The organism is Aeromonas sp. BIGb0445 (genome assembly GCF_024809075.1).
Lineage (GTDB): Bacteria > Pseudomonadota > Gammaproteobacteria > Enterobacterales > Aeromonadaceae > Aeromonas > Aeromonas rivuli.
On sequence record NZ_JANUES010000011.1, the window covers coordinates 1 to 57,671 of the forward strand.

Below are 57,671 nucleotides of genomic sequence, written 5' to 3' on the forward strand. Positions count from 1 at the left end.
TTTTGATGCTCGATGCTGTGAGTGCCCACACAGATTGCTTGATTCAAATTGTTAAAGAGCGTCACGCTTATCGCGTTGAGGAGGCGCATCTTACGATCCTCACTTCGAAAGTCAAGCGGTTGTTTTCGCTTTTCTTTCGGCGCCGGCTTCGCAAGGAAGCTGGCTCATCAGTCCGGCGTGGTCCGCCGTGCTGGTAGGGGCGCATTATAGGGATGGCAGCCGCGCTGGCAAGGGCTAAATGACAGAAACATGACGTTCTGGGTGCGTTCGCTGTTAAAAGCAGCAAAAGCCTCACTTATTGAACATCTCAGCCTTGATAGAGCCCCTGACGGAGATGAACGGACTCTCTTGCTATCCATCCGCCCTCCCGGCAAGGCCAGCCACCATAACCATGGTGATAGTGCTCACGCCTTCGGGTAATATAGCGCCCCTTTGTGGTGACACACTCTTGGGCTTTGGAGAGTTTAATGCCTTTTGCACTTGGCCAGCGTTGGATTAGTGATACCGAGACGGATCTGGGATTGGGTACTGTAGTGGCTGTCGAAGGCCGTATGGTGACCATGTTGTTTCCGGCTACCGGTGAAAACCGCATGTATGCCAAAGAAGAGGCACCCGTGACCCGGGTCAGCTTCAATGTGGGCGATCAGATTGCCAGCCACGAGGACTGGACCCTGACTGTCGACGAAGTGCAGGAAAAGGATGGCCTTCTTATATATGTAGGCACACGCACCGATACCGGTGAGCCTATGGCCCTCAAGGAAGTGTTTCTCAGTAACTTTATCAAGTTCAACAAGCCGCAGGAGCGCCTGTTCGCCGGTCAAATAGACCGCATGTCCCGCTTCACCCTGCGTTATGAGGCGCTGAACAATCAGCACAAGCGCCGTCGCAATCCGACCCGCGGCCTGGCCGGGGGGCGAGTCAGCCTGATCCCGCATCAGCTCTATATTGCCCACGAAGTGGGCCACCGCTATGCTCCGCGCGTCCTGCTCGCCGATGAAGTCGGTCTGGGCAAGACCATAGAAGCCGGGATGATCATCCATCAGCAACTGCTGTCCGGCCGTGCCCAACGCGTGCTGATCTTGCTACCTGAGACCCTGCAGCATCAATGGCTGGTCGAGATGCTGCGCCGCTTCAATCTGCATTTCTCTCTGTTTGACGAGGAGCGTTGTATTGAGGCCTTCGCCGATGCGGAGAACCCGTTCGAGACAGAACAACTGGTGATCTGCAGCCTCGACTTCCTGCGCAAGAAGCGTCGTCGCTTCGAACAGGTACTGGAAGCCGAATGGGATCTGCTGGTCGTTGATGAGGCGCATCACCTGGAGTGGAGCGAGGAAGCCCCGAGCCGAGCCTATGAGATGGTCGAAGCCCTGGCCGAACAGATACCGGGCGTGCTGCTGCTTACCGCCACTCCGGATCAGCTGGGCCATCAGAGCCACTTCGCCCGGTTGCGGTTGCTCGATCCCGAGCGCTTCTACGACTACGAGGCTTTCCTGGCAGAGGAGCAGGCTTATGGTCAAGTTGCGGCGGCAGCCCAGGCGCTGCTCGCTGGCGAGCCCCTGAGCGATGCCGCTCAGCAGCTCCTCGCCAACCAGCTCGCAGGGCTGGATCTGACCGACAGCAAAACGCGTCAGCAGGCGGTCAGCACGCTGCTCGACCAACACGGTACCGGCCGGGTGCTGTTTCGTAACAGCCGAGCCAATATTCAAGGCTTCCCCGAGCGCCATCTCAATGTCTACCCCATGCCGTTACCGGATCAGTACAAGACTGCCATCAAGGTCATGAGCATGATGGGGGGGAGCGGTGGCGATCTGCAGGCCCGTGCCCTGCGTTATCTCTATCCCGAGAAAATCTATCAGCAGTTCGAGGGTGACAGCGCCAGCTGGACCCAGTTTGATCCCCGCATCACCTGGTTGCTGGAGCTGTTGCTCGGCGCCCGCCAGCAGAAAGTCTTGGTGATCTGTTCCGAAGCGAGCACAGCCCTCGCCCTGGAAGAGGCACTGCGTACCCGCGAGGGAATACGGGCGACCGTCTTCCACGAAGGCATGTCCATCCTGGAACGGGATCAGGCCTCAGCCTATTTCGCCCAGCAAGATGGTGGCGCTCAGGTGCTGATCTGTTCCGAAATAGGCTCCGAGGGTCGCAACTTCCAATTTGCCAGCCACTTGGTGCTATTTGATCTGCCCCTTAACCCGGATTTGCTGGAGCAGCGTATCGGTCGTCTCGACCGCATCGGTCAGCAAAATACGGTCGAAATCCACGTTCCTTATCTGGAAGGTAGCGCCCAGCTGGCCCTGCTGCGCTGGTACCACGATGGCATGGATGCGTTCGAGCAGACCTGCCCCACCGCTCGCCCCGTATTTGAAGCGGTGCGCGATCAGCTGTTCGAACTGCTAGCCGCCAACAGCGGAGAGCAAGCTGCGCTCGACGATCTGCTCACCCGGACCCGGGAACTGCACGAACCGCTCAAGGCTCGCCTGGAGCAAGGTCGCGATCGCCTGCTGGAGATCCACTCCTGCGGGGGGGAAGCTGCCCAGCAACTGGCCGACAGACTGGCGGCAGAAGATGGCGACACCGCCATGATCTCTTTTGCCCTCAAGATGTTCGATGAGATTGGCGTCAATCAGGATGATCGCGGTGAAAATGCCCTGGTACTGACGCCGGGGGATCATATGCTGGTCTCCAGCTTCCCGGGCCTGCCCCATGACGGCATGACGGTTACCTTTGACAGAGACACGGCGCTGTCCAGGGACGATATGTTCTTCCTCTCCTGGGATCACCCCATCATGCGGGGCGGTATCGACCTGATTCTGGGATCGGAGATAGGCGCCACCTCGGTCGCGCTGCTCAAGAATAAAGCGCTCCCTATCGGCTCCATCTTGCTGGAACTCATCTTTGTGGCCGAATCTGCCGCCCATTCCCAGCTCTACCGTTTCATGCCACCGACGCCGATCCGGCTGTTGATGGACAAGAACGGGCAAAATCTGGGAGAGAAGGTGGCATTTGATGCTTTCAATCGCCAGCTGACCCCGGTCAATCGTCATCTGGGCAGCAAGCTGGTCACCGCCTCGCAACCGGTGATCCACGGTCTGATCGGCAAGGGGCAAGCCATTGCCGAACAGCTGAAAATGACCATTGTCGATGAGGCCCGTGGCCAGATGGCGCAGACTCTGCAACAGGATCTGGACAGGCTGGAAGCACTCAAGGCCGTCAACCCCAATGTGCGGGACAGCGAACTCGACTACCTGCGCGACCTGCAGGCCGAGCTGCATCACCTGATCGACCAGACCCAGCTCAAGCTGGATGCCATCCGCTTTATCGTGGTCACCCATAACTGATGGGGGCTTGCCCCCACCTTCTGATGCGAGACATTTATGTTTGAATACTCACCGCCTCTGGAGCCCTGGCTCGATATCCTGTTCAAGGATAAAGACATCATGGTGGTCAACAAGCCGACCGGCCTGCTCAGTGTGCCGGGGCGTGGCCCAGAAAACGAAGACAGTGTCTTGCACAGGGTGAAGCAGCAACACCCCAAGGCAGCCGCGGCCCATCGCCTCGACATGTCTACCACGGGTGTATTGGTGATCCCCCTCAATCCCAATGCCCATCGCGAGTTAAGCAGGCAGTTTCGCGAGCGGGAGACCGAGAAGCACTATCTTGCCTGGGTATGGGGCGAGCCGGAGGCGGACTCGGGCCAAGTTGATCTGCCCCTGTGTGTGGACTGGCCCAGCCGCCCCAAGCAGAAGGTTGATTTCGAAGAGGGACGCCATGCCTTGACCCTGTGGGAGAAGCTGAGAGTGGAAAATGGCAACAGCTTGATCAAGCTGATGCCCATCACCGGCAGATCCCATCAGTTGCGGGTTCACATGCTGGAACTGGGGCATCCCATATTGGGTGACAACCTCTATGCCCACCCCGAGGCGCTGGCAGCGGCTCCCCATCTTTACCTGCATGCGGCCATGCTGACCATCAGCCATCCACGTAGCGGAGAGCGGATGACGTTTGAAGCACCAGCGCCTTTCGCCGGTTAATCTGCATCAGCAAAGCGCCAGAACGAGAAAAACCTCGGTCAACAGACCGAGGCTTTTTTATTACTTGGCATCATACGTGAATATTGATGTTGCCACCCAGGGTGCTGCCTGCCGTGCTCTTGGGGGCTTGTGCCGATTCGGCGGCTCCCTGCAACAGGGCCAGAGCGGTTTCCCCCTCTTGAGCTTGTTGCTTCTTGGCGAGGCTGGCGACCATGAGGGCACTGCCATAAGATGTTGAACCAGATATTTCCATTTGCATTCCTCCTGCCCTCTGGCTATCGGCCATGATGACGAAAGCATGAGTCACAACTGCTTAGCTGTGACAGGCTCTGCTTGGTACCTTGCCATCCAGCCAGCGCTCTTCCATCTCCAGCAGCGTCTGATACACGGCCTCCGCCTGGGCCGGGCGGCTGAACAGATAACCCTGACCATAAAGATGAATGTCGGTCAGCCCGCGTAACACATCGAGCTGGGCCTGAGTTTCAATCCCCTCGCACACCAGCGTCTTGCCAAGCATGGAACCGAGTCGACAAATATTGGCAACCAGCTCCGAAGCCTCGGTGGAGCTGTCTATCCCCTGGATGAAGGATCGGTCGATCTTCACCTTGTTCACTGGCAGCTTCTGCAGGTAACTGAGGGAGGAGTAGCCTGTCCCAAAATCATCCAGCGCCAGCTGCACCCCTTGCTGACTCAGATCCTGCATCAGTTGCAGCGAGTTTTTCACCTCGCGCATTGTGGTGTCTTCCGTCACTTCCAATACCAGATGAGCGGCAGAAATACGATGCTCCATCAGGGCCTTGGCGACCAGCTTGAGCAGGCTGCGTTGATACATTCCGGGGGAGATATTGACGCACATCTGCAGGTCAAGAAGACCCAGTTGCTGCCATTGGTAAAGCTGGGCGCACGCGGTATTGAGCACCCAGCCCCCCAATTTTTCAGACAGCTGGAACTCTTCGGCAACCTGGATCAACTCGTTGGGCGGGATGAAACCAAGTTCAGGGTGACGCCAGCGCAGCAGGGCCTCAACGGCTTCACAGCGCCCGGTCTCCAGATTGATGATGGGCTGATAATAAAGCTCGAGGGCATTGCGTTCGAGCGCCACCACCATGTCGGAGGCAAGGTGTTTACGCCGCGCCGTCTCATTTTGCAGTGATTTGTCGTAGATGACATAGGGCACATGGGTCTTGCGGCTGTGGAACAGCGCCTGCTCGGCCCGGCTCAGCAGATCCTGAGTCTCCTCGCTATCCATGGGGTAGAAGGCGATGCCTATCCCCACCTCCAGCCTAAATGGGTAGTGATCCAGGGGGATATCCTGCTTGACGGCATACAGCACGCGGGCGACCAGCTCTCGCACCTGTTTGAGATCGCTGCTGTCCTTCTGGATGATGGCGAATTGATCCCCCACCAAACGGGCAGCCCATTCACTGTCATTACAGAGCGTATCGAGACGCCGGGCCAACTCTTGCAGCAGAAGATCGCCAATGTTGTAGCCAAACTTGCTGTTGATGTCGCGAAACTCGTTGATATCGATCAGCACCAGGCCAAAGGGCTGTTCCCGGGTAACGCACTCCTCCATCTGTTCCAGCAGGGCGAGGCGATTGGAGAGGCCAGTGAGCGGGTCGAAGCGAGCCTCCCGATAGTGGCGCCGCCCCTCACGGATCAGCAACACGCTGAGCATGATCACCGATACCAGCAAGCCGCTGACCATGAGCAGCAGAGAGTTGCGCAAGGTACCGAAACGCTGGTCGTTACTGGTGTATACCTTGATGTTCTGTTGCATCACGGAGGCGAGGGAATAAGAGAGCGGTTCTTGCAGGGGTGATAACCGCATCATGATCTGCTGATAGTCGCCATTACCTGCCTTGAGGGCCGAAATGCGGGGTTCGAGTTCACGGATCGTACTCTCGATGAGTTGTACCAGGCGCAAGGCTTTCTGCTTGTCATGCAGGCTCTCGCGCAGCTGCCCACTCAACAATACCGGGGTGCGGCTCCACAAGATGTCATAACGCAGCATCAGGGTGTCGTGGTCTATGCCGCCATAGTGGTAGAGCTCGACCGAGTTGAGGAAACGCCCCAACTCCAGCTGCAACTGCATCAGGGCCCAGGAGACGTCGTAGGTATACTTCTCCATGACCCGGGTCGCATTCTGGATCTGCACCAGGCAATAGAGGGTGCTCCCCGTGAATGAGAGGATGGAAATATAGAGAATGAGCAACAGTGGCCAACTCTTTCTTTTCACCCGGACTCCCACCTTGTCAGTTCTGAATATCTAGGGCGCTCAATTGCCAGATCATCATGTCGGTGTAGGCAGACTGCTTGAGTTCCGGATATTGATCCAAGGGTAGGATAAACCAAAGGGGCCCCTTGTCACGTACCCGCATGGTGATGCCATCGTCCTGCCAGGCCAGAATGGGGTCATATTGCTTTACCTTCTCCCAGTCCACCTTGATCTGAAAACTGTTGAGGGCGGTCAGGGTGATGGTCTTGCCTTTGGCATCAAGTGCTGCGAGCAGATCGGCCACCTTGGGGCCCCTGTAGTGATGAGGCTTGTCGACCCAGGGATTGCTGGTGACTATTTCGTGTTGTGGCAGGGACTGAATGAGTGCGAGGTCCAGCTCCACCTTGCCAGCTTGTGCCCCTTCGGCATCCACATTGCCGGAGACGGTCAATATCACGGGGCCTTGTGGCGCCTCCAAGGCCAGGGCCGGGCCCGCGAGGCAGAAGAGAAGGGGGATAAAGCCAATTTTGATCATAGATACACCAATGATTTTATTATCAATACGTCCAGTTTAGCCGCCTTAAAAAAAACGGCCCGCCAATGCGAGCCGTTTAATGACGAGAGCGAGATTACATCATGCCGCCCATGCCACCCATGCCGCCCATATCAGGCATGGCCGGGCCATCTTTCTTCGGCAGGTCAGTGATCATGCACTCAGTGGTGATCATCAGGCCGGCGATGGAAGAGGCAAACTGCAGGGCGGAACGAGTCACCTTGGTCGGATCCAGGATGCCCATGGCCAGCATGTCACCGTACTGCTCGGTGTAGGCGTTGTAGCCGAAGTTGCCTTCACCATTCTTCACGGCGTTGGCAATGACGGAGGCTTCTTCACCGGCGTTGATGACGATCTGACGCAGCGGGGCTTCCATGGCGCGCAGTGCAACCTTGATACCCACGTTCTGATCTTCGTTGTCGCCACGCAGACCAGCCAGTTTGGCCGCAACGCGCACCAGTGCAACACCACCACCGGCAACCACGCCTTCTTCTACCGCAGCGCGAGTGGCGTGCAGGGCATCGTCAACCCGGGCTTTCTTCTCTTTCATCTCAACTTCGGTGGCAGCACCGACTTTGATAACGGCAACGCCGCCAGCCAATTTGGCTACGCGCTCTTGCAGCTTCTCACGGTCGTAATCGGAAGAGGTCTCTTCGATCTGCTGACGGATCTGAGCAACACGGCTCTCGATCAGGTTTGCATCACCCACACCGTCGATGATGGTGGTGTTCTCTTTGGTGATGACGATGCGCTTGGCACGGCCCAGGTCTTCCAGGGTCGCTTTTTCCAGCTCCATGCCCACCTCTTCGGAGATGACGGTACCGCCGGTCAGGATGGCGATATCTTGCAGCATGGCCTTGCGACGGTCACCGAAACCAGGCGCCTTGACGGCAGCCACTTTCACGATACCGCGCATGGTGTTGACCACCAGGGTCGCCAGGGCTTCGCCCTCTACGTCTTCGGCAACGATCAGCAGCGGTTTACCCGCCTTGGCAACGCCTTCCAGCACCGGCAGCATTTCGCGGATGTTGGAGACTTTCTTGTCGACCAGCAGGATGAAGGGATCGTCCAGCTCGACGGCGCCGGTTTCCGGCTTGTTGACGAAGTAAGGGGAGAGGTAGCCGCGGTCGAACTGCATACCTTCAACCACTGCCAGCTCGTCTTCCAGGCCCTGACCGTCTTCAACGGTGATGACGCCATCACGGCCGACTTTGTCCATGGCTTCGGCGATCAGTGCCCCCACTTTCTCGTCGGAGTTGGCGGAGATGGTACCCACCTGAGCGATGGCATTGCTGTCGGCGCAAGGCTGGGACAGGGACTGCAGCTCGGCAACGGCCGCCACAACGGCTTTGTCGATACCACGCTTCAGGTCCATCGGGTTCATGCCCGCGGCGACGGCTTTCAGGCCTTCGTTGACGATGGCTTGAGCCAGTACGGTAGCAGTGGTAGTACCGTCACCGGCGGCGTCGTTGGCCTTGGAAGCGACTTCCTTGACCATCTGGGCGCCCATGTTCTGGAATTTGTCTTCCAGCTCGATTTCGCGCGCAACGGAGACGCCATCCTTGGTGATGGTCGGGGCGCCGAAGGACTTGTCCAGCACCACGTTGCGGCCTTTCGGGCCCAGGGTCACTTTGACGGCGTCGGCCAGGATGTTCACGCCTTCCAGCATTTTGATGCGGGCTTCGTTGCCAAATTTAACGTCTTTAGCTGCCATGATTCTTGAATCCTTTAGTCAATTCGGGGGAAGGAAAAATTACGCTTCGACGATCGCCAGGATGTCGGTCTCGGACAGGATCAACACTTCCTGACCATCCAGCTTCTCGCTCTTGACGCCGTAACCTTCGTTGAAGATCACCTTGTCGCCGACCTTGACAGCGAGCGCCTTCACTTCGCCATTATCCAGAATTCGACCAGTCCCCACGGCCAGAACCTCACCACGGGTGGACTTCTGAGCCGCAGTACCAGTCAGGACGATACCGCCAGCGGATTTAGCTTCAGCTTCGATGCGCTTAATGATGACGCGGTCGTGCAGTGGACGAATTTTCATCGATAACTCTCCCAAAATGAGTCACTTTGTTACTTGAGGAATGGCCATTCCTGGCCAAATTGCATATGACCCAGATGTGGGGCACTTATCTCTCCCCTTCAAGGGCGGATACAAAAAAAAGTTTTTCACGTACCATGAATATCTTCGATGGATCGCCATGCCCGCCATGGTTCCGAGTTTGTCTTTCGGCAAACCAGAGATCAGTTTCCAGCCGTGAAGAGACTTGCCCTTGACCCGACCCAATCCCATGCTGACTGCCCCCATGCCCGCCGTATTGCTGCGCATGACAGGGCCCATGATCCTCGGCATCATCGCCATACTGGCATTCAATCTGGTCGATACCTTCTTCATCGGCATGCTGGGCACCCAGGCGCTGGCCGCTATCAGCTTTACCTTCCCGGTGACCTTCGTGGTCACCTCGCTCGCCATGGGACTCGGGGCCGGGCTCTCGGCCGTGATTGGCCACACCCTGGGTCAGGGCAAGCATGAAGAGGCCGCTCACCTGGTCACCGACAGTCTGTTTCTCGCGGTGCTGCTGGTCACCCTGCTCTCCCTGCTGGGTGCCCTCACCATAGACCCGCTGTTTCGTCTGCTGGGGGCAAGCGAGGCCCTGATCGCCCTCATCCACGACTACATGCTGATCTGGTATCTGACGGTACCCATGCTGGTGCTGCCCATGGTCGGCAATGCCGCCATCCGCGCCACCGGGGACACCAAGACGCCGAGTCTGGTGATGGCGGTCGCCGGGCTGGTCAATGGCGTGCTGGATCCTTTGCTCATCTTCGGCATAGGTCCCTTTCCCGAGTGGGGTATCAGTGGCGCCGCCATCGCCACCTCCGTCTCCTGGTTGATGGCCATGCTGGTCAGCCTCTATATATTGCGCCACAGGGAGGGGCTGCTACGTTGGCGGCTCTCCCCACGCCAGCGCCTGCTGGCCCATTGGCGCGCCCTGTTGCATGTGGCTGTACCCGCCTCCTTCACCAATATGCTCAACCCCCTGGCCAACGCCATGCTGATGGTCATCTTCGCAGGCCTTGGTACCGAGGTGGTCGCCGCCTATGGGGCCGCGTCCCGGGTTGAGGCACTGCTGCTCATCGTCATGATGGCGCTCTCCTCGGTGCTGGCCCCCTTTGTTTCCCAGAACTGCGGGGCAGGCAATCCGGCACGGGCCAGGGCGGCCTTGCAGCTCTGCATGCGTTTTGCCTTGCTGTTTCAGCTCGCCATCTATGGGCTGACCTGGCTGCTGGCCCCGCTGATTGCCAGCCTGTTCAGCGACCATCCCCAGGTGAGCCGCCTGATCGTGCTCTACCTGCACCTGGTACCCATCGGGTATGGTTTTCAGGGGATGGTGATGCTGCTGGCCTCGGCATTGAACGGGGTGCGCGCCTCCAGCATCTCATTTCTGTTCAATGGCCTGCGACTGTTTGGCTTCTTGCTGCCCGGGGCCTGGATCGGCGCCAGGCTGGGCGGGGAAGAGGGCATCTATCTGGGGATACTCATCGCCAATCTGGCGGCGGGCAGCCTGGCCTGGCTCTATGCCCGCCATCGCTTCGAACAACTCTGCCATCAAGGGCGTCCCTGAGCAGCGGCGCCGCCTTCTCCCCATCAACCCGCAGCAGCCCCCCTCAGAGGCCGGGTAGCAGGCAACAAAAGGGCCGCTTGCTGCGGCCCCTTCAGGTTTCTCTCTTCGCCACTGCTGGCGCCGACCGACGTGGCCGCTGAGATTACTCCTTGTCCTTGCGCTCGAACTCACCCTCTATGATGGTGCTGGACTCATCGCGCAGCGGGGACGATGGGGAGTAAGGCCCCTGAGACTGGAAGCCTCCCATGGCCCCTTGCACCCTGACCCCCTTGACCAGTCTGTCGGCCAGACGGCTGCGCAGCGGCGGCAGAAGCAGCAACAGACCCAGCAGGTCGGTGACAAAGCCCGGGACGATCAACAGCAGACCAGCCAGGGCCAGCATCATGCCCCCCATCAGCTCACGGGCCGGCATCTCGCCGACCTGCATCCGCTGTTGGGCTTCCATCAGGGTCTTGAGCCCCTGGCGACGCACCAGCGAACTGCCCAGCATGGCCGTCAGCACGATGAGGATCACGGTTGGCAGAGCACCGATGACGGTACCCACCTGGATCATGACGGTCAGTTCGAGCAGAGACAGGCCGACAAATAACAAAAATAACTTACCCATATTGACCTCAGTACGGCTTGATGTGGTGGCCAGTCTGACTGGCGCTCGCCTCTCCATCCGGCCAGGGCAGGAGGCGGCATTCCTCTCTACTAGATGGGGGAGCTATCGGCTTTTTCAAGGCAAAGCGCGATCCAGCCGTGATTTTAGGGAATATTTTCCCTGAGATGGCTGGGCGTGAGTCCCTTGTTCTGTCACAGTAATTGGGTCATTTGCAACATATGTTTAATCGTCGCAAAAAATTTGGGAATCCCTCAAATTTAGTGATCTACATCTAACATGGGGTACCCCCATTGAGGTAAGATCCCTGACAGTTAACGGGGAATTATTCCCTACCGCCCCACTCGATGTGTGGTGCTTCAGGATGAGCTGTGCGCAAGGAACTCGCGACCACTCGGTGAGGATCATTTCCATTTATTTGATTTCTGAGGCATTACAATGAGCGACATCATAAACGTCCGCATTGAAGAAGATCTGCTGGGCACCAAAGAAGTTTCCAACGAGCTCTATTACGGCGTCCACACCCTGCGGGCGGTCGAGAACTTCAAGCTGAGCACTCAGAAAATTTCTGATGTCCCTGAGTTTGTCCGTGGCATGGTGCTGACCAAGAAGGCAGCGGCCCTGGCCAACGGCGAACTGGGCACCATGCCCCCCGAAATTGCCGACAAGATCGTCGAAGCCTGCGATCTGATGCTCAACACCGGCAAGTGTTTCGATCAGTTCCCTGTCGATGTCTACCAAGGCGGCGCCGGAACCTCGGTCAACATGAATACCAACGAAGTACTGGCCAACATAGCCCTGGAGATCATGGGGCTGGAGAAGGGTCGCTACGACGTCATCAACCCCAACGACCACGTCAACAAGTGCCAATCCACCAACGATGCCTACCCGACCGGTTTCCGCGTCGCCGTGGTCAACAGCACCGACACCACCCTGGATGCCCTGGACGATCTGATCACCGCCTTCGACGCCAAGGCCAAGGAGTTCAGCTCTGTGCTCAAGATGGGACGCACCCAGTTGCAAGATGCGGTGCCCATGACCCTGGGTCAGGAGTTCCATGCCTTTGCCGTGACCCTGCGGGAAGAGATCAAGTCCATCAAGCGTTGCCAGGAGCTGCTGCTGGAAGTGAACCTGGGCGCCACCGCCATCGGTACCGGCCTGAACACCCCGCCCGAGTATTCTGCCCTGGCCATCCAGCGTCTGGCCGAGATCACCGGTCGCGCCTATGTGCCGGCAGAAGATCTGATCGAAGCCACCTCGGATTGCGGCGCTTATGTGATGCTGCACAGCGCCATCAAACGCCTGGCCATGAAGCTCTCCAAGATCTGTAACGATCTGCGCTTGCTCTCTTCCGGCCCACGCACCGCCCTCAAAGAGATCAACCTGCCGGAGATGCAGGCGGGCTCCTCCATCATGCCAGCCAAGGTCAACCCGGTCATCCCGGAAGTGGTCAACCAGGCGTGCTTCAAGGTGTTTGGCAACGACATCACTATCACCTTCGCCTCAGAAGCCGGTCAGCTGCAGCTGAACGTGATGGAACCCGTGATAGGTCAGGCCATGTTCGAATCCTTGAGCCTGATGAAGAATGCTTGTATCTCCCTGCGCGAGAAGTGTGTGGAAGGGATCACCGCCAACCCGGAGATCTGCATGAACCATGTGCTCAACTCCATCGGTATCGTGACCTACCTCAACCCCTTCATCGGTCACCACGAGGGGGACATTGTCGGCAAGATCTGCGCCCAAACCGGCAAGAACGTCCGTGAAGTCGTGCTGGAACGCGGTCTGCTGACCGCCGAGCAGCTCGACGAGATCCTCTCTATCGAAAACCTGATGAACCCGCAATACAAGGCCAAGCGCTTCGCGCGCAGCGCCGCCGTATAAGCGAGCCAGGGCCGGGATCACTCCCGGCCCTTAAAGCCATTTCCCGACCCGCTTGCTTGCCGCCAGCCCATCGGGAAATGGCTTTGTGCCAAAACGATTCTTAAAAACTAAAAATAATGGAGTGTTCACTATGATTGGAATCGAGTTAGCCGTCGTACTCGCCGCTATCTATCTGGGAGCCCGGATAGGCAGCATCGGCATCGGCTTCGCCGGTGGCCTGGGGGTGCTGGTATTGACCTGGGGTCTGGGCATGGAGATCCCAAGCGACCAGCTGGTCAGTTATATTCCCTGGGACGTGATCATGATCATCGCGTCCGTGATCTGTGCCATCGCCTGTATGCAACTGGCTGGCGGCATGGATTATCTGGTCTCCCTGGCCGAGAAGGCGCTGCGCAAGAATCCCAAGCACATCACCTTCGCCGCCCCTGTCGTCACCTACCTGATGACCATGCTCGCCGGGACAGGCCACACTGCCTTCTCCACCTTGCCGGTCATCGCCGAGGTGGCCAAGGAGCAAGGCATTCGCCCCTCCCGTCCGCTCTCCATCGCGGTTATCGCCTCCCAGATCGCCATCACCGCCTCGCCCATTTCGGCAGCCGTGGTCGCCTTCTCCGGGATGTTGGAGCCTTTTGGTGTCGATTACTTGACCCTGCTGGCCATCTGCATTCCGTCCAGCTTCCTCGCCTGCATGGTCGGCGCCTTCGTCGCCAACATGATGGGCAAGCCGCTGGATCAAGATGAAGTCTATCTGGAGCGCAAGGCCAAGGGTCTGATCAAGCTGCGCGGCACCAGCCAGGTCGAGCTCAAACCCTATGCCAAACTCTCGGTCGGCATCTTCGTCGCCGCCATCGTCGCCGTCATGGCCTATGCCACGGCCATTTCGAGCAATGTTGGCTTGATTGCCCATCCGCCCATCCCCCGTGATGGCGCCATCATGGGCATCATGCTCGCCGCCGCCACCATCATGACCCTGGTCTGCAAGCTGGACGCGACTCAGGTCACCAACATGCCGACCTTCAAATCCGGTATGTCAGCCTGCATCTGCGTACTGGGTGTCGCCTGGTTGGGTAACGTCTTCGTGAAAGGCAACATGGACACTATCCAGCTCGTGGCGGGCGATCTGCTCAACAGCTATAGCTGGCTGCTGGCCGTGGTGCTGTTCTTCTCCTCCATGCTGCTCTACTCCCAGGGTGCCACCACCAAGGCACTGATGCCTGCCGCCCTGGCGCTGGGCGTCAGCCCGCTGACCGCCATCGCCTCCTTTGCCGCCGTGAGCGCCCTGTTTGTGCTGCCCACCTACCCGACCCTGCTGGCGGCAGTGGAGATGGATGACACAGGTTCGACCCGGATTGGCAAGGCGGTGTTCAACCACCCCTTCTTCATCCCGGGTGTGGCTACTATCGCCATGGCCGTGACCCTGGGCTTCTTCTTCGGTGGCCTGATGCTCTGATAGCCTCACCCCCGTTAATCAAGAGCGACCTCCGGGTCGCTTTTTTGTCGTTGTGCGTCACAAAAATGATGCCTTAATATGCAAAAAGATTCCGGCTTCAGCTCCAGTCAAGCTTGCCCCCCATAGAATTGCCATATCGGAAAAATACCGATCATTCAGGCTCCTAGAGGGACCTGGAGAGTACTTACCCCAGAGGAATAGACAATGAAAAAGACTGCATTGACCATGGCTGTTTCCAGCCTGATGCTGGCCGGTACCGCCCAGGCTGCCACCCTGTATGATCAAGACGGCACCAAGCTGGATATTGGTGGTCGCGTTCAAGGTATGTACTACGGTACCAGCAGTGACGCCCTGGAAGGCGATCAGAGCTACCTGCGTCTGCACGTCGCCGGTGAGACTCGCATCGATGACGAAACCAAAGCCTTCGCCTTCGCCGAATACAACCTGCCGACCTCAGGTTCTGACAACGACGAGCTGCGTTACGGCTACGTGGGTATCCAGAACGATCGCTTCGGCGCCTTCAGCTACGGCCGTCAGGATGGTCTGTTCGCCAAAGCGGTCAACAACTATACCGACGTGCTGCCGGAATGGGGTGGTGACGGCCTGGGCAAGGACACTGACGTGTTCGGTACCGGTCGTAACAACGGCCTGGCCCAGTACATCTATACCTATCAGGGCATGACCCTGGGTGCCCAGTTCACTGGCAAGAACGATCCTTGGAATGACAAGGACAGCAAGTGGATGAAGGGTTCCGACGAGGGTTATGCCCTGTCCGCCAACTATGACTTCGACATGGGTCTCTCCCTGGGCGCCGTCTACAACATGGCCACCAAGACTGGTGACCAGAAAGAGCTGGCCTCCTTCGGTGGGGATGACGATGCCCAGCTGTATGGCGCCGGTATCAAGTACAGTGCCGGTAACCTCTACCTGGCAGCCACCTATGCTCATGGCCAGGATCACATCTTCGTCAGCAAGAATGGCCAGAGCGGCTATGCCGAGAAGAGTGACGGTTATGAAGCCGTTGCCCAGTACAGCGTCACCCCGAAATTCAAGCCGTCCGTCGCCTACCTGCGTACCGACGTGAAGGATGACCGCAGCGGTGCCAATATCGACGACACCCTGACCGAGTACGTCAGTGTGGGTGCCTGGTACAACTTCACCGACAACTTCAACGCCTATGTTGACTACAAGATCAACCTGCTCGACGAAGATGGCTCCGATGGCTACAGCAGCCTGGGCCAAGTCTCTGACGACGTCGTTGGTGTCGCACTGCAGTACAACTTCTAAGTCCGGATTTGGCGTCAAGCCAGCTCTCGATACCAAACCGGCCGCATCAGCGGCCGGTTTTTTTATATCGGACTCAAGCGCGCAGTTGTGCCAGTTCGGGACGACGGGCAAAACAGTGGCTGAGCAGCAGCAGGGTCACCACGCCGACGCTGCCCAGCACCAGCCAGGGCAACCAGGGCTGCCCCTGAGCGCTGGCATAGTCATGCAAAGCGCCGCCTCCTACGTAACCACTCATGCCGCCCAACGCCAACCCTAGCCGACTAAAGCCCATGTAGCTGCCCCGCGCACTCGGGTGGGCCAACCGGGTCATCAAGGTCTCCCGGGCCGGCTCCACGATGATGATGCCGAGATAGAAACAGGCCAGCAGCGCAAAAATCGCCTCCAGGCTGGTGGCAAACGCCACCAGCCCTATGCCTGCGGTCATCAGCAGCATGCCCGCCAGCAGCCGGGTCTCCAGCCGGAAGTGACGCTCGCCGTAGCGCGCCAGGGGATAGAGCAGGGCGAGCGACAGCGCCGCCTCCAGGCTATACATCCAGCCCACCGCCGTGCTGCTGCCCGCCATCTGCTTGACCAGAATGGGAAAGATCAGCATCACCTGCACCCAGAGCGCGTAGTAGCCGCTCAGGATCAGCACCACCCGGCAAAATGCCTTGTCCGCCAGCACCCGGCCCAGCCCTGTCTTGATGGGGGTTGGTCGCAAGGAGATCTTGTAGGCGGGCAGAATGAGCCAGTTGCACAGGGCGGCAGTGACGAACAGACAAGCCCCCAGCAGACAGACATATTCGAAATCGAAATTGAGCAGCCAGCTGCCGAGCAGGGCGCCGAGCACGGCACCGGCACTCTCCAGCATCATCAGCAGCGAGATGTAGCGTCCGCGCTGATGGGGCCGGGTGAACTTGATGACCAGGGCCGCTCTCGGAGGATCGAACAGGCAACCGCCCAGACCCGAGATGATGCAGGAGACAATAAGCGCCAGACCGCTCTCGGCATAGGCCAGGCTGGCAAAACCCACCGCCCGCAGCAGCATGCCGCCGACGATCAGCGGCCTGGCACCAAAGCGGTCAGCCAGAGAACCGCCAAAGATCCCCAACCCCTGCTGGGTCAGCTGACGCAGACCCAGCGCCAGACCCACCACCCCCGCCGCCCAGCCAAGCTGATCGACAAATCTCAGGCTTATCATGGGCATCACCACGAAGAATCCCAGGATCACCAGCAGAGAATCCAATGCCAAAAACCAGCGTCCCCGCCGCCGCGCCCGCTCTACCATAACCACCTCAGACTCCAATTGATGCTGCTATTCTGCGAGGGCACCAGATATAGTGGTAGCCGACAACTGGCTATATTTCATATCGGGATTTTTTATGGCTATGACGCTCGATGATCTGCAACTGCTGCTCGATGTGGTCAACCGGGGCAGCTTCAGCAAGGCGGCCGCGGTGCGGGGCTGGTCACAACCCATGGTGAGTCAGCGCATCGCCGTACTGGAACATGCCCTCGGCCAGCCGCTGTTTCGCCGCCACCGCCGCGGCGCCACCCCCACCGCCGCCTGCGAGCAGTTTCTGCCCGCGGTCAGCACCGCCCTCAATGCCCTGGAGGCCGGCCAGCTCGCCTTGCAGGGCACTCCCCTGCTGCCACGCATTCGGCTCTCCTGCCTCCCCTCCCTCACCACTGTGGTATTCGGTCCCCTGCTGCTGGAGTTGGTGGATGAGAGCTTCGAGATCCGCTGCAGCACGGATCACTCCGGTATCATCATGCAGGAGCTGTTGACCGGAGAGACGGATGTGGGCTTCATCCTCAAGTGCCCCGCCATCGCCGGTATTCAGCTCGAACTGCTCTACCGCTCCCCCATCATCGCGGTGGCCTGTGCCACCCATCCCTTGGCGGGACGCCAGGGGCTGACCCTGCAAGACATTGCCAACGAGCGGCTCGCCCCCCAGCAGTGGGGCACGGGGTGCGACGAGCTGCTGATCCAGCTGCGGCTGCTGCGCCAGGTAAACCGCCCGCTACACGCCATCCAGCCAGCCAGCGCAGCCCGTGAGCTCGCGCTAGAGCACGGCTTCATCACCCTGATGCCGGCGCTGGCCATCGCGCGGGATCTGGAATTTGGCCGCCTGGTGCAGCTCGATGTGACGGATCTGCCGCCGGATCACTGGGATGTGATGATGGCCTGGCGCAGCGGCAAGCGCCCCAACCGGGAAAAGGAGAGAGTGATCGAGGCCGCCCGCATGCTCGCCAGCCACTGGGCGGGTAAATAGCCCGGCAATCGGCCGCTCATCCTTGTCGCCTCGACAGCTGAGATAAAAAAACCACCTCATGAAGAGGTGGTCTTGCTATGCGTCAGAAATAAAATGTCACTCTATCAATAGCTTGCCTTGAGGCTCACCCCGGAGAAGGCACTGAAGCCGCTCAACTGCACATGCCAGGTTCCCGCCTTGGGCGCATTGAGGGTACAGGTCTCGGTGTTGCCGCTCTGGTAGGGACGGCAATCATAGCTGGTACTGGTCGGCACAGTACCAAACTTCACATAGAGATCCGCATCCCCGCTGCCACCACTGCTGGCGACCACCAGCGTGCTCTTGCCGGCCGGGACCTCGATGGTGTAATTGAGTTTGCCCCCCTGAGCCCCCGTCAAACCGGTCAGGGCCACGCCGTTTTGCAGCACATTGCCCCCTGAGGGCGGCGTGCCACCACAGCTGGCATTGACGCCGACCGTCTGGAAGGCGCGACTGATGTCGGTCAGGTTGTAACCCAGATCGGTCGCCGCCTTGGTCACGCCACAGGCGCCCTGATCGTAATCGGTGTTGGGCCCCCAATAGAGGCGGTTGGCCAGCACGAACACCTCAAACGCCTTGCGGGTGTTCCAGCCATTGCTGGTCGCCAGCAGGTAGAAGGCGCGGTTGTAGACCCCGGAGCTGTGGTGCACATCCATGCCGCTGCGATAGTCACTGGCGTGACCTATGGAGCTGCCATCCCGGGTCGGATCCTCGAAGTAGCGCAGGGAGCCGTTGCCCTTGAAGATTTGCGCGCCCACCAGCCAGTCGTTGCTGCCCTTCATGAAGTGCTCGGCCGCCTCCCCCGCCATGTCGGAGAAAGCCTCGTTGATGCCGCCGGACTGGTTGGCATAGACCAGCCCCGAGTTCTGTTCGGTAAAGCCGTGGCTCACCTCGTGAGCGGCCACATCCAGGCTGACCAGGGGATAGAAGGTGGTGGCACCATCACCAAAGGTCATCTGGCTGCCGTCCCAGAAGGCGTTTTCATAGTTGCGGCTATAGTGAACCCGCATCTTCAGCTTGAAGCTGAGCGGCGCCGTGTTGTACCAATTGCGGTACATGTCGAACACCACGTTGCCGAAGTAGTGGGCATCATTGAGGGGGGAGAAGGCGCCGTTGATCTCCTTGACCCTGTTTTCCGGGCAGCTGAACTGATGCACACTGCCCCCCGAGGTGGCGTGATTCATGTTGATGGTATCGACATTGGTGCTGCTCATGCGGCAGTTGGCATCGACGATCAGAGGGCCGAAATCGGCGCCGTAGAAGTACTTGCCGGTCTTGGCGTTGCCGCCCGGACCACTGGCGTTCTGATGGTTGATCCCCTCCCAGCGCTTGAGTTCGGCGCCAGTGTGGGCATCGACCATCACGAAGGGACGGCTCGGTGTCTCGCTCGCCGCCAGCCAGGAGACCAGATAGACCAGGCGGGCCTGCCCGGCCTCATCCTGCACCACGAACAGCTTGACCCGCTCACTGTTACCCTTGGCGCCATCGCGCGCCTTGGCCGCCGCGTCTGCCGGGCTGAGTGTCGCCGCCGGGCTCGCCACATCGTTATCGATCTGGCGGAGCATCTGACCAGACAGCTTGCTGATCTGGCCACCGAGGGATTGCTCGGCCACCAGCACCTGACCCCAGACAGGGATGCCGTGCCAGGTCTGCTCATAGCGGACCCGTTGCTGACCATTGGGCAGGGTGACGGCACGGACCTGACGATACTCCCCCTCACCCGCCAGTGCGCTCACCCCCGCCGCGCCACTCGGCGCGCCCTGCATACCGGCAACCTGCTCAACGGTGACTTGATCGGCAGCCAGGGCGACGCCACCCCAACAGGCCAGCGCAACGGCCAAATAGACTCTGTTCATCTCTTCTTTCCTTAGGTCGATGATATCCCGGGCCACTCCCGGCGCCTCCAAGCTAGCGGGACGGTCGCAGATTGCGCCCTGTCAGAACTGACAGCGCAGCACAAAGGAGCAGCAGGATCTGCTGAAGGGCCAGCAAGGGGCAGCAAGAGCGAGGGCAGACAGCATTTCCTGCCAGCGAATGAGCGATATGTTTCCCTTGCCCCCCATCTTTGGCGGCGAGAGATCCTCAAGGGGTAAGGGCACGCTCGCCATGGCACTCTGTAAGCCAATTGGCTACATTGGCAGGCACCATAACGCACGGCAGAGACGCACCGAGGGACGACCCTATGTTCACCTGGCAACTGGATGACGAACTGGCACTGACTTTCTTGCAACCCGACATGGCGACCGAGCTCTATGGGCTCTGTCAGCAGAACCGGGAGTACCTCGCCCAATGGTTGCCCTGGGTGCCGTTCATCCAGCGCCGCGATGACACGGCCACCTTCATCCGCCATGCCATCGAAGGCTTCGCCCGTGGCGACTCGCTCACCACGGCTATCGAGTATCAGGGGGAGCTGGTCGGTGTCATTGGTTACAACCGGATCGATCAGAGCCTGGGCAAGGTCACCCTGGGCTATTGGCTGGCGGAGCGCTGGCAGGGCAACGGCATCATAGGCCGCGCCTGTCAGGCCCTCATTCATCATGCCTTCGAGGAGATGGGCATGGAGAAGGCAGAGATCAGCGCCGCCCTCGACAATGAAGCCAGCCGGGCGGTGTGCGAGCGGCTCGGCATGCGTCTGGAGGGGATAGTGCGCCGGGCCGAGCGGTTGGGGGACAGGGTCGTGGATCACGCCCTCTACGGCCTGTTGCGGGATGAATGGCTACAGCAGAGGGATCTGTAATGGCGCTGCCTCATCTTGAGACGCCTCGTACCCGGCTCACCATATTGCCGCCGGAGCGGGCAGATCTGATGCTCGATTACCATCAACGAAATCGCCTGCACCTGGCCCCCTGGGAGCCCAAACGGGATCCTGACTTCTATACTCTGGGTTGCTGGTTTGCCCGGCTGCGAGAGAGTTACAGCCAGTTCTTCGCAGGCCAGGCGGTCAACCTGGTGGCACTCGATGCCAGTGGTGAGCGGGTCATCGCCACCTGCAACTTCACCCACATAGTGCAAGGCATGTTTCAGGCCTGCCATCTTGGCTACTCGGTGGATGAGGCCCATCAGGGTCAGGGTCTGATGCAGGAAGTGGTACAAGGGGGGATAGATTATCTGTTCGGCGAGCTGGGGCTGCATCGCATCATGGCCAGTCACATGCCCGCCAACCTGCGCAGCGCCGCCCTGCTGGCTCGACTTGGCTTCGAGCGAGAGGGATATGCCCGCGACTACCTGATGATCAACGGCCGCTGGGAGGATCATGTGCTGACCGCCCTGCTTAATCCGGCCTGGGCGCCGCGCTAAGCCCGATGCCAACCGAGATAACCGCAATAAAAACGGGCCCGGGGATGATCCCCGGGCCCGTCTCTTCAATCAAAGCACGCTTAGTTGGCTTTGGCATCGCTCACGGCGGCTTCAACCTTGTCGGCGGCCTTTTCTACGGCAGCGCCTGCATCGGCAGCAGCTTGCTTGGTCACTTCACCGGCTTTGTCAGCGGCTTGCTCAACAGTGGCGCTAGCTTCGCTGGCGGCTTTTTCTACGGTGGCAGCAACGTCAGCGGCAGGAGTCGCAGCAGGTGCAGCTTCTTCTTTCTGACCACAGGCGGTCAACATCAGACCCAGGATACCGGCTACCAGTACTTTGTTCATGTGCATACCCTCAAAAAATGGAGAGATGGCAGCGTTGCCATCACAGAGCACTTTGCCCCCCTTCGTACAATGATGAATAAGGGAGCCAAGAGACGCGCGAAATATAACCCTAACGCTGGTTAATGGAAACGAGTATCACAATGATATTTTCTCACCCATTGGATGAAAAAACCTAAACAATCTTGATTACTTGATACAAAACATCAACAAAAAACGATTTTGTGAATGATTAATGCACATTCAGGTCGACCGCCCCCTCTCTCTCGCTACCATTCGCCCCATCATGTGAAGTCTGGAGATCGGACAGCTTCTGACAGGGTGGCGGCTAAATCCGCCTTGAGGACCCGCTATGCAAACGGGGGCCTGAGCCCCCGTCTTGCACATCACCACCATCACACTCAGGCACTGGCGCAGAGGCTACGCCCACGCCGGGTCAGCAGCATCAGCAGAGGCGGCAACAATAACCACATGTGCAACGCCAACTGGTTGAGGGGATCCGCAACCAGCGCCCCTGTGATACCCACCAGGGCACCCGCTCCGCTCATCTGGAAGAGCCCAAGCAAGGCGGCGGCCGTGCCAGCACAGTGACCAAAAGGAGCCAATGCCATGCCGGCGGCGGCCCCCAACACCATGGCAAAGCCGATGCTGGAGAGGAAGACAGGCCCCATCATGGCCAGAGGATGCTGGACATCTTGCACCAGGGTCAGCACCAGTGCAGACAGGCAGATCACCAGCAGCCCCAGGCGCAGGGTACGTCTGGCCCCGACCCAGGCGATGAAGCGGGGTGCCAGGAAACAGGTCGCGATATTGAGCACCGCATTGGCGGCAAACCAGCGGCTGAAGCCATCCATGTCCAGCCCCAGCTTGACCATCAACTGCACAGGCGCCGCGGTGACATAGGCCAGGATCACCGCCATCGCCAACATGCAGAGGCTGGCATTGAACAAGAAGCTGGGAGAGCGCAGTACCGGACTGTAACGATCCCAGCTGATCAGGGTGCCCTCACTGTGGGTCTCATCGGGGCGGGTCTCCGGCATGCGCCACATCAGCCAGCCACCCACCAGGGCCGCATAACCGGCCATGAACCAGAAGTTGGCAGACCAACCCGCCTGGGCCGTCAGCCAGCCACCGAGCAGAGGGGCCAGCGCCGGGATGAAGCAGATGGCGCCATTGAGGTAGGAGATCATCTGGCCGCTCTTCTTGGGGCCATAGCTGTCACGCACCACGGAGAAGGCGGCAACTGACGTGGCGCAGGCGCCGAAGCCTTGCAGCACCCGGGCCAGCATCAGCTCACCCAGGCTGGCGGCAAAGCCGGCGGCCAGGGCGCTCAGGCCATAGAGCACGACGCCACACAGGGCGATCGGCTTGCGACCATAACGATCGGCCAGCGGGCCCACCAGCAGTTGGCCCAAGCCCATGCTGAACAGGAACCAGGTGATGGTGCCCTGCATCAGGGTCACCTCGGCCCCCAACTGCTCGGCCATCTGCGGGATAGCGGGCAGATAGATGTCGATGGCCAGGGGGCTGAACAACACCAGCAGCACGAGTAACAGGATCAGGGGCATGACTTACCTCAATACGGACCAGAAAAAGGCCAAAGCTGAACTAGAGTGGGGCGGCAGTCTACTGGCTCAGTGAAATGAACAGAAATGGTATTTACTCACTTATGTTATTCCAAATAGGAAAAAACATCCCCCTTGCCCAGCGTCCCCTGCTGACCGATAGTAACCCAAGCCCCCTTAACCTGCTGGAGGCCTCATGCCCCCCCATATCACTGTCCCGGGTCGCACCCTGATCGTCGGCGATCTCCATGGTTGCCTGGGGCAGCTGCAGGCGGCCCTGGCCCGGCTCGCCTTCGATCCGGCGGCAGGAGACAGACTCTGCTCCGTGGGGGATCTCATCGACCGAGGGCCGGATAGCCCAGGTTGTCTGGCCCTGCTCGACCAGCCCTGGTTTCATGCCGTACTCGGCAACCATGAGGCCATGCTGCTCGACGCCCTCACCCCTGAGGGGCTAGTCGGTGCTGGTCGCACCAGACACCACGCCCAGGAGCGGGCTCGCTGGCGCCGCAATGGCGGCGACTGGTTTGATGAGTTGAGCCCCGCCGCCCAAGACGAGATAAGGGGGCGGCTGCCGCAGTTGGCCCGATTGCCCCTGGCGCTGACCCTCACCACGGCCCTGGGGCGGCGCATTGGCCTGGTCCATGCCGATCCCGTCAGCCATGACTGGGCCAAGCTCGATGCGACCTTTATGACCCGCCACCGGCGAGACATGCTGTGGGAGCGCAGTCGCCTCCAACGTTTGCAGCGCGATCTCAACCAGCCGCCACAGTGGATAGCCAATGTCAGTCTGGTGGTGATGGGCCATACCCCGCTTGAGCATGGCTGGCTGCGTCATGGCAACCTCTGCTGGATAGACACCGGCGCCGTCTATGGCGGTGAGCTCACCCTGCTAGAACCCGATACCCTGACGCTGTAGCTGACCTCCTCGATGGCCCCCGGCCCCTTGCCTGGACTCCCATCGGGCATAGGTGATCCGCTCATGGCGCCACTTCCTACCCCCTCTCCCTCCCATCTTGCTCCTTCTTTGCAGCCAGGCGGCGCAAACTCGGTAATTGCCGCTTTGACTGGCGAGGTCCTGCCCGTAGAATGCGCAGGTTATTTTTGCGGAGGTGTACGATGAACAAGCTTGTCCTGGCAACAGGGAATCAGAAGAAGGTCAAGGAATTGGCCGCCATGTTGGCCGATATGAAGATCCAGGTGATCCCCCAGAGCGAGTTTGCCGTGCCAGATGCCGATGAGACCGGCACCACCTTCGTCGAAAACGCCATCATCAAGGCCCGTCATGCCGCTCGCCTCACCGGCTTGCCAGCCGTGGCCGATGACTCAGGCCTGGAAGTGGATCTGTTGCATGGACGCCCCGGCGTCTACTCGGCCCGCTTCGCAGGGGCAGGAGCCAGCGACAGAGCCAATCTGGACAAGCTGTTGGCGGAACTCAACGGTGCCCCCGACTACCTCAAGAGCGCTCGCTTCTGGTGCGTGCTGGTCTATATGCGCCACGCCGATGACCCGACCCCCATCATCTGCCAGGCAAGCTGGGAGGGCCTCATCATTGATGCCCCCCGTGGTGAACACGGCTTTGGCTATGACCCCGTCTTCTTCGTGCCGGATCACGATTGCACCGCCGCCCAGATGCCAAGCGAGCTCAAGAACCAGCTCAGCCATCGTGGTCAGGCGCTCGCCAAGCTCAAAGCTGCCCTCGCCGCACACTGATGCCAGCTGTGTCATGGTCGATACGGGGGCCCAGGCCCCCGTTTCATTGCCCGGCTCGCGTCATTCGCACTGCCAACGCCCCCTTGTCCCCCACCCTGTCTTACACTGGGGCTCAGGCCCCTCACTGGATCCCTGGATAATCCCATGCTGCAACTGCCGCCCCTCTCCCTCTATATTCATGTGCCCTGGTGCGTCCAGAAGTGCCCCTATTGCGACTTCAACTCCCACGCCCAGAAGGGTGAGCTGCCCCACATGGAATATGTGGCCGCCCTGCTCGAGGATCTGGATGGGGAGCTGAAGTGGGCCCAGGGCCGGGCGCTGCACTCCATCTTCATCGGTGGCGGCACCCCCAGCATGCTCTCCGTCGAGGCGATGCACGCCTTGCTGGACGGGGTCCGGGCACGGATTGTGCTGATGGAAAACTGCGAGATCACCATGGAGGCCAACCCGGGCACCGTCGAGGCGGACAAATTCGCGGGTTTCAAGCAGGCTGGCATCAACCGCATCTCCATCGGGGTGCAGAGTTTCCAGCAGGAGAAGCTGACCCGTCTCGGCCGCATTCATGGCCCGGAGGAGGCCCGCAAGGCCGCCGCCCTGGCTCAGGCCATCGCGCTGCCCACCTTCAATCTGGACTTGATGCACGGCCTGCCGGATCAGAGCCTGGACGACGCCCTCTATGACGTGCAGCAGGCCATCGACTGCGCGCCGCCGCATCTCTCCTGGTATCAGCTCACCATAGAGCCGAACACGGCCTTCGCCTCCAAGCCGCCGACCCTGCCCGATGACGACATTCTCTGGGACATCTACGAACGGGGCCATGCACTGCTCACCGCCCAGGGTTACCGCCAGTACGAGATCTCGGCTTACGCCAAGGAGGGTTACCAGTGCCACCACAATCTCAACTACTGGCGGTTTGGCGACTATCTGGGCATCGGCTGTGGCGCCCACGGCAAGGTGACCGATCTCGTGGGGCAAAGAGTGCTGCGCAGTGCCAAGGTCAAGCATCCCAAGGGGTATCTTGATCCGGCGCGGGACTACCTCGACAGCCAGTGGCAGGTCGAGGCGGCCGATCTGCCCCTCGAATACTTCATGAACCGCTTCCGTCTGTTCGAACCCGTGCCCAAGTGGGAGTTCGAGGCCTATACCGGCCTGCCCCTTGAGCGGGTTGAGACCATGCTCGACATCGCCCACAGCAAGGAGCTGATCGATGACCATGGGGATCACTGGCAGCTGACGGCGCTGGGTCACCGCTATCTCAATGTGTTGCTCGAACTCTTTATGGACGAGTAGCCACCGGGATGGGCTGATGCCATCTGGTCAGCACCAAAGAGAAGGGCGCCTCGGCGCCCTTCTCTTATCCCATTCATCGGTAGAAACCCGCTCAGCAGCAGACGCGCATCATCCGCTGTTGGCCGGGCTCCCACCGCTTGCCATATTTGGCCTTGCGCTGGTAACTGCCTTTGCCTTTCTTGTTTTGCTCGACCCGGGCCCGAAACAGCGGATCCCCGAGCAGCGCCTGCAAGTGGTTATCTTTGATCTCGCCACGCTGATGGGCATAGTGCCCACCGCCACCTGACTGCTCCGTTTCCACGTTGAGCAGTTTTCCTCTCTCATTGGCCATCTTTGGCTCCTTCATTACCCCTTGGGGATCGCGAGTGTGAACCTGGCCCTCCCTCATCGCCATAGGGAGGCAAGGGGGTGCCCGCTCAAAAACCCGGCAATCTTGTCACCAAACAGTGTGCGGCGCCACTCCTTGGGCCTTTTTCGTCAATCGTGGGCATGATGTTCATGCTGACCCGCGGCGCCGGACTCGAGCACCTCCAGGATGGCGCAATGCTCGGCGGAACGGGCCCCCCCGCAGCAGATCTCCGACAGCTCGCTGAGATTGCGGCGAAAACGCATCAGCTCGGCGATTTTCTCCTCCACCTGGGCGAGTTTGGCATCGGCCACCGCCTTGACCTCCTGACAGGTCACCTCGGCCTTGTGGGTATCAAGATCGAGCAGCTCACCAATCTCCGCCAGGGAGAAGCCGACCGACTTGGCGCGGATGATAAACTCCAGCCGCCGTCTGTCTTGCTCACTGTAGAGCCGATAGCCTGACTCGTTGCGGATGCTGGGTGCTATCAGACCACTCTTCTCGTAAAACCTCAGGGTATCCGCCTTGACCTTGCAGGCCTTGGCCAACTCTCCAATCCGGTACATTCATCCTCCTTCTGCCCAACCATCAGCGGCCTGCGCCCTTGAGCCTGGCTCAGCAAGCAAAAGCCATTTGACACCAAATATCGCTACTATCCCGCCTTTGTCCCGCAATTGCCAGCCAAGGCCTGAAAAGCCACGCCAGCGCCCCGGCAGAGTGCCCTTCCTGGCCTAAACCACTCAAATCACAAACGTTTGCTATCCCGACAGCGGAAAACGTTTAGCCCCTTGCCACATAAGGGGTTGCTGAAATAAAAAATCCACCATGGCTCACAATTTTTGTGTAGAATACGCGCCCACAAGAGAGCATCGCACCAAGCGGGCATTTCCTAAAACACTCTTGGCCAAGATGGCCCCAAAGAGTGATTTGCGAAATACCCCCACATCCATTTATTTGGGGACGCTCTGTGTCATCTTGCGCTTATCGCCTGCCTGCCATGGAAGTCCCCGCACCCTGAGGACGATAGAGTGATGGAACAAGCCAGGCCCATTCGCCGCGCACTGCTGAGTGTTTCTGACAAGACCGGCATATTGGAATTTGCCAAGGCACTCAACGAGCGTGGTGTGGCGCTGCTCTCGACGGGCGGCACCGCCAAGCTGCTGGCCGAGGCTGGCCTGCCGGTGACTGAAGTGTCCGACTATACCGGCTTCCCCGAGATGATGGATGGCCGCGTCAAGACCCTGCATCCCAAGGTGCATGGCGGCGTACTCGGCCGTCGCGGCCAGGATGAGGCCATCATGGCCCAGCACGGCATCTCCCCCATCGACATGGTTGTCGTCAACCTCTATCCCTTCGCCGCCACCGTCGCCAAGCCCGGTTGCACCCTCGCCGATGCGGTCGAAAACATCGACATCGGTGGCCCGACCATGGTGCGCTCCGCCGCCAAGAACCACAAAGATGTCACCATCGTCGTCAAGGCCGCCGACTATGGCCGGGTGATCGCCGAGATGGATGGCAACGACAACAGCCTGACGCTGGCCACCCGCTTCGATCTCGCCATTGCCGCCTTCGAGCACACCGCCGCCTACGATGGCATGATTGCCAACTACTTCGGCACCCTGGTGCCCAGCTACGGCGACAACAAGGAGGGCGACGCTGAGTCCCAGTTCCCGCGCACCTTCAATGCTCAGTTCATCAAGAAGCAGGATATGCGCTACGGCGAAAACAGCCATCAGGCTGCCGCCTTCTACGCCGAAGAGCAGGCCGCCCCCGGTTCAGTGGCCAGCGCCATTCAACTGCAAGGCAAGGCGCTCTCCTACAACAACATCGCCGATACCGATGCGGCCCTGGAGTGCGTGAAGGAGTTCCCGGAGCCCGCTTGTGTCATCGTCAAGCATGCCAATCCCTGCGGTGTCGCCATCGGTGACGACCTGTTCGCTGCCTACGATCGCGCCTACCAGACCGATCCCACCTCCGCCTTTGGGGGCATCATCGCCTTCAACCGCGAGCTGGATGGCGCCACCGCCGCCGCCATCGTCGCCCGCCAGTTTGTGGAAGTGATCATCGCCCCCAGCATCAGCGAGGAAGCCCGCTCCGCCGTGGCCGCCAAGCAGAATGTGCGCCTGCTCGAGTGTGGCCAGTGGGCCGCTGCCGCTCAGGGTTTCGATCTCAAGCGTGTCAACGGCGGCCTGCTGGTGCAAGAGCGCGACCATGGCATGGTGAGCCTGGGTGACCTGACCGTGGTCAGCAAGCGCCAGCCGACCGAGGCTGAGCTCAAAGACCTGCTGTTCTGCTGGAAGGTGGCCAAGTTCGTCAAATCCAACGCCATCGTCTACGCCAAAGCTGGCCAGACCATAGGGGTCGGTGCAGGCCAGATGAGCCGGGTCTACTCCGCCAAGATAGCTGGCATCAAGGCCGAGGATGAAGGGCTGGTGGTGGCGGGTTCCGTCATGGCTTCCGATGCCTTCTTCCCGTTCCGCGATGGCATCGATGCCGCTGCCGCCGCCGGCATCGCCTGCGTCATTCAGCCGGGTGGTTCCATGCGCGACAACGAGGTGATAGCCGCCGCCGACGAACACGGCATGTGCATGGTGTTCACCGGCATGCGCCACTTCCGCCACTGATCATTCATTGAGGGCTGCCCAGGCAGCCCTCTTCAGATCCGTAATCGTTATTCCTATGGGAGAGCCCAGACGATGAAAGTATTGGTAATTGGTAACGGCGGTCGTGAACACGCCCTGGCCTGGAAGGCCAAACAGTCCCCGCGGGTCACTCAGGTGTTCGTGGCGCCGGGCAATGCCGGCACCCAGCTTGAGCCCGGTATCGAGAACGTCGCCATCGAGGCCACCGACATCCCCGCCTTGCTGGCCTTTGCCAAGGAACAGCAGATTGGGCTGACCATAGTGGGTCCGGAGGCCCCCCTGGTGAAGGGAGTGGTGGATGCGTTTCGTGCCGAGGGTCAGACCATCTTCGGCCCGACCGCTGCCGCCGCCCAGCTCGAAGGCTCCAAGGCCTTCACCAAGGACTTCCTGGCTCGTCACCATATCCCGACTGCCGCCTACCAGAACTTCACCGAAGTGGAACCCGCCCTCGCGTATCTGCGCGCCCAAGGCGCTCCTATCGTCATCAAGGCCGATGGCCTGGCTGCCGGCAAAGGGGTGATAGTGGCCATGACCCTGCAAGAGGCCGAAGACGCGGTGCAGGACATGCTCTCCGGCAATGCCTTCGGTGACGCCGGCGCCCGGGTGGTGATCGAGGAGTTCCTCACCGGCGAGGAGGCCAGCTTCATCGTCATGGTCGATGGTGAGCAGGTGCTGCCCATGGCCACCAGTCAGGATCACAAACGGGTCGGCGAAAAGGATACCGGCCCCAACACCGGTGGCATGGGGGCTTATTCCCCCGCCCCCGTGGTCACGGATCTCGTGCACCAGCGTGCCATGGAGCAGGTGATCATGCCGACCGTGCGTGGCATGGCCGCAGAAGGCAATCGCTACTCAGGCTTCCTCTATGCGGGCCTGATGATTGACCCCCAGGGCAATCCCAAGGTGATCGAGTTCAACTGCCGCTTCGGCGACCCCGAGACCCAACCCATCATGCTGCGCATGCAGTCCGACCTGGTTGAGCTCTGCCTGGCCGCCTGCCATGGGGAGCTGGAGGGTAAAGAGGCCCGTTATGATACCCGCGCGGCCATCGGTGTGGTGCTGGCCGCTGGCGGCTATCCCGGTGACTACGCCAGGGACTTGCCCATCAGCGGGTTGCCGAGCGAAGAGTGCGCCGGTGAGAAACTGTTCCACGGCGGCACCCGCTTTGCAGGCGATACCGTGGTCACCAGCGGTGGCCGGGTACTCTGCGCCACGGCGCTGGGTCAGACGGTGGCCGAGGCTCAGGCCCGCGCCTACCAGCTGGCCGATCGGGTCAAGTGGCAAGGGGTCTTCTGCCGCCGGGACATCGGCTGGCGCGCCATAGAGCGCGAGCAAGGGAAGTGAATCCCTAGGTGTGGGCAATCGCGCACCCGCCAATAAAAAGGGCCCCTCGGGGCCCTTTTTATTGCGCTGCATTCCCGCAGGATCAATGCCGCCTCGGGGTTTTTCCCCGGTTCAGACAGGCCAGCGCACTGAGCGCCAGGGCCAGGGCCGCGCCGCCATAAAGCCAGGCTCCGGGCAGCATGGGTACCAGCCAACCGGCTAGCAAGGGGCCCAGTCCTGCGCCCATGTCACGCCAGACCGCGTTGCTGGCCAGGGCCTGGATCCGCTGCTGTGGATAACGGGCCGCCACTATGGTGGCCACCAGAGGCAGTTGCACCGCCCGCAGCAACAAGACCAGGCCGGCACCGACCACAAACCAGTCCAGGCCAAACAACAACAGCGCAAAGGAAGCCAGCAGCGAGCTGCCTACCAGCAGGGGCAGGGCGCCCCATCGCTCGGCGAGATGCCCTCCCAGCGGGCTGAATGCTATCTCGCTCAGGTAACGCACCGCCATCAGACAGCCGACCACCAGGATGGCGCCGCCACTCAGCTGGGATTGGGCCAGCAGGGAGAGACCAAAGATGAAGAGACCATCCAGGGTCAGCCCCTCGATAAAGGACCAGACCGCCATGCTGTCCGGGGCACGCAGCCGCCGTTTGCCATCGAGCGTCAAGGGGTGAGGGCGCTCGGGCAGACCCCGGGCCCAGACAAGGCCAATCAGGGCGGCAAGGGCCATCAGCAAGAAGACGGGCCTGGGGCCATAGCATTGCGCCAACCAGGCTCCCAGAGGCAGGGCCAGGGCCGGGCCTGCCGAGATGAGCGCCCGAGAGCGACCACTGCGTCGCGCCGCGCCCTGCATTTCGCTGGTCGCCAGAGATTGAGTGGAGAGATTGAAGGTGGCAAAACTCAGCCCCCACAGCAATCTGAGTCCAAGCAGGGCCCAGAAACCTGAGAGCAAGGTGTAACCAAGGGCGCAGAGCAGGGCACTCAAGGCGGCCAGGGTGCAGCAGAACCTGTCTCCCCGCTGGCCATAGAAACGCACCACGTTGCCATAGCCCAGAATGCGGATCAGCCTGTTGGCTGCCAGCAGGATGCCCGCCTCCAGCAAGCTGATGCCAAACAACTCGGCATGCATGGGCAGCAACAGATAGAGCAGGGTATCCCCGGGCAGGCAGAGCGCCAGCACGAGGGCGGCTCGCTTGGACTCTCGATCGGCAGCCAGGACGGCGCCCTCTCCATTGACCTGCATGTCCCACCCCGGCTCGACTTCGTTGTCCGGCAGGATAAAGCGTTGCGAAGAAAAGGCAACCACCCCCAGGCCGCAGGAGCCACCAAAGCAAAGAGCCTCGGCTGCCCATGGCGGCCGAGGCTCTTCCATCAATCAAGCAGGGCTGAGGATCAGTGCGGCGCGGAGTCCAGCATCTCGGCCAGTTTGACCTTCTGATCCGCGGTCAGCACTTTACTGATCTCGTAGATCTTCTTGGTGCGATAGTAACGCACCTCCTGCTGCACCTTGCCCACCTCGGCCAGTTCGCGACGGATGGACCCATCGTCCCAGGTGCCATGTTTGATGGCGCCCTGCAGCGCCTGATTACTGAGTTTGCTCTGATCGATACCCGCAATCTGCTGGTCGCTCTCGGCGCGGATGGCCTTGATCTTGCTGACCTGATCCGGCGTCAGCTCCAGGGTCTTGACGATCATGTCTTCGATGGAGCCATGATTGACCGGGCCCGGCGCCTGGGCCATGGCGGAACCTGCAAACACCAGAGACAGAGAAAGGGCAATCGCGCTAAGGGAATGGGTAATTTTCATGAATGATTCGCTCACAAGGGTAAAGGTACCTGCTATCTATAGCGCGGATCGCGCCGGGAAGCGTAAACCCTGGCTGAATGGCCCGCCACTCTCTTTCCCGCGCCCCCCTTCCCGACCAATGAGATAGCCAAGAGCACGAGCCATCCAGGGTTGGCGCAAGGTTAATGCCCTGTCACCTTTTGTCACAAAAAAACCAACTATTCACAAACAGTTCACTGTCCCTCATGGCATCATGCAGGGTAAGAACTCAAACTAGGGTTCATTTGCAACCAACTTAAGGAGATCCCATGTTGAAAACTGCTCGCCTGCTACCACTGATGTTTGGTCTGATCGCCCTGCCCGCCCTGGCCGGTGATCTGGAGCAGCCGATGAAGAAGATGGGCTTCAACTACAAGCAGGCAACCAAGGCGAGCGATCCCGCCGCCATGGAAAAATACATCACCCAGATGCGCAGTGAGATCGATGACGCCAAGACGCGCAAGATGCCAACCGCCAAGCAGGAGAAGTTCCTCGAGGGCCTCAACGAGGTACAGGGCGAGCTGGATGCCAGTCTGGCCGCTCTCAAGGCGGGTGATGAGGCCAAGGCCCGTGAGCACCTGGCCAAGGTCAATGACCTGAAGAAGGAGTACCACCAATATGCCAAGCAGAAAGGCTGATCCTTTTCGCTGGGACATCCTGGTACGCCTGACGCACTGGAGCCTGGCCGCCGCCTGTGTCGCCAACCTCTGGCTCAATGAAACGGGGGAGGAGTGGCATGAGTGGCTGGGCTACCTCGCCATGTCGGTCATCGGCTTGCGCCTGCTATGGGGACTGACCCTGGCCAAGGGCTATGCCCGCTTGGCCGCCCTGATCCCCAGCGGGGAGGATTTTCGCCTGCAGGCCAGAGAGATGAGCGAGCGCGCCCCCGCCTCCCCCGGTCATCATGGCAGCGGCAAGCTGGCCGTCTGGGTCATCTGGCTCACCGTGCTTGCCACCGGCTTCACCGGCTGGTTTCAGAACACAGAGCTGGGGTTCGGCTGGGGCGCCGATGAGTGGCACACCTGGTGTACCTGGGCATTGCAGGGGCTGATCGCTCTGCATCTGGGCGCCATCGTCTATACCTCCTGGCGTCAGCGCAGCAACCTGATCGGTCGCATGTTGCCCCGGCGCCGGCAACCTCAGCGCCAGCAGGAGCCTCACTCCTGAAGCAGACGGGCACCAGGGTGCCCCTCTTCCTTTCCCCGCTCATCCGCCCGCAGGAGCGCCTCTCTCCGGCGGCTACAACTGCTTTAGCCCTTCATCGGCCAGGACGCATCCCCCTCTTGCCCCCCCCCTGCCATGAAAGCATTTTCATTCACAATTCTTAATTAATCTCTGCTGTTCGATTTTCAATTACCTCGATTTCATCAATGCTACTGAGCCGAACGAGGTAGTTTGCGGTCCGTTCGATATCAAAAGACAGTGACACGTCAATAACAAGATCGAAGGGAAAATCGTCATGCACAACACACTGTTTCGAACCGCCATGCTCGCCGCGGTGCTGGGCTCATTCAGCCACACAGCCAGCGCCGAAGGGGTCATGGTCCATCTGTTCCAATGGAAGTTCAACGACATCGCCAATGAGTGCGAAACCGTACTCGGTCCCAAGGGATTCGGCGGAGTCCAGATCACGCCACCCGCCGAGCACAAGCAGGGCAGCCAGGTCTGGTGGACCGTCTACCAGCCTGTCAGCTTCAAGAATTTCAACAGCTTCGGCGGCAGCGAGGCGGAGCTCAGGAGCATGATCACCCGCTGCAATGCGGCCGGGGTCAAGGTCTATGCCGACGCCGTCTTCAACCAGCTGGCCTCGGGCACCGGGACAGCCACCGGCGGTGGCAGCTACAACTCGGGCCAATATCAGTACCCCCAGTTCGGCTACAACGACTTCCACCACAGCGGTGACATCACCAACTACGGCGACAGCAACAACGTCTGGAACGGTGCCCTCTACGGCATGCCGGATCTCAATACCGGCTCTCCCTACGTGCAGGATCAGATAGCCAGCTACATGAAGACCCTGCTGGGTTGGGGCGTGGCGGGCTTTCGCATCGATGCGGCCAAGCACATGGCCCCCGGCGAGGTGAAGACCATCCTCGACAAGGCGGGCAGCCCCAAAGCCTATCTGGAGGTGATAGGTGCAGGGGGGGAGTCCCCCGACATCCAGCCGGGTCGCTACACCTATATCGATACCGTCACCGACTTCAAATACGGCACGGATCTCGCCGCCAACTTCAACGGCCAGATCAAGAACCTCAAGACCCTCGGCGAGAGCTGGGGCCTGCTCCCCTCCAACAAGGCGTTCGTCTTCGTGGTCAACCACGACCGCGAGCGCGGCCACGGGGGCGGCGGCATGCTCACCTTCATGAGCGGTGCCCGCTACGAGCTGGCCAACACCTTCATGATGGCCTGGCCCTATGGCTGGAAGCAGGTGATGTCGGGCTACCGCTTCGAGAACATGGGCACCTATGAAACCGACAAGGGGGCGCCGGGCAGCACACCCTGCACCGATGGCCAGTGGAACTGCGAGCAGCGCCGGCCAACCATCATGAACATGGCTCTGTTCCACAACAGCACCGAGGGGCAAGCTGTCAGTCACTGGTGGGATAACGGCAACAACCAGATAGCCTTCAGTCGGGGAGACAAGGGTTTCGTCGCCATCAACAACGAGAGCGGCAGCCTGGTGGCCTCGGTGCAGACCGGCCTGCCGGCGGGTGAGTACTGCAACCTCCTCGGTGGCAATGACTACTGCAGCGGGGGCTATGTCACCGTCGACGGCAGCGGCAAGGCCAGCCTGAACGTGCCGGCCATGAAGGCAGCCGCCATCATCGCCGGCTGCACCAAGGCCAGCCCCTGCGGCGGCACCGCCCTGCCGGGCAACAAGTTCAACAGCATGAACCTGCGCGGCACCCACAACGCCTGGGGCAACACCCCTATGACAGTCGATGCCAACCGCGTCTGGTCCGCCACCCTGACCCTGAGCGGCAGCGGTGACGCCACCGGTGCCCAGCGCTTCAAGTTCGACGTCTTCGGCAACTGGACAGAGAACTACGGCGACAATGAAGGGGACGGCATCGCCGACAAGGGCAGCAGCAAGGATATCCTGGTCAGCGGGGCGGGCAGCTACCGCATCACCCTGAACGAAGGCGATCTGCGTTATACGGTCACCCCCCTCACCAGCAACCAGGCACCGGTGGCCGCCCTCTCGCCCAAGGTCCTCAGCGTCAAGACGGGGGAGAGCGTGGTGCTAGATGGCTCCGCCTCCACCGACGATGAAGCCGTGGCGAGCTATAGCTGGTCCAGCGGCGGCAGCGCCCCCACTGAGACGGTCCAGTTCGATACCCCGGGCACCCATACCATCACCCTGACCGTCACCGATACCGAGGGGCTGACTTCCAGCGCCAGCGCCACCGTGACCGTCACTGACGGCAACGGTGCCTACAACAGCGTGCTGCCGACCCTGCAGTTCCGTGGTACGCCCAACGGTTGGGGATCGCAGGTCATGACGTTGGTCGCCGACAACCTGTGGGAAGCGCAAGTCAGTTTCGACGGCCAGGCAAACCAGCGCTTCAAGTTCGACGTCAAGGGTGACTGGACCCAGAATTACGGCGACACCAACAAGGATGGTGTGGCCGAGCAGGGTGGTACCGACATCTTCACCCCGGTCAGCGGCCAGTACCGTGTGCGCTTCAACGATCAGACTCTGACCTACAGCCTGAACGCCCAGTAAGCCGCAGAGGGGTGATGCCCCTATGACCCTCGGGCATTCCCATGGCCTCCTGCCCACAGGGCAGGAGGCCTTTTCATGGGGCCAAGCACCATCACTCTTCTCTCCTCAACCAGACGGCCACCGTTCCCTGTTTGCCGACCGGCAGGCATACTGCCTGTACATCCCCATGCAGGAGCGCATATGAAACTATTGGAAGCCCTCAGGGTCGAGGGGCGGATCGAAGAAGCTCGCCAGCACGGCCTGTTGCAACTCATCGAGCACCCGCTACACGCCGAGCTGCATTATGAAGTGGCCAGCCTGCACGACATGCTCGGGCGCGAGGCCCAGGCCATACATCTCTATCAGCAAGCCATCACCCTAGGACTCGCTGGATCCTCCCTGCGCGGTGCCCTGCTGGGGCTCGGCAGCTCATATCGCAGCCTGGGTCAGCATGAGGCGGCCCTGGTCACCCTGGAGCAGGGCTTGGCACTGTTTCCCCAGGCGAGCGAGTTCACGGCCTTTCGCGCCATGGTCCATTACAACCAAGGGCGTCATAAAGAGGCTTGCGAGGCACTGCTCGGTCTGCTTGCACAGAGTACTGCGGACCCTTCACTGACCCCGTACAAGGGCGCCATGGCGCTCTATGCCGAGGATCTGGACAGGCGTTGGTGAGAGGCTAGAAACGACAAAGCCGCTCAACATGAGCGGCTTTGTCTGAATTTGGTGGCCCCTCCCAGACTTGAACTGGGGACCTGACGATTATGAGTCGTATGCTCTAACCAACTGAGCTAAGGGGCCATGGGTATTGCTTTGCGGCGTGGATTATAGGGGATGAAAAAGTCCTAGTCCATAGCCAGATCAATCACTTGGCGACATTTTGTCCAATCTGGCCGCAAGTTCGTGATCCCTTTGGCATAAATAAAACAAAGCCCCGCATGGCGGGGCTTTGTCAGCAAGCGAGTCGTTACTCGTCGAGGAAACTGCGCAGCACTTCCGAGCGGCTCGGGTGGCGCAGTTTGCGCAGAGCCTTGGCTTCGATCTGACGAATACGCTCGCGGGTGACGTCGAACTGCTTGCCGACCTCCTCCAACGTGTGATCCGTATTCATATCGATACCAAACCGCATCCGCAGCACCTTGGCTTCCCGGGCGGTCAGACCGGCCAGCACTTCGCGGGTCGCGTTGCGCAGGCTCTCGCTGGTGGCCGCATCGGCCGGCAGGGCCAGGGTGGTATCCTCGATGAAGTCACCCAGGTGGGAGTCTTCATCATCACCGATGGGCGTCTCCATGGAGATAGGCTCCTTGGCGATCTTCAGTACCTTGCGGATCTTGTCTTCCGGCATGCCCATGCGCATGGCCAGCTCTTCCGGATTGGGCTCGCGACCCATCTCCTGCAGCATCTGACGAGAGATGCGATTGAGCTTGTTGATGGTCTCGATCATGTGCACCGGGATACGAATGGTACGGGCCTGATCCGCGATGGAGCGGGTAATGGCCTGACGGATCCACCAGGTAGCATAGGTCGAGAACTTGTAGCCACGACGGTACTCAAACTTGTCTACCGCTTTCATCAGACCGATGTTGCCCTCCTGGATCAGATCCAGGAACTGCAAGCCACGGTTGGTGTACTTCTTGGCGATAGAGATAACCAGACGCAAGTTGGCCTCAACCATCTCTTTCTTGGCACGGCGGGCCTTGGCCTCACCGATGCTCATGCGGCGGTTGATGTCCTTGATCTGGGCGATGGACAGACCCGTCTCGACTTCGATCTGTTGCAGCTTGCCGATGGCACGCAGCACGTCTTCATCCATCTCGACCAAGCGGGGCGACCAGGCTTTACCGGCTTGCTTCTGGTATTCGAACCAGGCGGTATCGCACTCATTGTTGGTGAAGGCAGCGACGAAGGTCTTCTTCGGCATCTTGGCCTGCTCAACGCAGAGTTTCAGGATGATCCGCTCCTGGATCCGCACCCGCTCCATCATCTCGCGCATGTTGTTGACCAAGCGATCGAACTGCTTGGGCATCAGGCGGAACTGACGGAATACGTCGGCCAGCTGCGCTATGGCAGCCTGGGTGTCGTCGTGGGCACGGCCATTGTTCTGGATAGAGAGGCGGGTGACTTCGTACTGGGCACGCAGCTCACCAAACTTCTCGCGAGCGACTTCAGGATCAGGACCTGTATCCGTCTCATCGTCCGAGCTGTCGCCGTCTTCATCTTCGTCTTCATCTTCGTCTTCATCTTCGTCAGCGAGATCGTCTTCGCTGAGTTCGGAGCCAATATGGGTCGCGGTTGGCGCCACATCATCGGCTTCGTTAGGGTCTATGAAACCCGAGATGATGTCGGACAGACGCAGCTGTTCGGCTTCAAATTTATCGTACTGTTCAAGCAGATAGGTGATGGCTTCCGGGTACTCGGCGACTGAGCTCTGTACCTGATTGATACCGTCTTCGATCCGTTTGGCGATGTCGATTTCGCCTTCACGGGTCAGCAGCTCGACGGTACCCATCTCCCGCATATACATGCGGACAGGGTCGGTTGTTCGACCAATTTCAGATTCAACAGAGGCCAGTGCTTGGGCCGCTGCTTCGGCAGCGTCTTCGTCGGCGGTACCGCCTTCGGCCATGATAAGGTCATCGGCATCCGGTGCGTTTTCCACTACCTGGATACCCATATCGTTGATCATCTGAATGATGTCTTCGATCTGATCAGAGTCAACGATCTCTTGCGGGAGGTGATCGTTCACCTCGGCATAAGTCAGGTAGCCCTGTTCTTTACCTTTGGCAACGAGGAGTTTAAGCTGAGACTGCGGGGTTTGCTCCATAGAACTCATCCGGTTGGTGTTGCTAGGTTGCGCGAGCAATGCGCTGGTGCGCAAATAGCCAATTCTAATAGAAAACCGCCAGACATGCTATGTCTGGTTGCGGCGTCGGTCTGAGAAACCCCTGCCCGCTTTGTTTGTCGGGGCCAGGCGGTTATACGTTTTTGCATCTAATCCCGTCGATTCGGGCAACAATCTTTATATTGGGACCAACCACTCAAATATCAAGCCCCGATATCATTTCTTTTCTCACTTTGTACCTCTCTGATCAGCATCATCAGCTCCTGGGTCTCCTCGGCAGTGAGTCCCTGCTGGGCCACCTTAGCCTGTAGCTCTTCTATCCGCTGCTTCAAGAACTGGTTGATGAAGCCGACAAAGGTGTCTTGCAACTCCCCCAGGATATCAGGCTCACGTTCGAGCTGGATTTCGAACAAGTCATGCATGGCGAGCTGGGCAAGGATCTCCCCCTCTTTCGTACCACGCCAGTGCTCGAGCAATATGCCCGTGGTAATGCCGGGTTGCGCCAGGATCTGCTGATGCAGCTTGAGCAAAAAGCCAATGCCTTGCAACCTGAGCCCCGCCAGCTCCGGCATGGCTGGTAGTTCGGCGGTGATGCCTGGGTATTGCACCATGAGCGCCAGTGCCCGGCGCAGAGGGGTCAGCTTGCCCCGGTGCGGCTTAGCCTGCTCCACCTTGGATGGGGTATGGCGAGAGAATAGTTCGGTGATCCGCTGCTGGTTTTCCCCCCAGCGCATCATGCTGGAGAGTCGAGTTATGAGTCCCTCGCGGGTGAAGCCTTCCGGGACGCGACGTATCAGTTCGGCAGCCTTGTTGGCCACCTCGAACTTGCCCGCTTCGCCGGAGAGTGCCGCATCCCGGGCCAGGCGCTCAAACATGAAGTCTGCAAAAGGCTGCGCCTGATCCAGCAACTGTTCAAAGCCTTCTTTCCCTATCTGGCGCACCAGAGAGTCGGGGTCCTCGCCATCGGGCAGAAACACGAACTTGAGCTCGCGACCATCCTGCAGATGAGAGAGGGCATTATCCAGCGCCCGCCAGGCCGCTTCACGTCCGGCCTTGTCACCGTCGTAACAGCAGACCACCTCGGCCGTGGTGCGAAACAGGGTATGAATGTGATCGCTAGTGGTGGCCGTCCCTAGCGCGGCCACCGCATAGTCGATGTCGAACTGGCCGAGGGCCACCACATCCATATAGCCTTCCACCACCAGGACGCGGCGTACTTCTTTATGGGCCTGCTTGACCTCATAGAGACCAAACAGCTCGCGGCCCTTATGGAAGATAGGCGTCTCGGGAGAGTTCAAATATTTGGGCGTACCCTCCCCCAGCACCCTGCCACCGAAGCCGATGACCCGGCCCCGCTTGTCACGAATGGGGAACATGATGCGATCGCGGAAACGATCATAGCTGCCCGGACCGCTGTCACGGGGGATCAGCATGCCACCGGTGATCAACAACTGCTCATGATCCCGACTGGCACCAAAACGCCGCCTGACCTGATCCCAATCTCCCGGGGCGTAACCAATGTTGAAGCGCTTGACCACCTCGCCGTTGAGCCCTCGTCCTTTGAGGTACTCCACCGCTTGTGGCGCACTCTTGAGGTTGCTCTCATAGAAGCGGGCAATCTGGTTCATCAGCTCAAACAGATCCTTGCTGACCGCAGGCTGGGATCCGGCAGCGCCACTGCCACTCTGCTCGCGGGGTACCTGCATGCCTTGCATGCTGGCAAGTTCATCAATGGCATCAGGGAATTCGAGGCCGTCATACTCCATGACAAAGCCAACGGCATTGCCATGGGCGCCACAGCCGAAACAGTGATAGAACTGCTTCTCCTGACTGACGGTGAAGGAGGGGCTCTTTTCGTTATGGAATGGGCAGCAAGCCTGATAATTCTTGCCGGCCTTTTTCAGTCGTACCCGGGAGTCGATCAGCTCGACAATATCGGTACGAGCGAGCAGATCATCGATGAAAGATTGCGGGATCCGGCCTGCCATAACCATCCTGTTTCATGAGAGAAAAAATAAAAAAAGCCGCGCATTCCCAGGGAAGCACGGCTTCTTTCGACCAACAAGGGCTCTGCCTATTACGCCAGGCGGGTTTTCACCAACGCGCTGACGGCACCGACATCGGCGCGTCCCTGAATTTTTGGCTTCAAGACAGCCATGACTTTACCCATATCGGCCATGACGGCAGCACCGCTCTGGGCGATGGCTTGCACTATCAGGGCTTCAATTTCGGCAGCGGTCAGCTGTTGCGGCAGGAACTCCTGCAGCACCTGGATCTCGGCGGCTTCGACATCGGCGAGATCCTGGCGACCAGCGGCCTCATATTGGCTGATGGAATCACGGCGCTGTTTGACCATCTTGGTCACGACAGCGAGGATATCCTCATCATTTAGCTCAATACGGGAATCAATTTCACGCTGTTTTATCTCGGCCATCAGCAAACGAATCGTCCCCAAGCGAGCCTTATCTCTGGCAAGCATGGCGAGTTTTTGTTGATCCTTGAGCTGATCTTTCAGAGACATGGCAGAAACTCTAATTAGTACAGGCGGATACGACGAGCGTTTTCGCGAGACAGCTTCTTGGCGTGACGCTTAACGGCAGACGCTTTGGCGCGCTTACGGATAGTAGTCGGCTTCTCGTAGAACTCACGGCTACGAACTTCAGACAGGATACCGGCCTTTTCGCAAGAACGCTTGAAGCGACGCAGAGCAACGTCAAACGGCTCATTTTCACGGACTTTGATTACTGGCATGTGCCTTTCACCTCAGTGATAAATTGTTAGCTGATCATCAGTCGATCAGCATGTCTTAAAATGGTGCGAAATTATACTCTGGACAGGGAATAAAAGTAAACCCGCAGAGATCGCTCTGGTTTAAAAAACCCGCGAAGGTTACCATAGCCGTCTCATTTTAGCAGTGAAATTTTTTAGCAATGCGTGTATTGGGCATAGAGACATCCTGTGACGAAACCGGGATCGCGATCTTCGACGATCAAAAAGGGATCCTTTCCCATCAGTTATACAGCCAGGTCAAGCTGCATGCGGACTACGGTGGCGTCGTCCCCGAACTCGCCAGCCGGGATCATGTTCGCAAGACGATCCCCTTGATCCAGGCGGCATTGCTGGAAGCTGGCCTTGGCAAGGATGACATCGATGGCATCGCCTACACCGCAGGTCCCGGGTTGGTCGGCGCCATTCTGGTCGGTGCGACCATAGGCCGCTCCCTGGCCATGGCCTGGGGCAAACCTGCCATCGCCGTGCATCATATGGAAGGTCATCTGCTGGCGCCCATGCTGGAAGAGACGGCGCCCGAGTTCCCCTTCGTGGCACTGCTGGTTTCCGGTGGTCACTCCATGCTGGTGCGGGTCGATGGCATTGGCCGTTACCAACTGCTCGGTGAATCCATTGATGACGCCGCCGGCGAGGCCTTCGACAAGACCGCTAAGCTGATGGGGCTCGATTATCCGGGTGGCCCCCTGCTCTCCAGGCTGGCAGAGAAGGGCGTCACCGGGCGCTTTAAGTTCCCGCGCCCCATGACCGACCGCCCCGGGCTCGACATGAGTTTCTCCGGTCTCAAAACCTTCGCCGCCAACACCATAGCCGCACAAGGGGATGATGAGCAGACCCGCGCCGATATCGCCCGCGCCTTCGAAGATGCCGTGGTCGATACCCTGGCCATCAAGTGTCGCCGCGCCCTGAAAGAGACAGGGCTGAATCGCTTGGTCGTGGCCGGCGGTGTCAGTGCCAACCGCCATCTGCGCGCCCAGCTGGCCGACTTGATGGCAACTCTCAAGGGGGAGGTCTTCTACCCCCGCCCCGAATACTGCACCGATAATGGCGCCATGATTGCCTACGCGGGCATGCAGCGACTCAAAGCTGGCGTGTTTGAACCACTGGAGGTCAAGGCGGTGCCACGCTGGCCGCTGGATACGCTGCAACCGGTTTGAATCACGCTGGCGGTACATATAGAAGAAGGGGCCCCGAGGCCCCTTCTTGCATCTGTTGCTTTACCGGCGATCCCTCACCGGCACGCCGCTAATTGCTGCGGAACAGCGCCTCGATAGAGAGCCCCTGCCCCACCATGATCTCTCTCAGACGACGCAAGCCCTCGACCTGGATCTGGCGAACCCGCTCCCGGGTCAGGCCAATCTCGGCCCCGACATCTTCCAGGGTGGCAGGCTCATAACCGAGCAAACCGAAACGGCGTGCCAGCACCTCGCGCTGCTTGGGATTCAGCTCCTCCAGCCAGTGGACTATGCTGCTGCGCATGTCATCTTCCTGGGACTCCAGCTCGGGACCCATGCCGCGTTCATCGGACAGCACATCGAGCAGCGCCTTGTCACGATCCCCACCTATCGGAGTATCGACCGAAGTGATCTTCTCGTTGAGCTTGAGCATGCGATTGACGTCGGCGACCGAGCGATCCAGGGCAAAGGCGATATCTTCGGCCGTGGGTTCATGGTCGAGGCGGTGGGACAGTTCACGGGCGGTACGCAGGTAAACGTTGAGTTCCTTGACCACGTGGATGGGCAGGCGAATGGTACGGGTCTGATTCATGATGGCCCGTTCTATGGTCTGGCGGATCCACCAGGTGGCATAGGTCGAGAAGCGAAAACCCCGTTCTGGGTCAAACTTTTCCACGGCACGGATAAGGCCGAGGTTGCCCTCTTCAATCAAATCCAGCAGCACCAGGCCACGATTGTTGTAGCGTCTGGCAATTTTGACCACAAGGCGCAGATTGGATTCAATCATGCGTTTGCGAGCCGCCTTGTCGCCGCGCAGGGCACGACGGGCGTAATAAACCTCTTCTTCGGCGGTGAGCAGGGGAGAGAATCCTATCTCTCCCAGATAGAGCTGGGTGGCATCCATTACCTTGTGCAGATCCGGCGCCAACAACTCTTCGGAGATAGACTCCTCGGTGTCGGCTGTCGCCGTCTCTGTCACTTCAGCCTCTTCAACCTCCAGCTCCTCATCGAACTCTGCATCCTGCATAACCAGTTGTTCTTGGCTCATGGTGTGTCTCCCTGACCTGAACCAGAGTTAGCACTACGCTCTGGGGTTAACGCTTTGGCAAGTATCCCATTGGATTGATCGACTTGCCTCGGTACCGGATTTCAAAGTGCAAGCGCACATCCGGCGCATCCGTGCTTCCCATATCGGCAATAACAGCTCCACCCTTGACCACATCTCCTTCCCGGACTCGCAGCGCATCGTTATGTGCATAGGCCGAGAGGTAGTCGTCGTCATGTTTCAGGATGACAAGCTTGCCATAGCCTCTTAATGCGCTTCCGGCATAGACCACTTTACCGCCACTGGCGGCGTAGACGGGTTGCCCCTTCTGGCCAGCGATGTCTATACCCTTGTTTCCCTGTTCAGCGACAGAGAAGCCTTCGACTATCCGACCCTGAGCGGGCCAGTGCCAGGCGAGGCGCGATGATGAGGCATTGTTATTGTTCTGTGTGACACTGTTGTTATTTTGTACTGAGATGCCAGCGTATGCTTTTGGAGCAGGCTGGGCAACGCTTTTATTGGTCACAAATGCGCTGGTCGTACCTGTGCTGACCGGGGTGGTCGCAGTGCTGGTTGGGCGGCTGCTTGCCACCGCCATGGTGGTACCGGATGCGGCTGCCGAACCGCCCACATTGAGGGTCTGGCCGACGTTCAGATTGTAGGGCGCACTCAAGTTATTACGCTGTGCCAGGGTCTGATTGGCGACACCAAACTGGCGGCCTATGCTGCTCAGGGTGTCACCACGGCGCACCTGATAGGTACGCGCGGCGCTCCCGCTGCTGGTACTGCTGACCATCACCGGACTGCCTTCGGCGCCATCCAGCCGGATCACCTGGCCTGGATGTATGTTATAGGGCGCACCTATGCCATTCAGGTTGGCCAGGGAGGGCACGTCGCTACCCGCATTGAATGCGATGGAGTAGAGGGTGTCGCCACGCTTGACCGTGTAACTGCGCCCCGAAATCGTCGGTTTGCTTATGCTTCCCTGCCGGCTTGGCACCGCGCGCACCGAGCCCTCGCTTGACAACCCCTGTACCGGCGCTGGGGTTGTGCTGGAAGAACAGGCTGCCAACAAACCGGATAAGAGGGTAACGGCACACCCCCGCCATATATGCCCATTCATAAAAATATCCTTAACGACTAAACCAGAAATAGGCCGCGACAGCCAGGGCGATACAGATCCAGCCAAGCAGATCGACATAGTGCATCAGCTTTTGCTCCATCCGCTCACCACCCCAACGCATCAAACCCGCCACCAGGAAGAAACGCATGCTGCGCCCGATGAGAGAGGTGATGATGAAGGGAAGGAGTGCCATATGGAGCAACCCTGCCGTCACGGTAAATACCTTGTAGGGGATGGGGGTGAAGCTGGCAATGAAAATGACCCAGATCCCCCATTGTTCAAACCAGTGCTGGGCCAGGGCAATCTTGTCCTGATAACCGACGGAGACCACCAGAGGCTGCACCACGGGATCCCAGAGTGCATAACCCAGACCATAACCCACCACGGCCCCCAACACTGAGAAGAAGGTCGCCAGGGCCGCGTAGTGCCAGGCTTTGTGCGGCTTGGCCAGCGCCATGGGCGCCAGCATCACATCAACCGGAATGGGCCAGAAGATTGACTCGATGAAGGCGGTGATCGAGAGGTAATAGGGGGCATATTTATGGCGGGCCCACTGCATCACCAACACATACAGGCGAGAAAACAGCTTCACTCAACATCTCCGTCAATAAGGGGCACAAAACGCACCGGCTCCAGGACTCGACTGGTCAACTGGGAACCGTTGCGTTCGATAAGTTGCAGGGTCTGATGACTGTCCCCTACCGGTAAAATCATGCGGCCGCCATCGGCCAGTTGATCGGTGAGGGCAGTCGGCACTTCACTCGCCGCCGCGGTCACCAAAATGGCATCAAAGGGTCCCTTGCTCGGCCAACCGAGCCAGCCATTGCCATGTTTGGCCGAGACATTGTGCAGATCCAGCTGCCTGAGCCTGCGTCTCGCCTGGAACTGCAAGGACTTGATCCGCTCTACCGTATAGACCTGTTCAACCAGGTTGGCGAGCACCGCAGTTTGATAACCAGAGCCAGTGCCAATCTCCAGCACATGGGCCGGATCGTTTTGCATCAGCAACTCTGTCATCCGCGCCACCATGTAAGGCTGGGAAATAGTCTGCCCCTGGCCAATGGGCAGGGCGGTATTATCCCAGGCCTTATGGGCCATGGCCTCATCCACAAACAGCTGGCGTGGCACCTTGGCGAGCGCGGCGAGTACACGAAAGTCGCTGACGCCCTGGGCAATAAGCTGATTTAAAAGGCGCTGTACTATCACACCTTCATCCCTGTTGTTCCAACCATGCCCCCAACCCGGCCAGACTGCCGTGAGCAGTCATGTCGATGGTCAAGGGAGTAATAGAGACATAGCCCTGTTCGACAGCCGCAAAATCCGTGCCCTCGCCCGCATCTTGTTGCGAGCCGGGCGGGCCAATCCAGTAGATAGTCTGGCCGCGAGGATCCTGGGCGCGGATCACTGACTCGGCCCGGTGGCGATTGCCGAGCCGGGTGATCTTGATGCCCTTGATCTCGGCGAGGGGCAGGTCGGGCACATTGACGTTGAGGATCTGATTGGCCGGCAGCGGAAACTGCATCAAGCCTTTGACCAGCTGGACGGCGTAGTGAGCGGCCGAGGCAAAATGCGTCCGGCCCACCAGGGAGATCGCCAGGGAGGGGTAACCCAAGTGGCGCCCCTCGGTCGCCGCAGCGACCGTGCCCGAATAGATGACATCGTCACCCAGGTTGGCACCGTGGTTGATCCCGGCCACCACCATGTCGGGTTCGGGGCGTACCAGTTCGTTGACCGCCAGGTGCACGCAGTCGGTCGGCGTGCCCTTGACCGCATGATAACCGGTTTGCGGGATACAACTGACCCGCAAAGGTGTCTCCAGCGTCAGGGAGTGACTCGCACCGCTGCGATTGCGATCCGGCGCGACCACTATCACCTCGCCGCAGCTGCGCAGCGCCTCGCTCAAGGCATGAATGCCCTCGGCATGAACACCGTCATCGTTACTCACCAGAATGCGCATCTGTGCTCTTCCTGAAACCATCAAACAAGGGAGGGCCGAGAGGCCACCGCTGCCACGTCGTTATTCCACAGAGGGCGCATCATTGCCATCTGCCTGATTCCTGACCCCATGATCGGCCTCTTCAGCCTGCATCAATTCGCGCACCACGCTGGTCGCAAAGGCGCCGGCCGGCAGGAAGAACGAGAGGGTCAGGGCCTCGGCATCCAACGTCCAGCTCATGGATTCCGGCTTGAGCAAGAGCGGACGTCTGTCCTGATCCAGCCCGGCCTTCTCCAGGCCATCACACCAGTCGTGATAAGGGGCCAACGCCGCCTGTTCAAATTCGGCGGCGGCGCCCTGGCTCGCCAGACGGCCACGCCCCCACTGAGGGGCGGTCAGCTGCACGTCGCCTGAGGCCAGACGCGCAGCCAGTTCAGGGGTCACGCTCTCTTCACTGAAGATGGAGTGGCTGCCCTTGAGCATCACGCAATCCCCGGCCAGCAACTCGCTAGCCAATCCCTGCTCGACGCGGGCGCTGACGATAACATTGAACAGCATGCTGCGCGCAGCAGAAAGGTAAAGAGAACGCTTGTTGCGATCCTTGATCCGCTTGCCGGCAAACATCGCCTTGGCCGCGTCCAGATTGCTGCCACCCCGACCGAAGCGCTGCTCACCATAGTAGTTCGGCACCCCCTGCGCGGCGATGGCCTGCAGGCGAGACACCAGACTGTCAGCTTGCTCCAGGGCAGTCAGACGCAGACGAAAGTGGTTGCCCTTGAGGTAACCGACCCGCAGCTTGCGGTTGTGGCGCTTGGCCTGCAGGATCTGGATGCTGTCGCTCTCGATCACCGACAGGTCCGGCGCACCTTTGCCCGGCAGGTGAATACCGAACCACTGCTCGGTCACCGCATGGCGATCTTTGAGGCCAGCCCAGGTCACCGCATTGCGATTGACCCCGGCGGCATCGGCCAGCAAGCCCGCCACCCAGGCAGTGTTCTCGCCCGTCTTGCGCACTCGCACGAAGATATGTTCCCCCTCGCCGCAAGGCTCGAAGCCGAGATCCTCGACCACCACGAAATCACTGGCCTGGGCCTTGAGAATGCCACGGGCCTCTGGGGTACCGTGCAGATATGCGAGTTGTTGCGACATTATTGTTTCACCAGTAAGACGACGGCTTCGGTGGCTATGCCTTCCTTGCGCCCCGTAAAGCCCAGTTGTTCGGTAGTGGTCGCCTTGACGTTCACCCGGTTCAGTTCACATTGCAGATCGGCGGCCAGTACGGCGCACATGGCCTCGATATGGGGCGCCATCTTGGGGGCCTGAGCAATGATGGTCACGTCCAGATTGCCGATGACATAGCCCGCCTGCCGTACCCGCACAAAGACATCCCGCAGCAGGATACGGCTATCAATACCTTTGAATTGCGCCGCCGTATCGGGGAAATGGCGGCCAATGTCGCCGGCACCTATGGCACCGAGCAGGGCATCGCTCACCGCGTGCAATACCACGTCGCCATCCGAGTGAGCCAGCAACCCCTGTTCATAGGGCACGGCGACACCGCCCAGCATGCAGGGGCCAACCCCGCCAAACTTGTGTACGTCAAAACCGTGGCCGATGCGGATCATGCTTGACGCCCTCCTGACATGCAGGGACCTGCCCCATCAAACTTATGTACATCAAAACCGTGGCCGATGCGGATCATGGCTGCTCCTTACTCCTAGTGGCCAGCTCATCTTGCTGCTGGCGTAAAAACAGCCCGGCCAGGGCGAGATCCTCGGGCCGGGTCACCTTGATATTGTCGGCACGCCCTTCAACCATGCGTGGCACATGCCCGGCCCGCTCCATGGCTGACGCTTCGTCAGTGATGAGGGCACCTAGCGCCAGCCCCTCCTCCAGCGCCCCTTTGAGGGCTCGGGTCGCAAACAGCTGGGGGGTGAGCGCATGCCAGAGAGCTTCCCGTGGCACGGTGGCGATGATGTTGCCCGCCTCGTCGCTGCGCTTCATGGTGTCGCGCACCCGGGAGCCAAGAATGGCACCGTCCGGGGTCAGACCAACCGCAAGCAGCGCATCGATATCCGCCGAGGTGAGACAGGGACGGGCAGCATCGTGGACCAGTACCCAGTCACTCTGCACCTGATGCAAGGCATTGAGTACCGAACGAGCACGATCACTGCCGCCGGATACCCGCAGAATACGGGGATCCCGAGCCAGCGCCAGGGTCTCGAACCAACGGTCATCGGGGGCCAGTGCCAGCACTATGTGGGTGATAGCCGGATGGGCCAGCAGCCGGAGCAGGGTATGTTCCAAAATGGTCTTGCCAGCCAGGGACAGGTACTGCTTGGGGCACTCGGCCCCCATGCGGCTACCTATGCCGGCAGCAGGCACCACGGCCGTCAAGCCGAACGGCGCCGGGGGACAGTTATTCATCATCGTCGCCGCCAGCAGGCTCATCCTTCTTGTTTGGGATGATCCGGTAGAAGGTCTCTCCCTGCTTGATATAACCGAGATCGTTGCGCGCCAGCTCTTCGATGGCTTCAAGGCCCGAAGTCAGATCGTCAATCTCACGATAAATCAGACTATTACGATCTTTAAGCGCCAGGTTGTCCTGCTCTTGCTGATCGATGGCATTGGACATTTCATGGTAATCGGACAGGCCGTTTTTCCCCAGCCAGAGGTGATATTGCAAGCCCCCCAACAGGAGGAACAGGATCAGGGTGAATAGCCGCATGCACTGGGTCTCCTTCCAAGCGGCCTAGTTTCCCATATTCGTGGGAAAGACAAAAGAAAGCAGATGCATCTTGGCCCGGCCGCTGATGAAAAGCGCCAGCTTGGCGCTAAAAATAAAAAAGCCCCGCCAGATGGCGGGGCTTTCAACAGCGTGACGCTGAAGTGCAGGCAGAAATTACTGACCTTTCACTTCTTTCAGACCGCGGAACGGAGCCTTGGCACCCAGGGCTTCTTCGATACGGATCAGCTGGTTGTACTTGGCAACACGGTCAGAACGGCTCATGGAACCAGTCTTGATCTGGCCAGCAGCGGTACCTACCGCCAGGTCGGCGATGGTCGCGTCTTCGGTCTCACCGGAACGGTGGGAGATGACGGCGGTGTAGCCAGCATCTTTGGCCATCTTGATGGCAGCCAGGGTTTCGGTCAGGGAACCGATCTGGTTGAATTTGATCAGGATGGAGTTGGCGATGCCGTTGTCGATGCCGCGCTTGAGGATCTTGGTGTTGGTTACGAACAGGTCGTCACCCACGATCTGGATCTTGCTACCCAGCTCTTTGGTCTGGTAGGCAAAACCGTCCCAGTCGGATTCGTCCAGGCCATCTTCGATGGAGACGATCGGGAACTTGGTGGTCAGGTCGGCCAGGTAGTCAGAGAACTCGTTGGAGGTGAAGATACGACCTTCGCCCTTCAGGTTGTACTCGTTCTTCTCGGCGTCGTAGAACTCGGAAGCTGCGCAGTCCATGGCCAGGGTGATGTCGCTACCCAGCTTGTAACCAGCAGCAGCAACGGCTTCGGCGATCACTTCCAGCGCTTCGGCGTTGGATTTCAGGTTAGGCGCGAAGCCACCTTCGTCACCAACAGCAGTCGCATAACCTTTGGACTTCAGCACCTTGGCCAGGTTGTGGAAGACCTCGGCACCCATGCGGATGGCTTCTTTCAGGGTCTTGGCGCCAACTGGCTGGATCATGAACTCCTGGATGTCGACGTTGTTGTCGGCGTGCTCACCACCGTTGATGATGTTCATCATGGGCAGCGGCATGGAGTAAACACCCGGGGTACCGTTCAGCTCGGCGATGTGAGCGTACAGCGGCAGGCCCTTGGCAGTGGCGGCGGCTTTGGCGTTGGCCAGGGAGACGGCCAGGATGGCGTTGGCGCCAAACTTGGATTTGTTCTCGGTACCGTCCAGATCGATCATGATCTGGTCAATAGCGGCCTGATCCTTGGCATCTTTACCCAGCAGCGCTTGGGCGATCGGGCCGTTGACGGCTTCGATGGCTTTCAGCACGCCTTTACCCAGGAAACGGCTCTTGTCGCCGTCACGCAGTTCCAGCGCTTCGCGGGAACCGGTGGAGGCGCCAGACGGAGCGGCTGCCATACCAACAAAACCACCTTCCAGATGAACTTCGGCCTCAACGGTCGGGTTACCACGGGAGTCGATGATTTCACGACCGATCACTTTAACGATCTTGGACATGTGTATTTCCTCAGGTTTCGTAAAAAAACAACAAAAGGCATTTCAAAAAAAGCGGTTGTGGCACATTGCCTCAACCGCGTTTGATTTTCAATTACTTCAAATTGCGCTTCTGATACTCACCAGCGGCCTTAACAAAGCCTGCAAACAGGGCGTGACCATCACGGGGAGTCGAGGTGAACTCCGGGTGGAACTGCGCCGCCACGAACCAAGGGTGATCCGGGATCTCGATAATTTCCACCAATTTCTTGTCGGCGGAGAGACCGGTCACTTTCAAACCCGCCGCTTCAATCTGCGGCAACAGCTTGTTGTTCACCTCATAACGGTGGCGGTGACGCTCGTATATGGTCGGGCTGCCGTACATCTGACGCACCTTGGAATCTTCGACCAGGTGGCAGAGCTGGGAACCCAGACGCATGGTGCCACCCAGATCGGATTTCTCGGTACGAGTCTCGACATTGCCCTCTTCATCAACCCATTCGGTGATGAGGCCGACGACCGGATAAGCGCAATCTTTCTTGAATTCGGAGGAGTGAGCCCCTTCCAGGCCAGCGACGTTGCGCGCAAACTCGATCAGCGCGACTTGCATGCCGAGGCAGATACCCAGATACGGGATCTTGTTCTCACGGGCATACTTGGCGGCCAGAATTTTACCTTCCACGCCGCGCTCGCCGAAGCCACCCGGGACCAGGATAGCGTCCAGGCCTTCCAGTTGCTCTGCACCGCGGGTCTCGATGTCCTGAGAGTCGATGTAACGAATATTGACCGACAGCCGGGTCTTGAGACCACCGTGCTTGAGTGCTTCGTTGACGGACTTGTAGGCATCGGGCAGGGAGACATACTTGCCCACCATGCCGATGGTCACTTCGGCAGTCGGGTTGGCTTCTTCATAGATAACCTGTTCCCACTCGCACAGATCCGCCTCTTTGCACACCAGACCGAAACGCTCGATGAAGTAGTTGTCGAGGTTCTGGGAGCGCAGCAGGGCCGGGATCTTGTAGATGGAGTCGACGTCCTTCATGGAGATGACGGCGCGCTCCGGCACGTTGCAGAACAGGGCTATCTTGGCACGCTCGTTGGCCGGAATGGCACGGTCGGAGCGGCAGATCAGCACATCCGGCTGGATACCGATGGAGAGCATCTCCTTGACGGAGTGCTGGGTCGGCTTGGTTTTGACCTCACCGGCAGCCGCCAGGTAAGGGACCAGGGTCAGGTGCATGAACATGGCGCTGTCGCGACCCACTTCTGCCGCCAGCTGACGCAGGGCCTCGAGGAACGGCAGGGATTCGATATCGCCCACTGTGCCGCCCACTTCGACGATGGCCACCTGATGGCCTTCGGCACCGGCAATCACCCGCTCCTTGATGGCATTGGTGATGTGCGGAATAACCTGGATGGTGGCACCCAGATAATCGCCACGGCGCTCTTTACGCAGCACGTCGGCGTAGATACGGCCTGTGGTGAAGTTGTTGCGACGGGTCATCTTGGTGCGGATGAAACGCTCGTAATGGCCCAGATCCAGATCGGTCTCGGCCCCGTCCTCGGTTACGAACACTTCACCGTGCTGGGTCGGGCTCATGGTGCCCGGATCCACGTTGATGTAGGGGTCCAGTTTCATGATGGTCACATCCAGACCACGGGCTTCCAGAATGGCTGCCAGAGAAGCTGCGGCAATGCCTTTGCCGAGGGATGAAACAACGCCACCAGTTACAAAAATATATTTTGTCGTCATGCTGAACCTGAAAGAAGTTTAGGGATTTTTAAGGGGTGCTTCGGGGATGAAGCAGGACGGGGAAACAGTATACCAAAACCCCCTCTCCCAAACAATGAACAAAAATCTATCAGGCCCGGGCACCGCACGCCTTGCGCCAAATCAACTTTGCTCGGTTTGCTTGGCTTTGTCCCAGGCGGCATCGAGTTTTTCCAGGGAACAATCGGTCATCTTGAGCCCTTCTGCGGCGATAAAGTGCTCAACTTGGCGAAAGCGGCGCTCGAACTTGGCATTGGCGCCGCGCAGCACTTGTTCGGGATCCTTGCCCAGATGACGGACCAGATTGACGGTGGCAAACAGCAGATCGCCGAGCTCGTCGCTGACCCGCGCCTCGTCCACATCCGCCATCAACGCCTCTTCCATCACCTCGTCGATCTCCTCGTGGATCTTGTCCACCACGGGGCCGAGGGTCTTCCAGTCAAACCCCACTGTGGCGCAGCGCTTCTGGATCTTGGCAGCCCGGCTCAGGGCTGGCAGGGCGAGGGGGATATCATCGAGCACGCTCGACTTATCTAGCGCAGCCCGCTCCTTGGCCTTCTCCGCCTCCCAGTTCAGCTTGACTACCTGTTCGTCATTCAGGTCTGCATCGGCGAACACATGAGGATGGCGGCGGATCAGCTTCTCACTCACCGTAGCGACGATATCGGCGAAATCGAACAGCCCCTGCTCCTTGCCCAGCTCGGCGTAGAACACCACCTGGAACAGCAGATCGCCGAGTTCGCCCTTCAATCCTTCCCAATCCCGGGTTTCTATCGCATCGGCCACCTCATAGGCCTCCTCCAGGGTGTGGGGCACTATGGTCCGGAAGCTCTGCTTGAGATCCCAGGGACAACCGCCCTGCGGGGAGCGCAGTTGAGCCATTATTTCGAGCAGTCGGGGCAGGTCGTAGCCTTGGGTATTGGACATGGGGTCTTCGCTTTCGATTCGTCAAAAGAGTGACCGGCCACACGGGCCGGTCAGCGGAGTTTAGAGGCGCTTGGCACTGATCACGTCGTTGAGCTGGCTGAGCTTGGCCAGGGCGCGGTTGAAGGCGTTGATGTTGTAGATCTCCAGCTCCATATCGATCTCGGCGGTCTGATCCTTGACGTTGGAGCGCGAACGCACCCCCATCACGTTGATCTTCTCGTTGGCGAGCACTGTGGTGATGTCCCGCAGCAGGCCAGATCTGTCGTTGGAGAGGATACGGATGGTCAGGCCGTAGCCGCCGGAGTAGTTCTCACCCCAGACCGCATCGATAAGTCGCTCAGGATTGCGGCGAGACAACTCTTTGAGCTGCTCGCAGTCATCCCGGTGGATCGAGACGCCACGGCCCATGGTGATGAAGCCCTGGATGGCGTCTCCGGGGATCGGTTGGCAGCAGCGGGCGATGTGGGTCATCAGATTACCCACCCCTTCCACGACGATGTGATCCTTGGGCTTGGTGCGGAAGGGCGTATTGGCCTTCTGCTCCAGCTTCGCCAACAGGCGGCGATCTTCCTCTTCCGCCGATGGCTTGTTGTAGCGGGTATCGAGGTAATTGAGCAGCTGGTTGATGCGGATATCACCGCTGCCAATGCCCGCCAGCAAATCGTCGAGCTCTTCGGCGTTGAAGCGCTCCAGCGCCTGCTTGTCCACCTTGGAGAGGGTCAGGTTATGCCTGTCCAGCTCTTTATCGAGCAGCTCCTTGCCGGCGGCGACATTCTTGTCCCTGTCCAGCTTGCGGAACCAGGTGGCGACCTTGGCGCGGGCCCGGCTCGAACGCAGGAAACCGGCATTGGGGTTCATCCAGTCCCGGCTCGGGTTCGGCTCCTTCTGGGTGATCACCTCGACCTGATCCCCGGTCTGCAAGGTGTAAGTAAAGGGCACTATCCGGCCATCTATCTTGGTACCTATGCAGCGGTGGCCGATCATGCTGTGCACGTGATAGGCAAAATCGAGGGGCGTGGCGCCCGCCGGCAAGTCGATGACATCCCCTTTCGGGGTGAACACATAGACCCTGTCCTCGAACACCTGACTGCGCAGATCTTCGAGCAGGGAGCCGCTCTCGGAGAGATCCTCCTGCCAGGCGAGCAGCTTGCGCAACCACTCGATCTTGTCTTCGAAAGTGGTGGTCTTGGCAACCTGGGCCCCTTCCTTGTAACGCCAGTGGGCCGCGACGCCGAGCTCGGCATCCTGGTGCATCTGGTCGGTACGGATCTGGATCTCCACCGCCTTGCCCTCGTTGCCCACGACCACCGTGTGGATGGACTGATAACCGTTGGGCTTGGGGTTGGCAACATAGTCGTCAAATTCACGGGGAATATGGTGGAAGTGAGTGTGTACTATGCCCAGCGCCGCATAGCAGTCCTGCAACCGCTTGGTGACAACCCGCACCGCGCGCACGTCAAACAGTTCGTTGAATTCGAGGTGCTTCTTCTGCATCTTGCGCCAGATGCTGTAGATGTGTTTCGGACGGCCATAGACCTCGGCCTCGACCCCGGCCTCTTGCAAGGCATCGCGCAGGGATTGTACGAATTCGCGGATGTAGCGCTCGCGGTCCAGGCGCTTCTCGTCGAGCTGCTTGGCGATCTGCTTGTAGGTCTCCGGGTGCAGGTAGCGAAACGCGAGATCCTCAAGCTCCCACTTGAGCTGACCTATGCCGAGCCGATTGGCGAGCGGTGCATAGATGTTGGTGATCTCCTGGGCCATCAGCACCCGGGTCTCTTCATCCGCCAGCTTGGCTTCGCGCAGACAGGCTATCCGCTCCGCCAGCTTGATCACCACGGCGCGCACGTCCTCGACCATGGCGAGCAGCATGCGCCGCACATTGTCGACCTGCTCCGGTGAGGTTTCGCTGCGATGCAGGGTCTGCAGGGAGCGAATGGCCTCCATCTCCAGCACCCCTTCCACCAACTTGGCGATCTTGGTGCCGAAATCCTCTTCCATCCGGGCCGCCGGGATAAGGCCGGTCTCGACGAAGGGGTAAAGGATGGCGGCCTTGAGGGTGGCGACGTCCATGTTGAGCATCATCAAGATGCCCACCATTTCCACGCCGCGCACCAACAGCCGGGAAGTAAGCCCCTCCTCGCCCTGACTCACGCAATACTGGTATACGGTTCGCAGCTGGTCTTTCTCAGCTTCACCGAGGGAGAGGGAACGTATCCACTCATCCAGGGTGAAGTTGTCTTTCAAATGAATATCGCGAACCGCAACCATGGTATCAATCCTTAATTATTGGGGCCCAGGCTGACGCCTGCCCCCGCACTTTGACGAGACTCGCCTCAAATGGGGATGCAACAACCGAATTTCAAGCCGGAGATACTGCCCGGCTGTGGTTGTCCTCCTTGGCGAGGTATCAGATTACTGCAATCACCCCAGCTCGAACAACGCCATGGATTCGAGATGGCCTGTGTGCGGGAACATATCCAGCATGCCGAGTTGACTCAGGCGATAGCCCCCCTCGATCAGCACCTTGCTGTCCCGAGCCAGGGTGACCGGATTGCAGGAGACATAGACCACCCGCTTAGGGGAAAGTTTCACTACATGCTCCATCACGGCCAAGGCGCCGGGGCGAGCGGGATCCAGCAGCACCAGATCGAAGCCTTCCCTCGCCCAGGACATGCCGGCGATATCGCCGCTCAAATCCGCCTTGTAGAAGCGGGCATTGCCAATACCGTTGCGCTCGGCGTTCTGAGTGGCGCGCGCCACCATGGCAAGATCCCCTTCCACCCCGACCACTTCCCGGGCCTTGCGAGCCAGCGGCAGGGTGAAGTTGCCTATGCCACAGAACAGATCCAGCACCTTGTCCCCGGCCCCCACCCCGAGCCAGTCGATGGCCTGGGCCACCATGGCCTGGTTGATGCCACCATTGATCTGGATAAAATCACCGGGAGCGAATGCAAGAGCCAGGCCATCTAGTTGATAAGAGGGGGCAAACCGCTGACTTAGCGCTTCTATCTGCTCATCTGCCGCCTGCAGATAGAGGTCGATGCCATGCTCCTCGGCAAATGCCAGCAACAGGGCGCGATCCATCTCGTTTGGCCGACCGGTGTGACGCAGCAACATGAGCACTCCCTGCTCAGCCTGGATCAGCTCTACGTGGCCCAGTTCGCGCTGACTCTTGAGCCCGTTCAGGCAAGCGCGCAGCGGGGCAATCAACACCGAGAGGGGGTCTGCCAGCACAGGGCAGCTGCCTATCTCGACCAGGTCGTTGGACTGGCGACGGCGAAAGCCAAGCCGGGTGCAGCGGCCATTCTTGTCAAACTTGATGGCCAGGCGACAGACCCGGCGGTAGGCACGGGACTCCCCTGCCAGGGCGGGGGCCAGCTCAGGGGCCTGGATGTTGCTCAGGCGGGAAAAGAGGCTAACCAGCCCGGCCTGTTTGGCGGCGAGCTGATCGGCACCGCTCAGATGCTGGGCGTTGCAGCCACCACACTCGCGATAATGGCCACAGAAAGGCACGATACGGTTCTCGGCCGGGCTCACCACCTGCTGCAAGATCGCATGCGCGTACTGTTTCTTGTCCTCGGTGAGGCGTACCTTGACCCGTTCACCGGGCAGGGCCCCTTCCACGAAGACGGCTTTCCCCTGATGACGGCCGATGCCGACGCAGTGGTGGTCCAGACTGTCTACCGTAATTTCAATACGTTGGAGCTGGGTGGATTTCTTTTGGGGCTTGAAAAACTGGGCCATAAAACTTGGTGCCTATAGGTGGCTATGTCATGATTGTGGAATCTGCAGCAGGCTATTGTCCCACAAGAATAATAGTATGACCAAATCCGGCCTGCGGGCCCGCGCACCGTCGCTCACCCTCTTGCCTACCCGGCGCTTCGGGGGACTATTCCCATGACCAAATCCGGCCTGCGC

At 59.6% G+C, this 57,671-nt stretch carries 52 protein-coding genes and 1 tRNA gene; 20 read left to right on the forward strand and 33 right to left on the reverse strand.

From position 1 onward, the window contains the following. The 3 genes from M2367_RS16775 to rluA all read left to right on the forward strand — a co-directional run. A partial coding sequence (locus M2367_RS16775; RefSeq protein ID WP_259237324.1) for a hypothetical protein occupies positions 1–197 on the forward strand: 197 nt, incomplete at its 5' end. 270 nt (positions 198–467) lie between these two features. Beyond that, a complete protein-coding gene (rapA, locus tag M2367_RS16780; RefSeq protein WP_259237325.1) occupies positions 468–3,335 on the forward strand; it encodes an RNA polymerase-associated protein RapA in 2,868 nt (955 codons plus the stop codon). 36 nt (positions 3,336–3,371) lie between these two features. After that, positions 3,372–4,028, forward strand: coding sequence for a bifunctional tRNA pseudouridine(32) synthase/23S rRNA pseudouridine(746) synthase RluA (gene rluA, locus M2367_RS16785; protein ID WP_259237326.1), 657 nt, complete (start codon positions 3,372–3,374; stop codon positions 4,026–4,028). A gap of 70 nt (positions 4,029–4,098) precedes the next feature. Here the strand turns inward: rluA and M2367_RS16790 are convergent, their stop codons facing one another. From M2367_RS16790 to M2367_RS16810, 5 genes are all read right to left on the reverse strand, one after another. Beyond that, complete coding sequence (locus M2367_RS16790) at positions 4,099–4,281, reverse strand: hypothetical protein (RefSeq protein ID WP_224431205.1); 183 nt, start codon at positions 4,279–4,281, stop codon at positions 4,099–4,101. Between the two features lie 60 nt (positions 4,282–4,341). Continuing rightward, complete coding sequence (locus M2367_RS16795) at positions 4,342–6,159, reverse strand: bifunctional diguanylate cyclase/phosphodiesterase (protein WP_224433038.1); 1,818 nt, start codon at positions 6,157–6,159, stop codon at positions 4,342–4,344. Positions 6,160–6,283: 124 nt separating this feature from the next. Then, a complete protein-coding gene (locus M2367_RS16800) occupies positions 6,284–6,781 on the reverse strand; it encodes a molybdopterin-binding oxidoreductase (protein WP_259237327.1) in 498 nt (165 codons plus the stop codon). A gap of 94 nt (positions 6,782–6,875) precedes the next feature. Continuing rightward, positions 6,876–8,513 (reverse strand): chaperonin GroEL, encoded by a 1,638-nt coding sequence (gene groL, locus M2367_RS16805; protein WP_259237328.1) that lies wholly within the window; start codon positions 8,511–8,513, stop codon positions 6,876–6,878. A gap of 39 nt (positions 8,514–8,552) precedes the next feature. Continuing rightward, entirely contained in the window at positions 8,553–8,846 is a 294-nt protein-coding gene (locus M2367_RS16810; protein WP_005901665.1) for a co-chaperone GroES, read from the reverse strand. 247 nt (positions 8,847–9,093) lie between these two features. On the opposite strand from M2367_RS16810, the gene M2367_RS16815 reads away from it, so the two are divergent. Next, a complete protein-coding gene (locus tag M2367_RS16815) occupies positions 9,094–10,428 on the forward strand; it encodes an MATE family efflux transporter (protein ID WP_224433039.1) in 1,335 nt (444 codons plus the stop codon). 142 nt (positions 10,429–10,570) lie between these two features. On the opposite strand, the gene M2367_RS16820 is transcribed toward M2367_RS16815, so the two are convergent. Further along, a complete protein-coding gene (locus M2367_RS16820) occupies positions 10,571–11,035 on the reverse strand; it encodes an FxsA family protein (RefSeq protein ID WP_042043017.1) in 465 nt (154 codons plus the stop codon). Positions 11,036–11,470: 435 nt separating this feature from the next. On the opposite strand from M2367_RS16820, the gene aspA reads away from it, so the two are divergent. The 3 genes from aspA (at position 11,471) to M2367_RS16835 (ending at position 15,650) form a co-directional block, all read left to right on the forward strand. Continuing rightward, positions 11,471–12,913 (forward strand): aspartate ammonia-lyase, encoded by a 1,443-nt coding sequence (gene aspA / locus M2367_RS16825; RefSeq protein ID WP_042043016.1) that lies wholly within the window; start codon positions 11,471–11,473, stop codon positions 12,911–12,913. Between the two features lie 130 nt (positions 12,914–13,043). After that, on the forward strand, positions 13,044–14,363 hold the full coding sequence (locus M2367_RS16830; RefSeq protein ID WP_042043015.1) for an anaerobic C4-dicarboxylate transporter: 1,320 nt from the start codon (positions 13,044–13,046) through the stop codon (positions 14,361–14,363). A gap of 204 nt (positions 14,364–14,567) precedes the next feature. After that, the gene (locus tag M2367_RS16835; RefSeq protein WP_259237329.1) at positions 14,568–15,650 is read left to right on the forward strand and encodes a porin; all 1,083 of its coding nucleotides are present in this window, start codon (positions 14,568–14,570) and stop codon (positions 15,648–15,650) included. 73 nt (positions 15,651–15,723) lie between these two features. Here the strand turns inward: M2367_RS16835 and mdtH are convergent, their stop codons facing one another. Further along, on the reverse strand, positions 15,724–16,917 hold the full coding sequence (mdtH, locus tag M2367_RS16840) for a multidrug efflux MFS transporter MdtH (protein WP_042043013.1): 1,194 nt from the start codon (positions 16,915–16,917) through the stop codon (positions 15,724–15,726). Between the two features lie 94 nt (positions 16,918–17,011). On the opposite strand from mdtH, the gene M2367_RS16845 reads away from it, so the two are divergent. Then, complete coding sequence (locus M2367_RS16845) at positions 17,012–17,905, forward strand: LysR family transcriptional regulator (RefSeq protein WP_224431207.1); 894 nt, start codon at positions 17,012–17,014, stop codon at positions 17,903–17,905. Between the two features lie 104 nt (positions 17,906–18,009). Here the strand turns inward: M2367_RS16845 and M2367_RS16850 are convergent, their stop codons facing one another. Next, positions 18,010–19,779 carry a M4 family metallopeptidase gene (locus M2367_RS16850; protein WP_224431208.1) on the reverse strand — a complete coding sequence of 590 codons (1,770 nt, stop codon included), beginning with the start codon at positions 19,777–19,779 and terminating at the stop codon, positions 18,010–18,012. A gap of 326 nt (positions 19,780–20,105) precedes the next feature. Between M2367_RS16850 and M2367_RS16855 the strand changes: the two genes are divergently transcribed. Beyond that, positions 20,106–20,660: a GNAT family N-acetyltransferase gene (locus M2367_RS16855; RefSeq protein WP_259237330.1), complete on the forward strand. Its 555-nt coding sequence runs from the start codon at positions 20,106–20,108 to the stop codon at positions 20,658–20,660. Then, the gene (locus M2367_RS16860) at positions 20,660–21,220 is read left to right on the forward strand and encodes a GNAT family N-acetyltransferase (protein WP_259237331.1); all 561 of its coding nucleotides are present in this window, start codon (positions 20,660–20,662) and stop codon (positions 21,218–21,220) included. The genes M2367_RS16855 and M2367_RS16860 overlap by 1 nt, the downstream gene beginning before the upstream one ends. 80 nt (positions 21,221–21,300) lie before the next feature. Here M2367_RS16860 and M2367_RS16865 read toward each other — a convergent pair whose 3' ends face one another. Then, on the reverse strand, positions 21,301–21,564 hold the full coding sequence (locus M2367_RS16865; protein ID WP_224431210.1) for a hypothetical protein: 264 nt from the start codon (positions 21,562–21,564) through the stop codon (positions 21,301–21,303). 398 nt (positions 21,565–21,962) lie between these two features. After that, a complete protein-coding gene (locus M2367_RS16870) occupies positions 21,963–23,129 on the reverse strand; it encodes a multidrug effflux MFS transporter (RefSeq protein WP_259237332.1) in 1,167 nt (388 codons plus the stop codon). A gap of 193 nt (positions 23,130–23,322) precedes the next feature. Between M2367_RS16870 and M2367_RS16875 the strand changes: the two genes are divergently transcribed. The 3 genes from M2367_RS16875 to hemW all read left to right on the forward strand — a co-directional run bounded on the left by M2367_RS16875 (position 23,323) and on the right by hemW (position 26,126). Beyond that, complete coding sequence (locus M2367_RS16875; protein ID WP_259237333.1) at positions 23,323–24,042, forward strand: metallophosphoesterase; 720 nt, start codon at positions 23,323–23,325, stop codon at positions 24,040–24,042. A 200-nt stretch (positions 24,043–24,242) separates the two neighbouring features. Further along, entirely contained in the window at positions 24,243–24,836 is a 594-nt protein-coding gene (rdgB, locus tag M2367_RS16880; RefSeq protein WP_042043006.1) for an RdgB/HAM1 family non-canonical purine NTP pyrophosphatase, read from the forward strand. Between the two features lie 144 nt (positions 24,837–24,980). Beyond that, positions 24,981–26,126 (forward strand): radical SAM family heme chaperone HemW, encoded by a 1,146-nt coding sequence (hemW, locus tag M2367_RS16885; protein WP_259237334.1) that lies wholly within the window; start codon positions 24,981–24,983, stop codon positions 26,124–26,126. A 91-nt stretch (positions 26,127–26,217) separates the two neighbouring features. Here hemW and M2367_RS16890 read toward each other — a convergent pair whose 3' ends face one another. Next, positions 26,218–26,457, reverse strand: coding sequence for an alternative ribosome-rescue factor A (locus M2367_RS16890; RefSeq protein WP_259237335.1), 240 nt, complete (start codon positions 26,455–26,457; stop codon positions 26,218–26,220). A 146-nt stretch (positions 26,458–26,603) separates the two neighbouring features. Beyond that, positions 26,604–27,038 carry a Zn(2+)-responsive transcriptional regulator gene (gene zntR, locus M2367_RS16895; protein WP_224431213.1) on the reverse strand — a complete coding sequence of 145 codons (435 nt, stop codon included), beginning with the start codon at positions 27,036–27,038 and terminating at the stop codon, positions 26,604–26,606. 465 nt (positions 27,039–27,503) lie between these two features. Between zntR and purH the strand changes: the two genes are divergently transcribed. Further along, a complete protein-coding gene (purH, locus tag M2367_RS16900) occupies positions 27,504–29,096 on the forward strand; it encodes a bifunctional phosphoribosylaminoimidazolecarboxamide formyltransferase/IMP cyclohydrolase (protein ID WP_259237336.1) in 1,593 nt (530 codons plus the stop codon). A 72-nt stretch (positions 29,097–29,168) separates the two neighbouring features. Continuing rightward, a complete protein-coding gene (gene purD, locus M2367_RS16905) occupies positions 29,169–30,458 on the forward strand; it encodes a phosphoribosylamine--glycine ligase (protein WP_259237337.1) in 1,290 nt (429 codons plus the stop codon). Positions 30,459–30,540: 82 nt separating this feature from the next. Here the strand turns inward: purD and M2367_RS16910 are convergent, their stop codons facing one another. Both M2367_RS16910 and M2367_RS16915 read right to left on the reverse strand, forming a co-directional pair. Further along, positions 30,541–31,749: an MFS transporter gene (locus M2367_RS16910; RefSeq protein WP_224431216.1), complete on the reverse strand. Its 1,209-nt coding sequence runs from the start codon at positions 31,747–31,749 to the stop codon at positions 30,541–30,543. An 86-nt stretch (positions 31,750–31,835) separates the two neighbouring features. Further along, positions 31,836–32,249, reverse strand: coding sequence for a Spy/CpxP family protein refolding chaperone (locus tag M2367_RS16915; protein ID WP_259237338.1), 414 nt, complete (start codon positions 32,247–32,249; stop codon positions 31,836–31,838). A 287-nt stretch (positions 32,250–32,536) separates the two neighbouring features. Here M2367_RS16915 and M2367_RS16920 point away from each other — a divergent pair, with 287 nt between their 5' ends. The 4 genes from M2367_RS16920 to M2367_RS16935 all read left to right on the forward strand — a co-directional run bounded on the left by M2367_RS16920 (position 32,537) and on the right by M2367_RS16935 (position 36,645). Beyond that, the gene (locus M2367_RS16920) at positions 32,537–32,905 is read left to right on the forward strand and encodes a cytochrome b562 (protein ID WP_224431217.1); all 369 of its coding nucleotides are present in this window, start codon (positions 32,537–32,539) and stop codon (positions 32,903–32,905) included. Then, complete coding sequence (locus tag M2367_RS16925) at positions 32,886–33,434, forward strand: cytochrome b/b6 domain-containing protein (RefSeq protein WP_259237339.1); 549 nt, start codon at positions 32,886–32,888, stop codon at positions 33,432–33,434. The genes M2367_RS16920 and M2367_RS16925 overlap by 20 nt, the downstream gene beginning before the upstream one ends. A 292-nt stretch (positions 33,435–33,726) precedes the next feature. Then, on the forward strand, positions 33,727–35,994 hold the full coding sequence (locus tag M2367_RS16930; protein ID WP_259237340.1) for an alpha amylase C-terminal domain-containing protein: 2,268 nt from the start codon (positions 33,727–33,729) through the stop codon (positions 35,992–35,994). A gap of 180 nt (positions 35,995–36,174) precedes the next feature. Further along, on the forward strand, positions 36,175–36,645 hold the full coding sequence (locus tag M2367_RS16935; protein ID WP_042042996.1) for a tetratricopeptide repeat protein: 471 nt from the start codon (positions 36,175–36,177) through the stop codon (positions 36,643–36,645). A 49-nt stretch (positions 36,646–36,694) separates the two neighbouring features. Here the strand turns inward: M2367_RS16935 and M2367_RS16940 are convergent. The 5 genes from M2367_RS16940 to rpsU all read right to left on the reverse strand — a co-directional run bounded on the left by M2367_RS16940 (position 36,695) and on the right by rpsU (position 41,563). Beyond that, positions 36,695–36,771, reverse strand: a tRNA-Ile gene (locus M2367_RS16940). A gap of 166 nt (positions 36,772–36,937) precedes the next feature. Further along, positions 36,938–38,833 (reverse strand): RNA polymerase sigma factor RpoD, encoded by a 1,896-nt coding sequence (gene rpoD, locus M2367_RS16945; protein WP_259237364.1) that lies wholly within the window; start codon positions 38,831–38,833, stop codon positions 36,938–36,940. A 182-nt stretch (positions 38,834–39,015) separates the two neighbouring features. Then, positions 39,016–40,800 (reverse strand): DNA primase, encoded by a 1,785-nt coding sequence (gene dnaG, locus M2367_RS16950; RefSeq protein WP_042042994.1) that lies wholly within the window; start codon positions 40,798–40,800, stop codon positions 39,016–39,018. An 89-nt stretch (positions 40,801–40,889) separates the two neighbouring features. Further along, on the reverse strand, positions 40,890–41,333 hold the full coding sequence (locus tag M2367_RS16955; protein WP_042042993.1) for a GatB/YqeY domain-containing protein: 444 nt from the start codon (positions 41,331–41,333) through the stop codon (positions 40,890–40,892). A 14-nt stretch (positions 41,334–41,347) separates the two neighbouring features. After that, the gene (gene rpsU, locus M2367_RS16960) at positions 41,348–41,563 is read right to left on the reverse strand and encodes a 30S ribosomal protein S21 (RefSeq protein WP_005309452.1); all 216 of its coding nucleotides are present in this window, start codon (positions 41,561–41,563) and stop codon (positions 41,348–41,350) included. 179 nt (positions 41,564–41,742) lie between these two features. On the opposite strand from rpsU, the gene tsaD reads away from it, so the two are divergent. Further along, positions 41,743–42,756 (forward strand): tRNA (adenosine(37)-N6)-threonylcarbamoyltransferase complex transferase subunit TsaD, encoded by a 1,014-nt coding sequence (tsaD, locus tag M2367_RS16965; protein ID WP_042042992.1) that lies wholly within the window; start codon positions 41,743–41,745, stop codon positions 42,754–42,756. An 88-nt stretch (positions 42,757–42,844) separates the two neighbouring features. Here tsaD and rpoS read toward each other — a convergent pair whose 3' ends face one another. The 14 genes from rpoS to rlmD all read right to left on the reverse strand — a co-directional run bounded on the left by rpoS (position 42,845) and on the right by rlmD (position 57,497). Beyond that, positions 42,845–43,822, reverse strand: coding sequence for an RNA polymerase sigma factor RpoS (gene rpoS, locus M2367_RS16970; RefSeq protein WP_042042991.1), 978 nt, complete (start codon positions 43,820–43,822; stop codon positions 42,845–42,847). Positions 43,823–43,868: 46 nt separating this feature from the next. Next, on the reverse strand, positions 43,869–44,942 hold the full coding sequence (locus M2367_RS16975) for a peptidoglycan DD-metalloendopeptidase family protein (RefSeq protein ID WP_259237341.1): 1,074 nt from the start codon (positions 44,940–44,942) through the stop codon (positions 43,869–43,871). 10 nt (positions 44,943–44,952) lie between these two features. After that, positions 44,953–45,534, reverse strand: a complete 582-nt coding sequence (locus tag M2367_RS16980) for a YqaA family protein (RefSeq protein ID WP_042042989.1) — start codon at positions 45,532–45,534, stop codon at positions 44,953–44,955. Further along, positions 45,531–46,148, reverse strand: coding sequence for a protein-L-isoaspartate(D-aspartate) O-methyltransferase (locus M2367_RS16985; RefSeq protein WP_042042988.1), 618 nt, complete (start codon positions 46,146–46,148; stop codon positions 45,531–45,533). Before M2367_RS16985 ends, M2367_RS16980 begins: the two co-directional genes overlap by 4 nt. A 4-nt stretch (positions 46,149–46,152) precedes the next feature. Continuing rightward, a complete protein-coding gene (gene surE / locus M2367_RS16990) occupies positions 46,153–46,899 on the reverse strand; it encodes a 5'/3'-nucleotidase SurE (RefSeq protein ID WP_042042987.1) in 747 nt (248 codons plus the stop codon). A gap of 60 nt (positions 46,900–46,959) precedes the next feature. Beyond that, positions 46,960–48,027 carry a tRNA pseudouridine(13) synthase TruD gene (truD, locus tag M2367_RS16995; protein WP_224431225.1) on the reverse strand — a complete coding sequence of 356 codons (1,068 nt, stop codon included), beginning with the start codon at positions 48,025–48,027 and terminating at the stop codon, positions 46,960–46,962. Beyond that, positions 48,027–48,503 (reverse strand): 2-C-methyl-D-erythritol 2,4-cyclodiphosphate synthase, encoded by a 477-nt coding sequence (gene ispF, locus M2367_RS17000; protein ID WP_042042985.1) that lies wholly within the window; start codon positions 48,501–48,503, stop codon positions 48,027–48,029. The genes truD and ispF overlap by 1 nt, the downstream gene beginning before the upstream one ends. Positions 48,504–48,576: 73 nt before the next feature. Next, entirely contained in the window at positions 48,577–49,308 is a 732-nt protein-coding gene (ispD, locus tag M2367_RS17005; protein ID WP_259237342.1) for a 2-C-methyl-D-erythritol 4-phosphate cytidylyltransferase, read from the reverse strand. Beyond that, on the reverse strand, positions 49,298–49,606 hold the full coding sequence (gene ftsB, locus M2367_RS17010; protein ID WP_042042983.1) for a cell division protein FtsB: 309 nt from the start codon (positions 49,604–49,606) through the stop codon (positions 49,298–49,300). Before ftsB ends, ispD begins: the two co-directional genes overlap by 11 nt. A 174-nt stretch (positions 49,607–49,780) precedes the next feature. Then, the gene (eno, locus tag M2367_RS17015) at positions 49,781–51,079 is read right to left on the reverse strand and encodes a phosphopyruvate hydratase (protein ID WP_042042982.1); all 1,299 of its coding nucleotides are present in this window, start codon (positions 51,077–51,079) and stop codon (positions 49,781–49,783) included. Positions 51,080–51,170: 91 nt separating this feature from the next. Beyond that, entirely contained in the window at positions 51,171–52,808 is a 1,638-nt protein-coding gene (gene pyrG, locus M2367_RS17020) for a glutamine hydrolyzing CTP synthase (RefSeq protein WP_042042981.1), read from the reverse strand. Positions 52,809–52,949: 141 nt separating this feature from the next. After that, complete coding sequence (gene mazG, locus M2367_RS17025; RefSeq protein ID WP_259237343.1) at positions 52,950–53,753, reverse strand: nucleoside triphosphate pyrophosphohydrolase; 804 nt, start codon at positions 53,751–53,753, stop codon at positions 52,950–52,952. A 60-nt stretch (positions 53,754–53,813) separates the two neighbouring features. Next, positions 53,814–56,021, reverse strand: coding sequence for a GTP diphosphokinase (gene relA, locus M2367_RS17030; protein WP_224431229.1), 2,208 nt, complete (start codon positions 56,019–56,021; stop codon positions 53,814–53,816). A gap of 153 nt (positions 56,022–56,174) precedes the next feature. Then, entirely contained in the window at positions 56,175–57,497 is a 1,323-nt protein-coding gene (rlmD, locus tag M2367_RS17035; RefSeq protein ID WP_259237344.1) for a 23S rRNA (uracil(1939)-C(5))-methyltransferase RlmD, read from the reverse strand. Positions 57,498–57,671 lie beyond the last annotated feature (174 nt).

Excerpts from the sequence above, each read along its gene's own strand:
- rapA (WP_259237325.1), top strand. The coding sequence starts at position 468 with ATGCCTTTTGCACTTGGCCAGCGTTGGATTAGTGATACCGAGACGGAT.
- rluA (WP_259237326.1), top strand. The coding sequence starts at position 3,372 with ATGTTTGAATACTCACCGCCTCTGGAGCCCTGGCTCGATATCCTGTTC.
- M2367_RS16790 (WP_224431205.1), bottom strand. The coding sequence starts at position 4,281 with ATGGAAATATCTGGTTCAACATCTTATGGCAGTGCCCTCATGGTCGCC.
- M2367_RS16795 (WP_224433038.1), bottom strand. The coding sequence starts at position 6,159 with ATGGAGAAGTATACCTACGACGTCTCCTGGGCCCTGATGCAGTTGCAG.
- M2367_RS16800 (WP_259237327.1), bottom strand. The coding sequence starts at position 6,781 with ATGATCAAAATTGGCTTTATCCCCCTTCTCTTCTGCCTCGCGGGCCCG.
- groL (WP_259237328.1), bottom strand. The coding sequence starts at position 8,513 with ATGGCAGCTAAAGACGTTAAATTTGGCAACGAAGCCCGCATCAAAATG.
- M2367_RS16810 (WP_005901665.1), bottom strand. The coding sequence starts at position 8,846 with ATGAAAATTCGTCCACTGCACGACCGCGTCATCATTAAGCGCATCGAA.
- M2367_RS16815 (WP_224433039.1), top strand. The coding sequence starts at position 9,094 with ATGCTGACTGCCCCCATGCCCGCCGTATTGCTGCGCATGACAGGGCCC.
- M2367_RS16820 (WP_042043017.1), bottom strand. The coding sequence starts at position 11,035 with ATGGGTAAGTTATTTTTGTTATTTGTCGGCCTGTCTCTGCTCGAACTG.
- aspA (WP_042043016.1), top strand. The coding sequence starts at position 11,471 with ATGAGCGACATCATAAACGTCCGCATTGAAGAAGATCTGCTGGGCACC.
- M2367_RS16830 (WP_042043015.1), top strand. The coding sequence starts at position 13,044 with ATGATTGGAATCGAGTTAGCCGTCGTACTCGCCGCTATCTATCTGGGA.
- M2367_RS16835 (WP_259237329.1), top strand. The coding sequence starts at position 14,568 with ATGAAAAAGACTGCATTGACCATGGCTGTTTCCAGCCTGATGCTGGCC.
- mdtH (WP_042043013.1), bottom strand. The coding sequence starts at position 16,917 with ATGGTAGAGCGGGCGCGGCGGCGGGGACGCTGGTTTTTGGCATTGGAT.
- M2367_RS16845 (WP_224431207.1), top strand. The coding sequence starts at position 17,012 with ATGGCTATGACGCTCGATGATCTGCAACTGCTGCTCGATGTGGTCAAC.
- M2367_RS16850 (WP_224431208.1), bottom strand. The coding sequence starts at position 19,779 with ATGAACAGAGTCTATTTGGCCGTTGCGCTGGCCTGTTGGGGTGGCGTC.
- M2367_RS16855 (WP_259237330.1), top strand. The coding sequence starts at position 20,106 with ATGTTCACCTGGCAACTGGATGACGAACTGGCACTGACTTTCTTGCAA.
- M2367_RS16860 (WP_259237331.1), top strand. The coding sequence starts at position 20,660 with ATGGCGCTGCCTCATCTTGAGACGCCTCGTACCCGGCTCACCATATTG.
- M2367_RS16865 (WP_224431210.1), bottom strand. The coding sequence starts at position 21,564 with ATGAACAAAGTACTGGTAGCCGGTATCCTGGGTCTGATGTTGACCGCC.
- M2367_RS16870 (WP_259237332.1), bottom strand. The coding sequence starts at position 23,129 with ATGCCCCTGATCCTGTTACTCGTGCTGCTGGTGTTGTTCAGCCCCCTG.
- M2367_RS16875 (WP_259237333.1), top strand. The coding sequence starts at position 23,323 with ATGCCCCCCCATATCACTGTCCCGGGTCGCACCCTGATCGTCGGCGAT.
- rdgB (WP_042043006.1), top strand. The coding sequence starts at position 24,243 with ATGAACAAGCTTGTCCTGGCAACAGGGAATCAGAAGAAGGTCAAGGAA.
- hemW (WP_259237334.1), top strand. The coding sequence starts at position 24,981 with ATGCTGCAACTGCCGCCCCTCTCCCTCTATATTCATGTGCCCTGGTGC.
- M2367_RS16890 (WP_259237335.1), bottom strand. The coding sequence starts at position 26,457 with ATGGCCAATGAGAGAGGAAAACTGCTCAACGTGGAAACGGAGCAGTCA.
- zntR (WP_224431213.1), bottom strand. The coding sequence starts at position 27,038 with ATGTACCGGATTGGAGAGTTGGCCAAGGCCTGCAAGGTCAAGGCGGAT.
- purH (WP_259237336.1), top strand. The coding sequence starts at position 27,504 with ATGGAACAAGCCAGGCCCATTCGCCGCGCACTGCTGAGTGTTTCTGAC.
- purD (WP_259237337.1), top strand. The coding sequence starts at position 29,169 with ATGAAAGTATTGGTAATTGGTAACGGCGGTCGTGAACACGCCCTGGCC.
- M2367_RS16915 (WP_259237338.1), bottom strand. The coding sequence starts at position 32,249 with ATGAAAATTACCCATTCCCTTAGCGCGATTGCCCTTTCTCTGTCTCTG.
- M2367_RS16920 (WP_224431217.1), top strand. The coding sequence starts at position 32,537 with ATGTTGAAAACTGCTCGCCTGCTACCACTGATGTTTGGTCTGATCGCC.
- M2367_RS16925 (WP_259237339.1), top strand. The coding sequence starts at position 32,886 with ATGCCAAGCAGAAAGGCTGATCCTTTTCGCTGGGACATCCTGGTACGC.
- M2367_RS16930 (WP_259237340.1), top strand. The coding sequence starts at position 33,727 with ATGCACAACACACTGTTTCGAACCGCCATGCTCGCCGCGGTGCTGGGC.
- M2367_RS16935 (WP_042042996.1), top strand. The coding sequence starts at position 36,175 with ATGAAACTATTGGAAGCCCTCAGGGTCGAGGGGCGGATCGAAGAAGCT.
- dnaG (WP_042042994.1), bottom strand. The coding sequence starts at position 40,800 with ATGGCAGGCCGGATCCCGCAATCTTTCATCGATGATCTGCTCGCTCGT.
- M2367_RS16955 (WP_042042993.1), bottom strand. The coding sequence starts at position 41,333 with ATGTCTCTGAAAGATCAGCTCAAGGATCAACAAAAACTCGCCATGCTT.
- rpsU (WP_005309452.1), bottom strand. The coding sequence starts at position 41,563 with ATGCCAGTAATCAAAGTCCGTGAAAATGAGCCGTTTGACGTTGCTCTG.
- tsaD (WP_042042992.1), top strand. The coding sequence starts at position 41,743 with ATGCGTGTATTGGGCATAGAGACATCCTGTGACGAAACCGGGATCGCG.
- rpoS (WP_042042991.1), bottom strand. The coding sequence starts at position 43,822 with ATGAGCCAAGAACAACTGGTTATGCAGGATGCAGAGTTCGATGAGGAG.
- M2367_RS16975 (WP_259237341.1), bottom strand. The coding sequence starts at position 44,942 with ATGAATGGGCATATATGGCGGGGGTGTGCCGTTACCCTCTTATCCGGT.
- surE (WP_042042987.1), bottom strand. The coding sequence starts at position 46,899 with ATGCGCATTCTGGTGAGTAACGATGACGGTGTTCATGCCGAGGGCATT.
- truD (WP_224431225.1), bottom strand. The coding sequence starts at position 48,027 with ATGTCGCAACAACTCGCATATCTGCACGGTACCCCAGAGGCCCGTGGC.
- ispF (WP_042042985.1), bottom strand. The coding sequence starts at position 48,503 with ATGATCCGCATCGGCCACGGTTTTGACGTACACAAGTTTGGCGGGGTT.
- ispD (WP_259237342.1), bottom strand. The coding sequence starts at position 49,308 with ATGATGAATAACTGTCCCCCGGCGCCGTTCGGCTTGACGGCCGTGGTG.
- ftsB (WP_042042983.1), bottom strand. The coding sequence starts at position 49,606 with ATGCGGCTATTCACCCTGATCCTGTTCCTCCTGTTGGGGGGCTTGCAA.
- eno (WP_042042982.1), bottom strand. The coding sequence starts at position 51,079 with ATGTCCAAGATCGTTAAAGTGATCGGTCGTGAAATCATCGACTCCCGT.
- pyrG (WP_042042981.1), bottom strand. The coding sequence starts at position 52,808 with ATGACGACAAAATATATTTTTGTAACTGGTGGCGTTGTTTCATCCCTC.
- mazG (WP_259237343.1), bottom strand. The coding sequence starts at position 53,753 with ATGTCCAATACCCAAGGCTACGACCTGCCCCGACTGCTCGAAATAATG.
- relA (WP_224431229.1), bottom strand. The coding sequence starts at position 56,021 with ATGGTTGCGGTTCGCGATATTCATTTGAAAGACAACTTCACCCTGGAT.
- rlmD (WP_259237344.1), bottom strand. The coding sequence starts at position 57,497 with ATGGCCCAGTTTTTCAAGCCCCAAAAGAAATCCACCCAGCTCCAACGT.